At 72.5% G+C, this 53,568-nt stretch carries 42 protein-coding genes and 1 pseudogene; 19 read left to right on the top strand and 24 right to left on the bottom strand.

Features of this window, described 5'->3' with window-relative positions; genetic code table 11:
- Positions 1 to 74: 74 nt before the first annotated feature.
- Both ACFW9Z_RS33585 and ACFW9Z_RS33580 read right to left on the bottom strand, forming a co-directional pair.
- Positions 75 to 896 carry a hypothetical protein gene (locus ACFW9Z_RS33585; protein WP_384646924.1) on the bottom strand — a complete coding sequence of 274 codons (822 nt, stop codon included), beginning with the start codon at positions 894 to 896 and terminating at the stop codon, positions 75 to 77.
- 426 nt (positions 897 to 1,322) lie between these two features.
- Positions 1,323 to 2,369 carry a hypothetical protein gene (locus ACFW9Z_RS33580; protein ID WP_384646922.1) on the bottom strand — a complete coding sequence of 349 codons (1,047 nt, stop codon included), beginning with the start codon at positions 2,367 to 2,369 and terminating at the stop codon, positions 1,323 to 1,325.
- A 597-nt stretch (positions 2,370 to 2,966) separates the two neighbouring features.
- Between ACFW9Z_RS33580 and ACFW9Z_RS33575 the strand changes: the two genes are divergently transcribed.
- Positions 2,967 to 6,722: a hypothetical protein gene (locus ACFW9Z_RS33575; RefSeq protein ID WP_384646920.1), complete on the top strand. Its 3,756-nt coding sequence runs from the start codon at positions 2,967 to 2,969 to the stop codon at positions 6,720 to 6,722.
- 104 nt (positions 6,723 to 6,826) lie between these two features.
- Positions 6,827 to 7,327 carry a GNAT family N-acetyltransferase gene (locus ACFW9Z_RS33570; RefSeq protein ID WP_384646918.1) on the top strand — a complete coding sequence of 167 codons (501 nt, stop codon included), beginning with the start codon at positions 6,827 to 6,829 and terminating at the stop codon, positions 7,325 to 7,327.
- Between the two features lie 51 nt (positions 7,328 to 7,378).
- Here the strand turns inward: ACFW9Z_RS33570 and ACFW9Z_RS33565 are convergent, their stop codons facing one another.
- Positions 7,379 to 7,849, bottom strand: a complete 471-nt coding sequence (locus ACFW9Z_RS33565) for a carboxymuconolactone decarboxylase family protein (protein WP_384646916.1) — start codon at positions 7,847 to 7,849, stop codon at positions 7,379 to 7,381.
- A gap of 87 nt (positions 7,850 to 7,936) precedes the next feature.
- On the opposite strand from ACFW9Z_RS33565, the gene ACFW9Z_RS33560 reads away from it, so the two are divergent.
- The 4 genes from ACFW9Z_RS33560 to ACFW9Z_RS33545 all read left to right on the top strand — a co-directional run bounded on the left by ACFW9Z_RS33560 (position 7,937) and on the right by ACFW9Z_RS33545 (position 11,434).
- A complete protein-coding gene (locus tag ACFW9Z_RS33560; protein WP_384646914.1) occupies positions 7,937 to 8,839 on the top strand; it encodes a sigma-70 family RNA polymerase sigma factor in 903 nt (300 codons plus the stop codon).
- Between the two features lie 146 nt (positions 8,840 to 8,985).
- Positions 8,986 to 9,486: a SigE family RNA polymerase sigma factor gene (locus tag ACFW9Z_RS33555; RefSeq protein WP_384646912.1), complete on the top strand. Its 501-nt coding sequence runs from the start codon at positions 8,986 to 8,988 to the stop codon at positions 9,484 to 9,486.
- Complete coding sequence (locus tag ACFW9Z_RS33550; RefSeq protein ID WP_384646910.1) at positions 9,479 to 9,973, top strand: hypothetical protein; 495 nt, start codon at positions 9,479 to 9,481, stop codon at positions 9,971 to 9,973. The genes ACFW9Z_RS33555 and ACFW9Z_RS33550 overlap by 8 nt, the downstream gene beginning before the upstream one ends.
- Before the next feature lie 195 nt (positions 9,974 to 10,168).
- A complete protein-coding gene (locus ACFW9Z_RS33545; RefSeq protein WP_384646908.1) occupies positions 10,169 to 11,434 on the top strand; it encodes a mannosyltransferase family protein in 1,266 nt (421 codons plus the stop codon).
- Positions 11,435 to 12,031: 597 nt separating this feature from the next.
- Here ACFW9Z_RS33545 and ACFW9Z_RS33540 read toward each other — a convergent pair.
- From ACFW9Z_RS33540 to ACFW9Z_RS33525, 4 genes are all read right to left on the bottom strand, one after another.
- Complete coding sequence (locus ACFW9Z_RS33540; RefSeq protein ID WP_384646905.1) at positions 12,032 to 13,453, bottom strand: GH1 family beta-glucosidase; 1,422 nt, start codon at positions 13,451 to 13,453, stop codon at positions 12,032 to 12,034.
- Between the two features lie 118 nt (positions 13,454 to 13,571).
- Positions 13,572 to 14,492: a carbohydrate ABC transporter permease gene (locus tag ACFW9Z_RS33535; RefSeq protein ID WP_384646903.1), complete on the bottom strand. Its 921-nt coding sequence runs from the start codon at positions 14,490 to 14,492 to the stop codon at positions 13,572 to 13,574.
- Positions 14,489 to 15,469: a carbohydrate ABC transporter permease gene (locus ACFW9Z_RS33530; RefSeq protein ID WP_384646901.1), complete on the bottom strand. Its 981-nt coding sequence runs from the start codon at positions 15,467 to 15,469 to the stop codon at positions 14,489 to 14,491. The genes ACFW9Z_RS33535 and ACFW9Z_RS33530 overlap by 4 nt, the downstream gene beginning before the upstream one ends.
- 205 nt (positions 15,470 to 15,674) lie before the next feature.
- Complete coding sequence (locus ACFW9Z_RS33525) at positions 15,675 to 16,985, bottom strand: ABC transporter substrate-binding protein (protein ID WP_384646899.1); 1,311 nt, start codon at positions 16,983 to 16,985, stop codon at positions 15,675 to 15,677.
- 274 nt (positions 16,986 to 17,259) lie between these two features.
- Here ACFW9Z_RS33525 and ACFW9Z_RS33520 point away from each other — a divergent pair, with 274 nt between their 5' ends.
- Positions 17,260 to 20,139 (top strand): glycosyl hydrolase, encoded by a 2,880-nt coding sequence (locus ACFW9Z_RS33520; RefSeq protein WP_384646897.1) that lies wholly within the window; start codon positions 17,260 to 17,262, stop codon positions 20,137 to 20,139.
- 216 nt (positions 20,140 to 20,355) lie between these two features.
- Here ACFW9Z_RS33520 and ACFW9Z_RS33515 read toward each other — a convergent pair whose 3' ends face one another.
- Positions 20,356 to 21,411 (bottom strand): LacI family DNA-binding transcriptional regulator, encoded by a 1,056-nt coding sequence (locus tag ACFW9Z_RS33515; protein WP_384646895.1) that lies wholly within the window; start codon positions 21,409 to 21,411, stop codon positions 20,356 to 20,358.
- A 201-nt stretch (positions 21,412 to 21,612) separates the two neighbouring features.
- Between ACFW9Z_RS33515 and ACFW9Z_RS33510 the strand changes: the two genes are divergently transcribed.
- Complete coding sequence (locus ACFW9Z_RS33510) at positions 21,613 to 21,855, top strand: hypothetical protein (protein ID WP_384646892.1); 243 nt, start codon at positions 21,613 to 21,615, stop codon at positions 21,853 to 21,855.
- A complete protein-coding gene (locus ACFW9Z_RS33505) occupies positions 21,845 to 22,081 on the top strand; it encodes a hypothetical protein (RefSeq protein WP_384646889.1) in 237 nt (78 codons plus the stop codon). Before ACFW9Z_RS33510 ends, ACFW9Z_RS33505 begins: the two co-directional genes overlap by 11 nt.
- A 196-nt stretch (positions 22,082 to 22,277) precedes the next feature.
- On the opposite strand, the gene ACFW9Z_RS33500 is transcribed toward ACFW9Z_RS33505, so the two are convergent.
- Positions 22,278 to 22,631, bottom strand: a complete 354-nt coding sequence (locus ACFW9Z_RS33500; protein WP_384646887.1) for a PRC-barrel domain-containing protein — start codon at positions 22,629 to 22,631, stop codon at positions 22,278 to 22,280.
- A gap of 231 nt (positions 22,632 to 22,862) precedes the next feature.
- Positions 22,863 to 23,033: a DUF5670 family protein gene (locus ACFW9Z_RS33495; RefSeq protein WP_384646885.1), complete on the bottom strand. Its 171-nt coding sequence runs from the start codon at positions 23,031 to 23,033 to the stop codon at positions 22,863 to 22,865.
- A gap of 141 nt (positions 23,034 to 23,174) precedes the next feature.
- Here ACFW9Z_RS33495 and ACFW9Z_RS33490 point away from each other — a divergent pair, with 141 nt between their 5' ends.
- Positions 23,175 to 25,607 (top strand): ATP-binding protein, encoded by a 2,433-nt coding sequence (locus ACFW9Z_RS33490; RefSeq protein WP_384646883.1) that lies wholly within the window; start codon positions 23,175 to 23,177, stop codon positions 25,605 to 25,607.
- A 12-nt stretch (positions 25,608 to 25,619) separates the two neighbouring features.
- Here the strand turns inward: ACFW9Z_RS33490 and ACFW9Z_RS33485 are convergent, their stop codons facing one another.
- Positions 25,620 to 26,048, bottom strand: coding sequence for a response regulator (locus ACFW9Z_RS33485; protein WP_384646881.1), 429 nt, complete (start codon positions 26,046 to 26,048; stop codon positions 25,620 to 25,622).
- 58 nt (positions 26,049 to 26,106) lie between these two features.
- Complete coding sequence (locus ACFW9Z_RS33480; RefSeq protein ID WP_384646933.1) at positions 26,107 to 28,026, bottom strand: PP2C family protein-serine/threonine phosphatase; 1,920 nt, start codon at positions 28,024 to 28,026, stop codon at positions 26,107 to 26,109.
- Positions 28,027 to 28,228: 202 nt separating this feature from the next.
- On the opposite strand from ACFW9Z_RS33480, the gene ACFW9Z_RS33475 reads away from it, so the two are divergent.
- On the top strand, positions 28,229 to 28,846 hold the full coding sequence (locus ACFW9Z_RS33475) for a Uma2 family endonuclease (RefSeq protein ID WP_384646879.1): 618 nt from the start codon (positions 28,229 to 28,231) through the stop codon (positions 28,844 to 28,846).
- A 157-nt stretch (positions 28,847 to 29,003) separates the two neighbouring features.
- Here ACFW9Z_RS33475 and ACFW9Z_RS33470 read toward each other — a convergent pair.
- Positions 29,004 to 29,629 (bottom strand): annotated as a pseudogene (locus ACFW9Z_RS33470) (NADPH-dependent F420 reductase).
- Positions 29,630 to 29,975: 346 nt separating this feature from the next.
- On the opposite strand from ACFW9Z_RS33470, the gene ACFW9Z_RS33465 reads away from it, so the two are divergent.
- Positions 29,976 to 32,510, top strand: a complete 2,535-nt coding sequence (locus ACFW9Z_RS33465) for an MFS transporter (RefSeq protein ID WP_384646877.1) — start codon at positions 29,976 to 29,978, stop codon at positions 32,508 to 32,510.
- 73 nt (positions 32,511 to 32,583) lie between these two features.
- On the opposite strand, the gene ACFW9Z_RS33460 is transcribed toward ACFW9Z_RS33465, so the two are convergent.
- The 3 genes from ACFW9Z_RS33460 to ACFW9Z_RS33450 all read right to left on the bottom strand — a co-directional run bounded on the left by ACFW9Z_RS33460 (position 32,584) and on the right by ACFW9Z_RS33450 (position 36,338).
- Positions 32,584 to 34,185, bottom strand: coding sequence for a PTS transporter subunit EIIC (locus tag ACFW9Z_RS33460; protein ID WP_384646875.1), 1,602 nt, complete (start codon positions 34,183 to 34,185; stop codon positions 32,584 to 32,586).
- A gap of 166 nt (positions 34,186 to 34,351) precedes the next feature.
- Positions 34,352 to 35,311 (bottom strand): N-acetylmuramic acid 6-phosphate etherase, encoded by a 960-nt coding sequence (murQ, locus tag ACFW9Z_RS33455; RefSeq protein ID WP_384646873.1) that lies wholly within the window; start codon positions 35,309 to 35,311, stop codon positions 34,352 to 34,354.
- Positions 35,312 to 35,420: 109 nt separating this feature from the next.
- Entirely contained in the window at positions 35,421 to 36,338 is a 918-nt protein-coding gene (locus ACFW9Z_RS33450) for a MurR/RpiR family transcriptional regulator (protein WP_384646871.1), read from the bottom strand.
- Between the two features lie 130 nt (positions 36,339 to 36,468).
- On the opposite strand from ACFW9Z_RS33450, the gene ACFW9Z_RS33445 reads away from it, so the two are divergent.
- Both ACFW9Z_RS33445 and ACFW9Z_RS33440 read left to right on the top strand, forming a co-directional pair.
- On the top strand, positions 36,469 to 36,837 hold the full coding sequence (locus ACFW9Z_RS33445; protein WP_384646869.1) for a hypothetical protein: 369 nt from the start codon (positions 36,469 to 36,471) through the stop codon (positions 36,835 to 36,837).
- On the top strand, positions 36,834 to 37,103 hold the full coding sequence (locus ACFW9Z_RS33440; protein WP_384646867.1) for a DUF4031 domain-containing protein: 270 nt from the start codon (positions 36,834 to 36,836) through the stop codon (positions 37,101 to 37,103). The genes ACFW9Z_RS33445 and ACFW9Z_RS33440 overlap by 4 nt, the downstream gene beginning before the upstream one ends.
- Before the next feature lie 33 nt (positions 37,104 to 37,136).
- Here ACFW9Z_RS33440 and ACFW9Z_RS33435 read toward each other — a convergent pair whose 3' ends face one another.
- From ACFW9Z_RS33435 to ACFW9Z_RS33425, 3 genes are all read right to left on the bottom strand, one after another.
- On the bottom strand, positions 37,137 to 38,414 hold the full coding sequence (locus ACFW9Z_RS33435; protein WP_384646931.1) for a Cmx/CmrA family chloramphenicol efflux MFS transporter: 1,278 nt from the start codon (positions 38,412 to 38,414) through the stop codon (positions 37,137 to 37,139).
- 108 nt (positions 38,415 to 38,522) lie between these two features.
- A complete protein-coding gene (locus ACFW9Z_RS33430; RefSeq protein ID WP_384646864.1) occupies positions 38,523 to 39,767 on the bottom strand; it encodes a PQQ-binding-like beta-propeller repeat protein in 1,245 nt (414 codons plus the stop codon).
- 174 nt (positions 39,768 to 39,941) lie between these two features.
- The gene (locus tag ACFW9Z_RS33425; protein WP_384646862.1) at positions 39,942 to 40,637 is read right to left on the bottom strand and encodes a hypothetical protein; all 696 of its coding nucleotides are present in this window, start codon (positions 40,635 to 40,637) and stop codon (positions 39,942 to 39,944) included.
- Between the two features lie 136 nt (positions 40,638 to 40,773).
- Here ACFW9Z_RS33425 and ACFW9Z_RS33420 point away from each other — a divergent pair, with 136 nt between their 5' ends.
- The 3 genes from ACFW9Z_RS33420 to ACFW9Z_RS33410 are packed head-to-tail and all read left to right on the top strand — an operon-like array spanning position 40,774 to position 43,135.
- Entirely contained in the window at positions 40,774 to 41,523 is a 750-nt protein-coding gene (locus tag ACFW9Z_RS33420) for a LamB/YcsF family protein (protein ID WP_384646929.1), read from the top strand.
- Positions 41,520 to 42,263: an allophanate hydrolase subunit 1 gene (locus tag ACFW9Z_RS33415; protein WP_384646859.1), complete on the top strand. Its 744-nt coding sequence runs from the start codon at positions 41,520 to 41,522 to the stop codon at positions 42,261 to 42,263. The genes ACFW9Z_RS33420 and ACFW9Z_RS33415 overlap by 4 nt, the downstream gene beginning before the upstream one ends.
- Entirely contained in the window at positions 42,260 to 43,135 is an 876-nt protein-coding gene (locus ACFW9Z_RS33410) for a biotin-dependent carboxyltransferase family protein (RefSeq protein ID WP_384646857.1), read from the top strand. Before ACFW9Z_RS33415 ends, ACFW9Z_RS33410 begins: the two co-directional genes overlap by 4 nt.
- 44 nt (positions 43,136 to 43,179) lie before the next feature.
- Here ACFW9Z_RS33410 and ACFW9Z_RS33405 read toward each other — a convergent pair whose 3' ends face one another.
- Positions 43,180 to 45,474 carry a heavy metal translocating P-type ATPase gene (locus ACFW9Z_RS33405; RefSeq protein WP_384646855.1) on the bottom strand — a complete coding sequence of 765 codons (2,295 nt, stop codon included), beginning with the start codon at positions 45,472 to 45,474 and terminating at the stop codon, positions 43,180 to 43,182.
- 238 nt (positions 45,475 to 45,712) lie between these two features.
- On the opposite strand from ACFW9Z_RS33405, the gene ACFW9Z_RS33400 reads away from it, so the two are divergent.
- A complete protein-coding gene (locus tag ACFW9Z_RS33400) occupies positions 45,713 to 46,402 on the top strand; it encodes a copper homeostasis protein CutC (RefSeq protein ID WP_384646853.1) in 690 nt (229 codons plus the stop codon).
- Between the two features lie 68 nt (positions 46,403 to 46,470).
- On the opposite strand, the gene ACFW9Z_RS33395 is transcribed toward ACFW9Z_RS33400, so the two are convergent.
- Positions 46,471 to 48,555 (bottom strand): HelD family protein, encoded by a 2,085-nt coding sequence (locus ACFW9Z_RS33395; RefSeq protein WP_384646849.1) that lies wholly within the window; start codon positions 48,553 to 48,555, stop codon positions 46,471 to 46,473.
- Between the two features lie 421 nt (positions 48,556 to 48,976).
- Here ACFW9Z_RS33395 and ACFW9Z_RS33390 point away from each other — a divergent pair, with 421 nt between their 5' ends.
- Positions 48,977 to 49,168 carry a hypothetical protein gene (locus ACFW9Z_RS33390; protein WP_384646847.1) on the top strand — a complete coding sequence of 64 codons (192 nt, stop codon included), beginning with the start codon at positions 48,977 to 48,979 and terminating at the stop codon, positions 49,166 to 49,168.
- Positions 49,169 to 49,204: 36 nt separating this feature from the next.
- On the opposite strand, the gene ACFW9Z_RS33385 is transcribed toward ACFW9Z_RS33390, so the two are convergent.
- The 3 genes from ACFW9Z_RS33385 to ACFW9Z_RS33375 all read right to left on the bottom strand — a co-directional run bounded on the left by ACFW9Z_RS33385 (position 49,205) and on the right by ACFW9Z_RS33375 (position 53,468).
- On the bottom strand, positions 49,205 to 50,257 hold the full coding sequence (locus ACFW9Z_RS33385) for a peptidase C39 family protein (RefSeq protein ID WP_384646845.1): 1,053 nt from the start codon (positions 50,255 to 50,257) through the stop codon (positions 49,205 to 49,207).
- Entirely contained in the window at positions 50,254 to 52,308 is a 2,055-nt protein-coding gene (locus tag ACFW9Z_RS33380) for an iron ABC transporter permease (RefSeq protein ID WP_384646927.1), read from the bottom strand. The genes ACFW9Z_RS33385 and ACFW9Z_RS33380 overlap by 4 nt, the downstream gene beginning before the upstream one ends.
- A 98-nt stretch (positions 52,309 to 52,406) precedes the next feature.
- On the bottom strand, positions 52,407 to 53,468 hold the full coding sequence (locus tag ACFW9Z_RS33375) for an ABC transporter substrate-binding protein (protein ID WP_384646843.1): 1,062 nt from the start codon (positions 53,466 to 53,468) through the stop codon (positions 52,407 to 52,409).
- Between the last annotated feature and the right edge of the window lie 100 nt (positions 53,469 to 53,568).

Below are 53,568 nucleotides of genomic sequence, written 5' to 3'. Positions count from 1 at the left end.
AACGTCCTGTGGGCCATGATCCGTGACGGACAGCGCTACCAAGGTTCACCTCCCGTCACGGCTGCGGCTTGACATCACGATTGGGAAGTCCTTTCCGATCGGGGAACCAGTCCGGCCCGGACCGCGTTCATCCGTTCCCGTACGCCGGGTGGCTGCACCGCCCCCGGCGGGCCGATCGGCGGCTCCGGGGACGGCCCCCGGCAGGGTCGGCAGAGGCCGCCGAGCAGGGCCTCCGGGCTGCCGGGGGCCCCGCACTCGCCGCACTCCAGGGTGCGCAGGACGGTCCGGGGGCGGGGGAGGACCCGTTCCGGCGGCAGCTTGTCGAGCAGGCGGCGCTCGACGAGGCGGGCGGCGCAGTGGACGGGCGACGGCAGCCCGTTGGTGAGGGCGCGCAGCAGCTCCGCCTCCGTCGCACCCCGCGCGAACCACTCGCTGACCTGCGGTTCCAGGCGTACGCAGTCGGCGGCGGAGAGGGACAGCGCCGGGGCCGTACGCCCCAGGGCGGCGAGCAGGATGAACGCCCTTGAGCGGGTGGGGCGTTGCGGCTGGTCCGGCGGGGCGTCGCCCCGGATGTAGGCGCTCCACCACTCGTCCTCGCGTGCGGTGCGGGAGAAGAAGGTCCGGGTCACCCAGAGCATGACCTCGTCGGTGATCACGCACTCGCTGCCGCGCCGCAGATGCCCGGCGTCCTGGAGCCGGTTGAGGGTGGTGCTCAGGGCGCACTGGCCGTACGGGAGGTGCTTGGCCAGCGTCTTCACGGAGATGTCGGAGCCGTCGGGCAGCCGGTCGATGTACGCGGCGACGGCGGCGTCACGGGGGAGGAGGTGGGCGAAGTCGCGCTCGGTACGCGGTCGTTCGTTCGGTGCGGAGCGCTTGCCGTACCCGGGTTTGGCCATGGGGTGCGGGGATACGTGCGGGGATGCGTGCGGGGGGTGGGGGGTAGCACTAAGCTTGCTGTCAGCCACGGAGGTCGTTCCGATCCGATCGTCGTTGGTCAGGCCCCTGTTCGGTGTGTCAGCACCGGCGGGGGTCGCTTTTTTCTTGCTTACCTTCTCTCGCACGCTAAACGGCGGCAACCGTACGTGGCAAGTCGGTCACTAAAAGTCAAATCCGTGCATGGTTCGGAACCCGACCCTGCCCCGACTCCGTCCTGACCCTGCCCCGACCCCGCCCCGACTCCGCATCCAACTCCGCAGACAGGGAGGGTGGGTGGGAAAGCTGACCCATCCACCCCATCACTGTTAAGAGCGCTCGGATCTCGCCGCTTGAGCTCCGGGAGGTCGAGGTTGGGGGGGTGGGGGGTTGGAGGGGCGATCGAGTGGTCAGCAGTGGCCGGGGCGGGCGTACACCGTGATCTGCGCGCGGGTGACCCGCCGGGTGTCGCACACCTCGAAGTGCGCTTCCAGCGTGGCCCGCTTGGTGGCCGCGCGGCCGGTGGAGTCGCCCGGTTCGCCGATCACGTCCTCCACGGCGATGATGCGGCGGGCGGCCAGTATCCGGGCCCGGATCTCGGCCGGTGTGACCTCGGTGCCGAAGAGGGTGCCCGAGGCGGCCGGGGAGGCGGCCAGCGCGAGATCGTCGAGGTGGGCGTACTGGGTGGGGGTCGCGAGGGCCCAGGCGCGGCGCGCGGGGACGAAGACCAGCCCGTCGCCGGGCGCGCTCATCTCCCGTACGGCTTCGGCCACGGCCGTCACGTCGTCCGACCGGCTCTCGGGGGTGCGCAGGTGGTGGCCGACCGGCAGCAGGGCGAGGGCGGCGGCCAGTGCTACGAGGGCCGTACCGCGTGCCGGGAGTCGCCGGTCCAAGGCGGCGCCGATGAGGAGGGCGAGGCCGATGGACCCGTAGAGGACGTACCGGTCGACGTACAGGGGGTGCACGGGCGAGAGGGCCAGGAGGAGTCCGGCGGGGAGGATGAGGAGGGGGAGCGCGAGGGTGGGGAGGCTCGGCACCGGTTCACGGGTGGCCCGGGGGCGGCGGGCGCGGAGGCGGGCGCAGGCGAGGCCCAGTGACGACGTACCGGCGAAGGTGAGGAGGTCGGACGCGTTCGGGGCGCCGATCCAGTCGACCTGCCCGGACTGGGTGGCGCTGAACAGTGCGAGCGGGGCCAGTCCGGCGGTCACAGCGGCGGCCGTCACCGCCCAGGGGCCGAGACTCCTCCGGGAGAGGGCCACGGTGACCCCGTGCGCGAGCAGCCCCAGGACGGCGAACTCGTGCAGCAGGCAGGCGGCCAGCATCACGCCCCCGTACCCCGCCCAGGCCCACCGCTTCCGGCCGCCGTCATCGAGCGCGTTCAGCAGCAGCCAGGTGCCCCATGTGATCAGCGCGCAGACCAGGGCGTACGAGCGTCCCTCCTGCGCGTACCGCTGCATCGCGGGCAGCAGGGGCAGCGCGAGCCCGGCGAGGAGCCCGGCACGCGGGCCCGCCAGCCGGTGGCCGAGCAGCCCGACCCCGGCGGCCGTCGCCGCGACGGCGAGGACCGAGGGGAGGCGGAGGGCGACCAGGCCGCCGTCCCAGGAGGCGAAGAGGGCGTGCAGGAGGAAGTAGTGGAGGCCGTGTACGACGTCGGCCTCCGCCAGCAGCCGCCAGATCTCCGACGTACCGCGGTGGGCGACTTCGTAGGTGACGGCCTCGTCGCTCCACAGGGTGCCCTGCCGCCGGATGCCCCACAGGCCGATGACGAGTGCGGTGGCGGCGGGGGCGATCAGGTGAGCGGGGCGTGGCGGTCGGACTGCGGCTGTGGAGGGTTTCTTGCGGGCGGTGGGCGAGGCGGGCTCGGTGGGCGCGGTGAGTGCGGTGGTGATGACCGGCTCCGGTGGCAGGGCGGGGTGGACGGCGTACGCACCCGAGTCCAGCCTTCGGCGGATTGATGGTCAGCCCGCTCCCGCCGGACCAATCAATTACGCTCGCGGGTGCGCTGGTTGCGGGATTGAGGGGTTGAGGGGAAGCGGGCCGGGGGAAGCGGGGCGGTGGCTGTGGGGCGTTCGGAGAAGCCGGTGGACCCCGCATCCGGTCCCGTACAGCGGTTCGCGTACGAGTTGCGGCTGCTGCGGCAGGAGGCGGGCAGCCCCACGTACCGGGCGATGGCGCGGCAGGTGTCGTACGCGGCTCCGACGCTGTCGGCCGCCGCCGCAGGAGACCGGCTGCCCTCCCCGGCGGTGACCCGTGCCTACGTTCGGGCGTGCGGCGGGGACCCGGAGGAGTGGGAGCGGCGGCGGGCGGAGGCCGCGGAGGAGGAGCTCCGGGGCCGGTCCCGGGAGGGCGACGGGGCCTCGGCGCCGTACCCGGGGCTCGGGCGGTTCGGACCCGAGCACCGGGAGCGGTTCTTCGGCCGGGACGCGGTGGTGGACGACCTCGTGGAGCTGGTGGGGCGGCACGGGTTCGTCGCGGTGGTGGGGGCGTCGGGGAGCGGCAAGTCGTCGTTGCTGCGGGCGGGGTTGGTACCGGCGCTGCGGGAGGGGCGGGGCGGGGGCGCCCCCTCGGCGATCAGGATCCTGACGCCGGGCGAGCACCCGTCCCGTATCGACCGGTTGTTGTTCGAGGGCGGCGCGGACGGCGCGGAGAGTCCAGGCGGTCCAGGCGGTCCGGACGGCGCGGACGGTCCGGACGGTTCGGGCGGCGCGGTCGTGCTGGTGGACCAGTTCGAAGAACTGTTCACGCTCTGTCAGGACCGTTCGGAGCGGGCGGAGTTCATCGATCTGCTGACCGGCGCTCGGGCGCGCGTGGTGATCGCCGTACGGTCGGACTTCTACGGCCGGTGCGCCGAGCACGAGGCCCTGGCCGCCGCCCTGCGCCCCGCCACCCTCCTCCTCGGCCCGATGGCGCCCGAGCAGCTGCGGCAGGCGATCGTCGGCCCGGCGGTCGCGGAACGCCTGATTGTGGAGCGGGAGTTGACCGCCCGTATCGTTGCGGACGTCGAGGACGAGCCGGGCGGCCTCCCGCTGATGGCCCACGCCCTGCGGGAAACCTGGCGCAGGCGGCGGGGCCGGACGATGACGCTCGCCGCGTACGAGGCGATCGGCGGCGTACGGGGAGCCATCGCCCACACCGCCGAGGCGCTGTTCACCGGCTTCGACGAGGTACGGGCGCGGACCGCGCGGGCCCTGCTGCTGCGGCTGGTCACACCGGGCGGCGGCACCGAGGACACGGGCCGCCCGGTCACGAGGAGCGAGCTGGCGGATCTGGACGGCCTGGGCCACGCGGAGGACGTACTCGAACAGCTCGTACGGGCACGGCTGTTGACGGTCGACGACGGGACGGTGAGCCTCGCCCATGAGGCGCTCATCGGGGCGTGGCCGAGGCTGCGGTCCTGGATCGAGGCCGACCGCGAACGGCTGCGGGTGCAGCGGAGGCTGACCGAGGCGGCGGAGGTGTGGGCCGCGCTGGGCCGGGACGCGGGGGCGCTGTACCGGGGAAGTCAACTGGAGTCAGCGAGGCGGGAGTTCACCTCCTCGTCTTCGTCCTCGTCCTCGTCACACCCTGGATGTGTCCTCACCTCCACCGAGCGGGCGTTCCTGGAGGCGAGCATCGCCGCGTACGAGCGTGAGCGGCGCACGGCGGTGCGTACGGCGCGCACCCTGCGCGGGCTCGTCGCCGCCCTCTCCGTACTGCTCTGCCTGGCCGTCGTCGCCGGGCTGACCGCCTGGCAGCAGAGCCGTACCGCCGAGCGCCGGGCGACCGAGGCGGAGGCGCGGCGGGTCGCGGCGGTCGCGGACACCCTGCGCCGGTCGGACCCCCGTACCGCGCTGCGGCTGAGCGTGGCGGCCTGGCGGATCGCCGACGTTCCGGAGACCAGGGAAGCGTTGTACGGGGCCGCTGCCCAGCGCGACCAGGACCTGCTCACCGCCGGTTCCGCCGAGCTGGCCGAGGAGACCAACGACACCTGGCGCCGCCTCAGCCAGGACGGGCGCACGCTCACGGTGGTGGGGCCCGACCGCACCCGGCGCTGGGACGTCGCGGCGGGCCGCCCGCTGCCCGATCTGCCGGGTCTTGGGCGGTGGGCGGCGGACATCGTGGAGGTCAGCCCCGACACCGGCACGGTCGCGTATCTGAGCCCGGAGGGGGTGCGGCTGTGGGACCTGGTGGCCGGGCGGCCGACCGGGGGAGTGTTCGGTCCGCCGGACGACAACGTCCGCGTCTGGTTCGGCGCGGATTCGCGTACGGTCGCCGTGCACGGACGCGGGGGACCGCTCCAGGTGTGGGACGCGGTCCGGGGCCGTCTCCTGCTCGACACCGGGCGGGGACGGGAGGACATCCGTACCGCCGCGCTCGCTCCGGACGGGCGGCTGCTCGCCTTCTGCCCGGAGAGCGAGGAGTTCCAGGTGTGGGACGTACGCGAGGGCCGGAGGCTGCCGACACCTTGGGCCACGGAGGCGGAGGTGTGCGGGCAGGAGGGGTTCCGGTTCACGCCGGACGGACGGGCGCTGATGCTCGGATTCCCGTCCGCGCTGCGGAGTTGGGAGGTGCGGTCGGGGCGGGAGCGCCCGCGGATCGTCACGGGGGCCCGGCCCTACGCGGCGTTCAGCGCGGACGGTTCGCACGTGGCGACGCTGGCCGGGGGCGAGCTGCGGCTCTGGCGCACCGCCGACCCGTCCACCCCGCGGTTCCGGCACCGGGTCGGCACGTCGAACGGGAGCGAACTCGCCCTGGACCTGGAGGGCGGGGCGATCCGTTTCACGGAGGGCAACAACCTGGTCAGCGCGGTGCGCACGGTCTCCCTCACCGGTACGGAACGGGGCGGGTGGCAGGGCGGCAGCCCGTTCAGCGGTGCCAGGTTCAACCGGGACGGCACGCGCCTGGTCACCGCACACCCCGGGAGGATCGAACTCCGCGACGGGGACACGGGCCGACTGCGCGATACGTTCGCCGCCCCGTCGTGCGCCGACTGCCCGCCCGTACCGCCGACGGCCTTCAGCGCGGACGGCCGCACGCTCGCCCACCTGAGCGCGCCGGACACCGTCACCCTGAGGACGCTCGGCCCGCACCCCACGGTGACCTCGCTCCCCTCCCGTACCGGAGTCGACGGCATCGCGACCGGGGACCGGGGCTCGGTGGTCGTGACCCGGACGTCGTACGGGGTCGAGTTCCTGGCCCCGGGGGAGCCCCGCCGAGCCCTGCCCCGCGAACGGTACGGCTCGCTCCGCGACCGGGCCCCGGACGGCAGGCTCATCACCGACGAACGCCAACTGATCGACCCGGGGGACGGAGAGCGCCCGGCGCGGGTGGTGCGGGTCATGCGGGGTGAAGGGCCGTCGGCGGAGGCCGTGTTCAGCCCGGACGGCCGCCACCTGGCCATGAGCGACCACGACGGTCGCGTAACGCTGTGGGACGGCGACGGCAGGACCCGGCTGGCGGTCCTCACCCTCGGTGCGGAGGCGGGCCCCGGGCGGGCCGGAGCGGACAGGCGGGCTTCGGCGCTGGCGTTCTCGGCGGACGGGCGGTGGCTGGCGGTGGGCGACGCGGACGGGGAGCTGCGCTTCTGGCCCACCGACGCCCCCCGCTCGGCGGGCTCACCGCTTCCACCGGCGGACGGCCCGGTCCTCGCCCTGGCTTTCGGCGCGGACGGTTCCCGGCTGCGGGTGACGACTCCGCACACCCCGGTCCGTACGTACGAACTCGGCCCGGAACGGACGGCGGGGGCGGTCTGCGCGAGGGCGGGTGGCGGGCTGACCAGGGAGGAGTGGGGAACGTACCTGCGGACGGTCGCGTACCGGAAAAGCTGCTGAGGCAGGATCACACCATGACGAACACGAGCTTTCCCCCTCCCCCTCCCTCTCCCCTTCCCCCTACCGCACTCCCGTTTGCAGGGCTGTCGTTCCGGCAGGCGGCGGTGGAACCGGGTGATGACCTGGCAGAGCTCGTACGCCTGCGGGACGGGGCCGCGCGGTGGCAGATCGAGCAGGGCATCGACCAGTGGAAGCCCGGGGAACTGGACCAGGAGCACTTCCGGGCGAGGCTGCGCACGGGCGAGGTGTGGATCGCCACGCTCGGCCCGGACGGGCCGAGCGCCGGGGCATGGGAGCTGTGGTGGGACGACGAACCGGCCTGGGGCGCCCAGCCCCCGGTCGCGGGCTACGTCCACCGCCTGATGACCGACCGCCGGACCGCCCCACCCGGCACGGGCCGCACACTGCTGGCGGAGGCCGAGCGCCGGATATCCGCGTACGGGAGGGAGCTGTGCCGCCTCGACTGCCTGACGTCGAACACCCGGCTCCGTCGGTACTACGAGGAGGCGGGGTACGTGGTGGTCGGCGAGCAGGCGGGGAAGAAGGGGGACGGGGGGCGGACTTACGGGGTCACGTTGCTGGAGAAGAGGGTGGGGGCGGGCTGAGCGCCGGGCCGGGTGCCGGGCCGGGCTGGGATTCCGGCCGCCGGGCCTGGGTCAGCCCCAGGTCTGTCCGGCCGGCTCCTTGATGGTGCGGTTGATCCGGTTGAAGAAGTTGGTCAGCGCGATCTCCAGGTTGATGGCGCCGATCTCCTCCTCGGTGAAATGGGCGTTGGCCTCTTCCCAGATCTCATCGGTGACCCCCTCAGCACCGTCCTGCAACCGGGTGGCCGCTTCGGTCAGCGCCAGCGCCGCGCGCTCGGCGTCGGTGTAGAAGGGCGCCTCACGCCACGCTGCCACGTTGTGCAGCCGCTCGTCGGTTTCCCCGGCCTTCTTCCCTCCGGCGACACCGGCGTACACGCACGCCGAGCAGCCGTTGATCTGGCTGGCGCGCAGGTGCACCAGCGCGAGCAGCCGGGGGTCGACGCCTCCGGCGGCGATGGCCTTCTGCAGATGCCCGACCGCCTTCCACACGTCGGGGTTGTCGGTGTTCTTGTTCTTGTCCTCGTTCTTGAGTCGGTTCCGCATGGCAGGAGCTCTCCTCTGCTGGGGGTTACGTTGCGGGGCTGGTGCCCGTCACCCCTATGACGGAGCAGCTTCCAGAGAGGTAACACGATGTCCGGCGCGCAGCCTGCCCACCCCGCCCACCTCGCCCATCCCGACCGTCCTCTCGTCGAGGCTTTCGAGGACCACCGCGACCGGCTGACAGCCGTTGCCTACCGCGTGCTCGGCTCGCACGCCGACGCGGACGACGCGGTGCAGGAGACCTGGCTGCGGCTGTCCCGCCAGGATGCCGACACCATCGACAATCTCGGCGGCTGGCTGACCACGGTGGTCGGCCGCATCAGCCTCGATCTCCTGCGCTCGGGCCGTACGCGCCCGACGGTCCCCCTCGACGACCAGCTGTCCGACCTGACGGTGACGCTCGACAAGGGCCCGGCTCCGGAAGACCTCGTGGCGCTGGGGGATGCCATCGGCCTCGCTCTCCTCACGGTCCTCGACTCGCTGCGCCCGGACGAACGGCTGGCGTTCGTGCTGCACGACGTGTTCGCCGTGCCCCACGGGGAGATCGGCGCCATTCTCGGCAAGTCCGCCGACGCGACCAAAATGCTCACCAGCCGCGCCCGGAGGAAAGTACGGGCCGCCCAGCAGCCGGCCGGCACCGGGCGACAGCAGCGCGAGGTGGTGCAGGCCTTCCTGGCCGCTGCCGCCGAGGGCCGGTTCGAGCAGCTGCTCCACGTCCTCCATCCCGAGGTGAAGCTCACCGTCCACTCCCCGGACGGCCGGTTCGTCACACTCGGGTCGACCGAGGTCGCCACCCGCGCGCGCCTGGCCGCCGGCGCGGCCCGAGGACATGCGGCGACCGTCAACGGCCGGCCCGGCGTCATCTCCTGGAACGAGGACGGCACACCCCTCTCCGTGCTCGCCTTCACCGTGGCCGACGGCCGCATCACCGGGATCACCGCGGTGAACGACCCCGCCCGACTCGCGCTCATGGACCTGCCGCACCCGGTGTGACCCGCTGGGGGCGATGGCTGCCGGCCCTCGACGCGGTCCGTGCCGAGGTACGTGACGACGATCACTCCGATGGCTCGCCGGTGCTGTAGACCGGATGCCCGGCGGCAGGCGTATACCCGGTGAAGCGAAAGATCCGGGAGCAAGTTTTGACCGTCGAGGAGTTCGAAGAGTTCTACGCCCAGGCGGTCGCGCGTCTCACAGGCCAGTTGTACGTGATGACCGGCGACCTCCAGGAGGCGCAGGACGTCGTACAGGAAGCGTTCGTCAAGGCGTGGGTCCGGCGTGGGCGGCTGGAGCGTGACGGGCAGCCCGAGGCGTGGATCCGTACGGTCGCGTGGCGCCTGGCGGTGAGCCGTTGGCGCTTCCGGCGGCGTTCGGCGGACGCCTGGGGCCGGGGGAGCGGTACGCCGGAGCACGTGGCGCCGCCGGACCCGGACCACGTGGTGCTGGTCGACGCGCTCCGGGAGCTGCCCGCCCAGCAGCGGCGGACGCTGACCCTGCACTACCTGTGCGACCTCACGGTGGAGCAGATCGCGGGGGAGACCGGGCTTTCCACCAGCACGATCAAGACGCATCTGGTTCGCGGACGGGCGGCGCTCGCCCACCGTCTGGAGGACCCCCGCATGGAGGAGGCTCCTGATGTCTGAACCACGGGACCCGTCGGGGCAGGAGGAGTCCCGGGGCTCGGGGGATCCGCTGAGGTCCCTGTTCCAGCAGGCCGGGGAGTTCGGGCAGGGCCGCTCGGCCGCTGACCCCGCCGCGACCGTCGTCGAACGCGGCAGGCGCGCCCAGCGCCGCCGGATGGCGGCGCTCGCGGTGGGGGCGTGCCTGGTGCTCGGCGGTGGCGGCGCGGCGGCGATCGGCCTGCACCAGGTCACCCCGACCCCCGCCCCGCCGGCAACGAGCCCGTCCCCGAGCTACCCGTCCCCCTCACCCCCACCCCCGCTCCCACCTCCGGCCGGGACCCTGACGGAGCCGCCGACGCCGAGCAATACGGTCCCGGGGGCGCCGGATTCCGATACGGAGCCGTCGGCGCCGGGGGGCATGCCGACGACGGAGGCACCGACGGCTACGTCGTCGGCGTCGTCGGCCTCGACGTCGCCGACGACCACTGGGGCGACGTCGGTGCCGTGATCGCGGGCGGCGGTGGCCTTGGGGCCCCTACGCCCCCTCCCCTACGCCCCCTCCTCCTACTCCCCTTACGCCCCCTCCCCGTACGCACTCTCCCCCCTCGTCCGGTCGACTTCCCCTCGTCCGGTCGGCCCTCCCGCGTCCCGGCGGCTCCACCGGGTGATCCCGCACGCCTTGACGTGTCCGAAAGGTGCCTGAGTGTCTACTTTGTCCCCCGGTCTGCGTCCGACCGAGCCACGGCCCGGCACCACCTCCGCGTCACGACCGGGCCGCCTCGGGCCCGTAACGCGAGGGCCCGAGGCGACTCGGCCGGGCAGGGTGGCAGCCTGGCTCACCCCCGCCGACCGCAAGGTGCTCTGGCTCTACCTCCTGACCCGCATATCCCTGTGGATCACGGCCCACGGCGCCCGGTGGCTCTTCCCCCGGGGCTCGGACGTACGGGAGGCGGCCCCGCTCCTCGCGCCGTTCCAGCAGTGGGACGCGAACCACTACCTCCACATAGCGCGCGACGGCTACTTCCCGGCGGACACGGGCCCCTGGACGAGCGGTTGGGACAACAGGGAGGCGTTCTTCCCCGGCTTCCCGCTCCTCCTGCGGGCCGTGCACGTGATCGTCCCGGACTGGACGGCGGCGGGCCTGCTGATCTCGCTGGTCGCGGGGGCGGTGGCCGTACTGGCGCTGTCCCGAACAGCCCGTTCGTACGTCCCCGAGGACGCCGACGGCCACCGTACGGTCCTGTTCTTCCTGCTCTCCCCGTGCGCGGTCTTCCTGGCGGTCGGCTACACGGAGGCGCTGTTCCTGGCGTTCGCGCTCCCGGCCTGGCTGGCCGCGCAGCGCCACCACTGGGCGTGGGCCTGCACGCTGACCGCCCTGGCGACGACGGTACGGGTCAGCGGCCTGTTCCTGGCGGCGGCGATAGCGGTGCTGTTCGTGCTCACCGCGCTCTCGGCCCGGCCGGGAAAGGGCTGGCGCGGGGTGGCCTGGCTGGCACTGCCCGCGCTGCCACCGGCCGCGTACAGCTGGTACCTGCACGCCCAGACGGGCGACTGGATGGCGTGGAAGCACGCCCAGGAGCGCGGCTGGTACCGGGAGTTCCACGCGCCGTGGGAGGCGTGGACGAACACATGGGACGCGGCGTTCGGCGGCGTACATGCGACCGGCTACGCGGTGATGTTCCAGGCGGAGTTGGCGGCGATGCTGCTCGGCCTGGCCCTGACCGCCCTGCTGCTGCGGAACCGCCGCTGGCCGGAGGCAGCGTACGTGGCCCTGAGCCTGTGGGCCCTGGGAACCTCGTACTGGTACACGTCCGTCCCCCGCGCCACGCTGCTGTGGTGGCCCCTGTGGACGGCCCTGGCAGCCCTGAGCCTGCGCCGCCCATGGTTCAGGACGGCGTACCTGTGCGTGGCGGTGCCTGTGAGTGCGCTGGTGGCCCTGGCGTTTCTTACGGGGCGGTGGGCGGGGTGAGGGGGTTGCCGGGCCGGGTGGGTCGGGCCGCGTATTTCGGATTTCGGAAATCGGAAAGAGGCCGCTCGGTGCGTGGGGGCGGCTGAGTGCCGGGCGGTCGTGTGGCCGCTCGTGCCCGGCCGTTGGGGTCAGCCCCGCTGGGGCGGGGACCACATCGCGATCCGCAGAGCGGACCCGGCGAACTCGGGGCCATCCCCGCATGGGCGGGCCACAACCAGATCGCCGTCGCAACAAACCGTAACCTCGGATCATCCCCGCACGCGCGAGGACCACCCCTGGTACACCAGCACGGCCTGGGTCAAACAGGGGACACCCCCGCACACGCAGGGACCATCGCATCAGACGAACGTGCACCAAGTGCAAGTCGGGAACATCCCCGAACGTGCGGGGCCGTAGCTCCTGGCCTGCGATTTTATGCGGTCAGGGGCCTGTTCTCCATCACTTTCCGGCAATGGACACTCCTTCTCCTTCCCACCCGCGACGCCTCGCGGCCGGCAGTCAGGGCCGGGCCGATGTGCGTCGAAGAGGCGTCGCAGCCCCGAGTGGCCCCCAGGGCCGCAGGCGTGAGCAGGTCCGCCCCCTCACCCCCTCACCCCCTCACCCCCTCTCCAGCCCGCCCCGTGCGATGACCCCCGCGTACCACCGCGCGCTGTCCTTCACCGTGCGGCGCTGGGAGGCGAAGTCCACGTGGACGATGCCGAAGCGCTTGCTGTAGCCGTACGCCCACTCGAAGTTGTCCAGCAGCGACCAGAGGAAGTAGCCGCGTACGTCGACCCCGTCCTCGATCGCCCGGTGTACGGCGCTCAGGTGCGCGTCCAGATACGCCACCCGCTCCGGGTCGTGGACCTGGCCCTCCGGGTCGGCGTAGTCCTCGTACGCCGCTCCGTTCTCCGTCACCAGCAGGGGCAGTGAAGGGAGTTCGTCGCGGAGGCGGGTCAGCACTTCGTACAGGCCGTTCGCGTCCACCGGCCAGTCCATCGCCGTGCGCGGGCCCGCCGCCGGGGTGAACGCCACATGCTCCTCGGCGCCCGCCCAGGGGGAGGGGGATGCGGACCGGCCCGCCGAAACCACGCTGGGGGAGTAGTAGTTGATGCCCAGTGAGTCGATGGGGGTGGACGCCACCTCCAGGTCGCCGTCCTTCACGAACGACCAGTCCGTCACCGCCGCCGTGTCCTCCACCAGGTCCTGCGGCAGCCGCCCGTGGAAGACCGGGTCCAGGAAGATCCGGTTCGCCACCGCGTCGACCCTGCGCACCGCGTCCCGGTCCGCCGCCGTGTCCGTCAGGGGGCGCAGGGCGTGGACGTTGAGCGTGAGGGAGACCTCGGTCGTGGCGGGGAGGCGGTCGCGCAGGACCCGGGTCGCGGCGCCGTGGGCCAGATTGAAGTGGTGGGCGGCGCGCAGTGCGGCGAGGTCGCTGGTGCGGCCGGGGGCGTGGACCCCGTTCCCGTACCCCAGAAAAGCCCCGCACCAGGGCTCGTTGAGCGTGGTCCACGTCGTCACCCGGTCGCCCAGGGCCCCGGCCACCAGGCCCGCGTACTCCGCGAACCGGTGTGCCGTGTCCCGCTCCGGCCAGCCGCCCGCGTCCTCCAACTCCTGCGGCAGGTCCCAGTGGTAGAGCGTGACGACCGGCCTGATGCCCGCCCCCAGCAGCTCGTCCACCAGGCGGCGGTAGAAGTCCAGGCCGCGCTCCACGGCCGGGCCCCGGCCGGTCGGCTGGATGCGGGGCCAGGAGACGGAGAACCGGTAGTCCGTGACGCCGAGTTCCCGCATCAGCTTCACGTCGTCCGGCATCCGGTGCAGGTGGTCCGCGGCGATGTCACCGGTGTCGCCGTTGTGGACCTTGCCGGGGGTACGGCTGAACGTGTCCCAGATCGACGGCGTACGGCCGTCCTCGGTGGCCGCACCCTCGATCTGGTACGCGGCGGTGGCCGTTCCCCAGCGGAAGCCGGTGGGGAAGCGGAGCCCGGTGGGGAGGCGGAGTCCCGTCCCGGTCTGGGGGCGGGCGTCGACAGCGGTCATGAGACGGACACTCCAGAAGTGAGGGGAGGAGAGGGGAAGGGGAGGAGGGGAGGGAAGGAGGGAAAGGAAGGGAAGGAGGGGGAGATCGGTGGGGTGGGGCGGAGGGGTGTTGCGGGGGTCAGCCCTTTACCGCGCCCTGCATGATCCCGCCCACGATCTGCCGGCCCAGCAGGCCGAAGACCAGCAGCACCGGCAGCGTGCCGAGCAGCGTGCCGGCCATGATCACCGACTGGTCGTTGACATAGCCGCCGCCGAGCTGCCTCAGCGCGACCTGCACGGTCGGCTCCTGCGAGGACAGCGCGATGATCGGCCAGAAGAAGTCGTTCCACGCCGTCATGAACGTCAGCATCCCGAGCACCGCCATCCCCGGCCGCGCGACCGGGATCACGATCGACCAGAAGATGCGGGCCGTGGACGCGCCGTCCACCCGGGCCGCCTCGATCAGCTCGTCCGGCAGTGACTGCACCAGGTACTGGCGCATGAAGAAGACCCCGAAGGCGGAGACCAGGCCCGGCAGGATCACCGCCTGGAGCTGGTTCACCCACTGGAGTTCGGCGATCAGCATGAAGAGCGGGATCACACCGAGCTGCGGCGGGATCATCATCGTCCCGATCGTCAGTGCCAGCAGAGCGTTCCGGCCCTTGAACTTCAGCTTGGCGAAGGCGAATCCGGCCAGCGTGCAGCACAGCACCGTGCCGAGCGTGATCGACGACGACACGATCAGCGAGTTCAGCAGCGCCTTGCCGATGTCCGCCTCTTCGAGGACCTGCTCGAAGTTCTTGATCAGGTTCGGGCCCGGCAGCAGGCTCGGCGGCACCTTCGCCATGTCCGCGTTGGACCGGCTGGCCGCCACGATCGTCCAGTAGAAGGGGAACGCCGAGATGAGGAGGGCGAAGCCGAGGATGACGTACGAGAGCCAGCCGCCCTTCATCGTCCGGCCCGCGCCCCCGGCCTTGCGGAACCGGATGCGCTTCCCGGGCGGGTCCTGTGGCGGGCGGCCCGCCTCGGGGGCGGTCGGCGGTGCGGCGAGCGCGGTCATCGGCCGGTCTCCTTGCGTGAACGGCGGCGCCCGATCAGGGCGTTGACCCCGACGATCACCACGATCAGGACGAACATCACCCAGGCGATGGCCGCGGCCCGGCCCAAGTGGAAGAAGCCCCAGCCCTGTTCGTACATGTACAGGCCGAGCGTCTGGTACTGGTGCGAGATCCCGCCCGAGATCGAACCCTCGAACAGCAGCGGCTCACCGAACAGTTGGGTCGCGCCGATCGTCGAGATGATGACCGTGAAGATGATCGTGGGGCGCAGCCCGGGGAGGGTGACGTGGATGAACTGGCTCCAGCGCGACGCCCCGTCCATCTCCGCCGCCTCGTACAGCTCGTGCGGGATCGACTGCATGCCCGCCAGGTAGATCAGCGCGTTGTACCCCGTCCACCGCCAGATCACGATCGTCGACACCGCGATCTGCGAGGCGACCGTGCCCGTCTGCCAGTCCACCGGGTCGAAACCGACCAGCCCCAGCACGTAGTTGATCAGCCCGAAGTCCCGGCCGAAGAGCTGCGCGAAGACGAGCGTGGCGGCGGCGACGGAGGTCGCGTACGGGAGCAGGATCGCCGTCCGGATGAAAGTCCGGCCGCGCAGCTTGTAGTTGAGCAGGTGGGCCAGGCCCAGTGCCATCGCGAGCTGCGGGACCGTGGACAGCACCCCGATCGTGAACGTGTTCCGCAGTGAGATCCAGAAGAACTCGTCGGAGAAGAGCGCCGTGTAGTTGGCGAGCCCCCGCCACTCCATCTCGCCGCTCGTCTGGAGCTCGACCCGGTAGAGGGAGACGAACGCCGTGTAGAGGAGCGGGAAGAGGCCGAAGGCGAGGAAGAGGGTGAAGAAGGGGGCGATGTAGGCGTACGGCGATGCCTTGCGCCAGGTACGCCGGAGCGTTGCTGCCCGACCGTCGTCGGGCCCGGGTCCGGTTCCGGCCGGGCGGCGGGGCCCGGCCTTCGCGGTGGCGGTGAGGGACACGATGCGGCCCTTCGGGGTCGGGGGAGCGATGAGTTACGAGGAGGAGGGGGCGGAGTTACGGGTCACGCGGAGGGGTACGGGGGTGGGGCCGGGCCACCGTGGTGCGCACCGGTGGGCCGGCCCCAGGGAGCGGGAGCGGTGGTCCGGCCCCAGGGGCGGGGAGCGGTGGTCCGGCCCCAGGGAGCGGGAGCGGAACGCCTCGGCGTCAGCCGATCACGTTCGCCACGCCCTTCTTCGCCGTCCCCCACGCCTTCTCCGACGAGACCCCCTTGCGCTCGACCTCGCTCAGCGCGTTCGTGATCTGCTGCATCACGTTCTGGTCGTGCACACCCAGCACCTGCACCGGGGACTCCTTGGCCGCGTCACCGAAGATCTGGCCGATCGGGGCGTTGGAGAAGTACTCGTCCTTCGCGTCCGCGATCTTCTCGATGGCGCCCGTCGAGGAGGGGAAGTTGCCCTGCTTCTGGAAGACCTTCGCCTGCTGCTCGGGGGCGGTCAGCCACTCGATCAGCTGGTACGCCTCCTTCTTGTGCTTGGCCGCACGCGGGATGGAGAGGTACGAGCCGCCCCAGTTGCCCGCGCCGCCCGGCAGCTTGGCGATGTCCCACTTGCCCTTGCCGCCGTCACCGGCCTGGCCCTTGACGTAGCCGAGCATCCAGGCCGGGCAGGGGATGGTGGCGAACGAACCGGCGGCGAACGCCTGGTTCCACTGCGGGGACCACTGGTCGAGCTTGGCGCTCAGGCCCGCCTCGGCCGCCTCCACGGAGGTGTCCCAGGCTTCCTTGACCGCCGGGTTCTTCTCGTAGATCAGCTCACCGGAGGCGTCGTAGTACCGCTCCTTCTCCTGGCCGATCATGATCCCGTAGAGGGAGGCGACACTGTCCAGCCAGGCGCTCTTGGCGGGGGCCTTCTTCTTGTACTCCTTGCCCAGCTCCAGGTAGCCGTCCCACGTGGCCCACTTCTTCGCCAGCTCCTCGCGGTCCGTGGGGAGGCCGGCCTGCTTGAAGAGGTCGGTGCGGTAGCACATCGCCTCGGGGCCCACGTCCGTGCCGAGGCCGAGGATCCTGCCGTCCTTCGTGGTCGCCGCCGACCACTTGGCCTCGGCGAACTCGTCCTTGAGCTTGTCGGCCCCGTACTCCTTCAGGTCCTGGAACTTGTCGGACTGCTGCTGGGTGACCGACGCGATCCGGCCCACCTCCACGCCTTGCACGTCCGCGAGACCGCCGCCGCCCGCGAGGCGGGTCTGGAGCGACTTCCAGTAGTCCGCCTCGTCCTGGGTGTCGCTCTGCTTGATCGTCACACCCGGGTTGAGCTTCTGGTACTCCTCGTACAGCCCGGCCTCCTTGAAGCCGAACGAGCCGAAGAGGTCCACGGTGAGCGTGACCTTCCCGCCGGCGCTGTCGGAGGAGTCGGAGTCGGACGAGGTACCGGATCCACAGGCGGCGAGGAGCGCCCCGGCAAGGGCGACCGCGCCGAGGCGGAGGGTGGCCCGCTTGGCGGCTCGGGCGATGGGCATGGGAAGCCTCCCTTGGCTTCGGGATGAACCGAGCGCAATTGAGAGCGCTCTCAAATCCTGCGTCTGGAGCGTCCCCCACCGCCCCCTCGCCGTCAAGACTCGAACGCATAACAGCTTGGTGTTACGCCCGGCTCCCGCCCAACTGGCTTCTGTGTGCGTTCTCTTGACACTGAGGTTTCAGGAGTTTTACGTTCCATGGCACTTGAGAGCGCTCTCGAAGGGTTCTGAGGCCCTGAAGGTCCCGAAGGTCCCGGAAGCGCTCTTCGCCCCCCCCATGATGAACAAGATCGAGGTGCTGCTCGTGCAAGCCTCCCTCTCCGGACTCGCCTCCAGGTCCGCCCCGGGATCTGCCCCCGGATCCGCCCCCAGGTCCGCTCCCCGCCTCGCCGCGGCGACGCTCCTGGCCATCGCCCTGGCCGCCGTCAGCCTGGGCCCGGCCGCCTCCCCCGCGGCCGCCGCCACCATCCCCGCGGGTTCCGGCAGCTACACCGACACCCGCCCGGCCGGTACGTCGGGACCCACGACGAACACCGGCGCGCCCGTCACCCCCAAGGTCACCGCCGCCGCCCGGGACAAGCCGGTCCCGACCAACGACTGGTGGTCCTCGCTCGCCTTCCAGCGCTACGGCGACAACCCGTACTCGACCCCCATGTACGGGCACCCCCTCACCTACCAGGCGACCTCCGGCGGCCTGGAGGTCGGCTACCCGACCACGCCCGCGATCGTCGGGGACGGCCGGCAGTACGAGTACGCCCACAAGGCCGACCTCACCATCGGCCTCACCGGCCTGAACTCCCCCGACACCAAGGCCGACGACTGGTCCGACTGGACGGTCACCCCGTACTGGGCGGACGGCTCCCGCACCTTCCGGGCCACCATCGGCCACGGCATGCCGTTCGTGTACGCCAAGGGGTCCGGCGGCGACGCCCGCGTCACGACCGCCTCCGCGCCCACGGTCTTCGCCGACCAGGGCAACGTCCTCGGCATCACCGTCGCCGGACACCACTACGCCCTCTTCGCCCCGACCGGCGCCGACTGGAACATCTCCGGCACCACGATCACCGCCGGGCTCGCGGGCAAGGACTACTTCTCGCTCGCCGTCCTGCCCTCCACGGACGCGCTCGCGACCTACCGCAAGTACGCCTTCAGCTTCGTCACCGGCTCCCAGGTGGCCTGGCAGACCACCGGCGGGAACGTGCGGGCGACCTACACCCTGACCACGGAGGCCAGGGAGGGTACGGAACGGGGCACGCTCCAGGCCCTGTACCGCCACCAGTGGCTGCACACCACCGACGCGCTGACCCCGTACACGTACGTCTCACCGCGCGGCACGATGAAGGTGCGGGAGTCCGCCTCCTTCACCACCAGCCAGCGGAACAACGGTGTGGTGCCCGCCCTGCCCGCCTCCAGCGGCGTCGACAAGGCCCGGCTGACCGGCTATCTCAACGAGGTGGCCAACGCCTCCGACCCGTTCTCGGGCGCCTCGGACACGTACTGGACCGGCAAGGCGCTCGGCCGCCTCGCCCAACTGGTGCCCATAGCCGACCAGATCGGCGAGACCGCCACCCGCGACAAGCTCCTCGGCCTGATGAAGGGCCGGATGCAGGAGTGGTTCACGGCGGGCGGGGCCAGTGAGTTCAGCTACGACAAGGACTGGAAGACCCTCACTGGCTACCCGGCCTCGTACGGCAGCGACACCGAGCTCAACGACCACCACTTCCACTACAGTTACTACGTCTACGCGGCGGCGATCATCGCCCAGTACGACCAGGCCTGGGCGGCCGACTCGGCCTGGGGCACGATGGTCAAGCACCTGATCCGCGACACCGCCAACCCCAGCCGCACCGACTCGGCCTACCCCTTCCTGCGCGGCTTCGACGTGTACGCGGGTCACAGCTGGGCCTCCGGCCACCAGGGCTTCGCGGCGGGCAACAACCAGGAGTCCTCGTCGGAGTCCATCAACCTCAGCGCCGGGCTCGTGCTCTGGGGTGCGGCGACCGGTGACAACGCCCTGCGCGATCTGGGGAGTTACCTGCTGACGACCGAGTCCGAGGCGATCACCCAGTACTGGTTCGACGCGGACGAGCAGGTCTTCCCCGCCTCGTACCGGTACGGAACGGTCGGCATGGTCTGGGGCAGCGGTGCCTCGTACTCCACCTGGTGGACGGCGAACCCGGAGGAGATCCACGGCATCAACGTCCTTCCGGTGACCGGGGGTTCACTCCACCTGGCCCGTGAGAAGGCTGCCATCAAGCGGAACATCGCCGAGATGGAGCGCGAGAACGGCGGGCCGGCCCAGGAGTGGCGCGACCTGCTCTGGGAGTTCGAGGCGCTCTCCGACCCGGCGTCGGCCAAGGCCAAGTGGGATGGCGCGAACGGGAATTACACCCCGGAGGAGGGTGAGTCCAAGGCCCATACGTACCACTGGATCAACACCCTCAACACGCTCGGCGCCCCGGACATGACGGTCAGCGGCGATCTGCCGACCTCCGCCGTCTTCGCCAAGAACGGCACCCGTACGTACACCGCCCACAACCACAGTTCCTCGACCCGTACGGTGACCTTCTCGGACGGCAAGACCCTTTCCGTACCGGCCCGTTCGGCGGCCGTCAGTACGGGACCCGGGGGGTCCGACCCCGACCCGGAAGAGCCCGGGGAGCCCGGCAATCCGTCCACCGGCAACACCTTCCGCCTGAAGACCGGCGGCGTCCTCACCACCGCCACCACCGACCCGGCGGGCGCGGACACCATCGCCTCGGCCGACGGTGTGAACCGGGACGGCACCCCGTACCGCCCGACCGTCTACGAGGTGAAGCAGGTCAACGGCAAGGTCTCCGCCGGGGCCGCCACCGCGTTCCGCCTCCGGGTGGACGCGGGGACGACGGTCGGGCTCGCCCCGCAGGTCCGGGTCAGCTACGACCTGACCGGCGACGGCACCTTCGACCGCACCGAGACCTTCCGCTACTTCGCGACCGACCCGGTCAACGGGTGGGAGGAGTACACGCAGGCGGTCGGCGCGCAGGCGACCACCGGCAGCCTGGGCGAACTCAGGAACGGCACGGTCCGCCTGGAGATCTGGAACGCGCTCGGCAACGGCGCGTCCCGGGTACAGACGGGGACGGACGCGGCGGTGCTGAGGATCCCGTACGTGTGAGACGTCCGACCCTGTACGTGCGGGGCGTCTGACCCCGTACGTGTGAGACGTCTGACCCTGTACGTGTGAGACGTCCGACCCTGTACGTGCGGGGCGCGGTCCCGTACGTACAGGGGTGCGCGGTCCCGTACGCGTAAGACGTCGATGTACGGGCACGATCGGTGCGGCGGGTCTCCGGCTCCTCAGGGCGGAGGCCCGCCGTACTCGTTCAGGGGATTACGCCGAGGCGCGTCGTACCAGCGTCGTCGGGGTGATCACCGAGTCCGGTGCCGAGCCGTTCCCCGTACGGTCCCGGTCCCTGACCCGGTCCAGGCCGCGCAGCAGCAGCCGGGCCATCAGCCGGCCCTGGCCCTCGATGTCCTGGGCGACGGTGGTCAGCGGCGGGTCGGTCTCCTCGGCCACCCCGGCCATGTCGTCGAACCCGACGAGCGCCACCTGCTCCGGCACCGCCACCCCGCGCTCCCGCAGGACCCGCAGCGCGCCCGAGGCCATCAGGTCGTTGGCGACGAACACCGCGTCCAGGTCGGGCCGCCGCTCCAGCAGTGCGGCCATCGCCCGCGCCCCGCTCTCCACGGTGAACGCGCCCTCGACGACCAGCGTCGGGTCCACGTCGATGAGCACGTCCCGGTAGCCGTCGAGCCGGTCCATCGCGGAGGTCTGGTCGGGCGGCCCGCCGATGTGCGCGATCCGCTCCCGGCCGAGGTCCCGCAGATACTGCACGGCGACCCGCGCCCCGCCCCGGTTGTCGGCGTCCACATAGGAAACGGCCTGGTCACCGGGGCCGGCGGTCCAGCTCGGCCGGCCCCCGTACACCGTCGGAATCCCGGCCCGCCGGGTGATCGCGGGCAGCGGGTCGTCGGTGTGGAGGGAGAAGGCGAGCGCGCCGTCCACGTGGCCGCCGGAGAGGTAGCGCGCGATCCGTTCGAAGTCGCCGGGCCCCTCCACCAGCAGCAGGACGAGCTGGGTGTCGTGGGCGGTCAACTCCTTGCTGATGCCCCGGATCTGCTGCGAGAAGAAGGGGTCCGAGAAGATCCGTATCTCCGGCTCCGCGATGACGACCGCCACCGCGCCCGTCCGCCGGGTCACCAGGGTCCGGGCCGCGTGGTTCGGGATGTAGCCGAGCTCGTCGACCGCCCGGAGCACCTTGTCGACCAGCGGTTTTCGGACCCCGTCGCCCCCGTTGACGACCCGCGAGGCGGTGGCCCGGGAGACCCCCGCACGTGCCGCGACGGCTTCCAGGGTGGGCCGGGACCCGGGGGACTGCTCGGGCAAGGCGGTCGCTCCTCGTCGACGGGGGCGGCGGCACGCGCGGGTGGGGCAGGCCGTGCCGTCGCCGGATCGTCTACAGCCTAGCGCCGGGGCGGTGGCACCGCTGAGAGCGCTTTCAAGCGGAATGGGCGCCTCTTCCTGGCCCGGTGAGCGTTGGACACGCTGGGTAGGCATGGCCCTTACTCAGAGTGGAAGGTGTGCAGCATGGAAGCGACGGAGCGGCGCAGAGCGGCGGCGGAGAGAGTGCGGACGGCGGAGGACGCGGTGGCACAGCTGAAGGAAGGGCTCGCCGGAGTGGGTGTGACGCTGCCTTCGCTGCGGGTCGATCCCGTCTCGTGCGCGGGCAACGAGCCGACGCCCCTGGTCGAGCTGGGCCGCTGCAACATCGACACCGCGCTGCGGCTGTGCGAGGTGCTGGCGGAGAAGGAGAGCGGTCATGGCGGGTGAGGGAGTTCAGTCGGGTACGCCCGAGGCGGGGGCGTTCGCGGTGGACGGCCGGGACGGGCGCGTGGGCCGGGTGATCGGCCTGGCCGGTGAGGACGTGCGGCTGCGGCCGCCGGGCGGGGGGCCGGAGTGGTCCTGCCCGTCGGAGTCCGTTCGGCCGGCGCCGCCGGGGGTGGTGCTGCGGGCCCGGGTGACGGAGATCAACCGGGAGGGGCAGTTGCCGCGTTGAGCTCTGGGGGGGGGCACTGGTGGGCGCGCGCGTGAGGCGGCGGGGCCGGCCCCTTCTCGGGGTCGGGCCCGCCGCCGTTCGGGGGCGAACGCGCGTCGCGGGAAGCGGGAAGCGGGAAGCGGGACGCGTGCACGCGGGTGTACGAGTGCGTACGCGGGTGTGCGCGTGCGTGCGCGGGTGTACGTGGGTCGGTGGATCACATGATGCGGAAGGCCAGGTAGTACGCGGACACCTGGGCGTGGTAGCCCGGGTCCTCGGTCTGCCGGTGGCGGTCGAACTCCGGCGAGTCCTTGACCTGGTCCTTGGTGAGGTCCACGTAGACCTTGCGGTCCTCCGTGTCGATGTGCCGGACCGTGCCCGCCGGGAGCAGGACGTCCTTGCCGAAGATCCATACCCCGGTGTCGACGAGCAGATAGGCGGAACCGGCCTCGTCGGAGTGCTTGTCGACCTTGCCGATGCTGCCGTCGGTCGCCTCCACCGTATATCCGGAGAGATCGGCGCCCGCGGTGTGACCGCTCGACGGCTGGTAGCCCCACAGGGAGTCGCTCATTGTGGCCCCTTTCGCGAAGGTCAATTCAGCTCGTAATGGCTCGCGTCGGCTCGTGCGTATCGTTGGTTCGTGCGTTTCGTCGGTTCGTCGGTGAATTGTTGACAGGTCCGCTGAGTTTCGTGTGCCCGGGGAATCCCGGCCTACACATGGGCGGTTCTCCGAGGTGGCACCGACGGGGCTGGGGCCGGGCATCAGCCCGGCCCCAGCCCCGTTTACGCTGGTCGGAAATGCCTACCAGCGGTACCACCGACCCCGTCGGCCGCCACCTCCGGCGGGCCGGACGAAGAAGCCCACGATCCAGACGACCAGGACGATCACGGCTATCCACCAGAGAAGGTCAAGGGCGAATCCGGCGCCGAAGAGAAGCAGGATGAGCAGAAGAACGAGAATCAGGGGAACCATTTTTATCAACCTCCGGAAAATCAGGTTCCCGGCATCCCTTTCCCTACACGCCGCAGCCGTCGATCGTTTTTATTTTTTCTTCACGTGGTAGGAAGGCGTGAGCGAAGGCACGAGCGGGGCGACGGTCGCCGGGACGGAGGGATGGCAGTGTCCGACGAGGTACGGGGATCCGACGAGGTACGGGGATGGCTCTCCCCGAAAGCGGTGGCGGCCGAGGCCGGTGTGAGCCAGGAGTTCGACCTCTCCCAGTGCGTGCGGGAGCCCATCCATCTGCTCGGCGGCGTGCAGTCGTACGGCGCCCTGGTCGCCGCCCGGCTGCGGGACTCCGTGGTGGACACGGTGAGCCGGAACGCGGGGGAGGTGCTGGGGCGGGCGGCCGAGGAGCTGGTGGGGCGGCCGGTCACGGAGCTGATCGGGGAGGAGCAGTGGGCGCTGGCGCGGGAGAGCACGGAGGCGGAGGGGCCCGCCGGCTCTTCGGACGGGCCCGCTGCCTCCGGGGTGCTGTCCCTCTCGCTGGAGTCGGGCGACGGTCGGGCCCGGCTCTTCGACGTGACCGTCCACCGGGTGGCGGAGTTGCTGGTGCTGGAGTTCGAACCGCGGGCGGCGGAGGGGCCGTTCGTGTTCCAGAACTTCTATCCCCGGGTGCGGCGTGCCCTGCACCGGCTCCAGGGTGCCGCCGATGTCACCGAGTGCTGTGCGGCCGCCGTACGGGAGGTGCAGGCGCTCACCGGGTACGACCGGGTGGTGGCGTACCGGTTCGACGGCGCCGAAGGGCCCGGTCAGGTCATCGCGGAGGCGCGTACCGAGGGGCGGGAGCCGTGGCTGGGGCTGTGGTTCCCGGCCAGTGACATCCCGCCGCAGGCCCGCCGCCTCTACGCCCGCAACTGGATCCGGGTCATCGGTGACGTGGACGACGCGACGGTGGGGCTGCTGCCCGAGCGGCGGGAGGGGACCGGGGAGCCGCTGGACCTGTCGGGCTCGACACTCCGTACGGTCTCCGGCTACCACCTGGAGTACCTGCGCAACATCGGTGTCGCCTCGTCCATGTCGGTATCGCTGTTGCGCGACGGCGAGTTGTGGGGGCTGATCGCCTGTCACGGCGACGAGCCGAGGCGGCTGACCCCCGAAGTGCGGGCGGCCTGCGAGTTCTTCGGGATCGCGCTGTCCCTGCAACTGGCGGCCGTCGCCGAGCGCGAGCAGGCCGACGAGCTGTCCGGGTACCGTCGGGCGCTCGCCACGCTGCTGGTCCGGCTCACCTCCCAGGCGCCGGAAGCGCTGATGCGCCCCGGCTCCGGAGTGGCCGAACTCCTGAACGCCGACGGGGCGTTGCTGCTCCGGGGTACGGAGACCCTGACGACGGGGGACCCGGTCCCCACCGGGCTGCCCGGACTGCTGGAGCGGCTGGCGGGCGTGGGTCCGGTGGGCGAGGTGTGGAGCAGCGACCGGGTGCCGGAGGTGCTGGGGCTCGATCCGGCGGACGCGGAGGCGCAGGGGCTGCCCGCGGGCCTCCTCTTCCTTCCCTTCAACCGGGACGGCGGCCTGCTCGCGTGGTGGCGCCGTGAACGGCCCGCGCCCCGGGAGTGGGCCGCCGATCCGGCGCGCCCGGTGCGGACGGGGCCGGGCGGTGAGCGGCTGACCCCGCGCGGTTCCGCCGCCGTCTACCGGGCGACCGTACGCGGGCGGAGCGAGCCGTGGACGCCTGCGCAGCGGGTCGCCGCCGGGGAGCTGTGGCGGGAGATGTCGGGCCTGCTGAGCCGACACCTGGCGGAGCTGGAGGCGCGGAACACCGAACTCGCCCGGACCAACGAGGACTTGGACTCCTTCGCGCACGCGGCGGCCCATGACCTGAAGGAGCCGTTGCGGGGGATCTCGAACGCGGCCGCCTTCATCGTCGAGGACGCCGGTTCCGTACTGGACGCCACCTCGTTGCGCCGGCTCACCACGGTTCGGCGGCTCGCGGAGCGCATGGACGGGCTGCTGGACTCGCTGCTCCACTTCTCGCGCCTTGGTCAAGTGGGTTTGGAGCGGGAGGAGTTGTCGCTGGACGAGGTGGTGGACGACGCGCTGCTCGTGGCCGGGGACCGGCTGGCCGAGCAGGGGGTGAGGGTGGTGCGCCCGGCCGCCCTGCCCCGGCTGCGCGCGGACCGGGAGCGGCTGCGCGAGGTGCTGGAGAACCTGTTCGTCAACGCGGCCAAGTACGCGGCGGACGAGGGTGCGGGGGAGCGGTCGGTGTGGGTGGAGGCGGTCTCCGTGGTGCCGCCGGGTGAGGAGGGACGGCCGGAGACGGCCGTCGTCGTACGGGACAACGGCATCGGGATCCCGCCCGAGCAGCAGGAGGACGTCCTCCAGCTGTTCCGTCGGCTGCACCGCCGCGAGGAGCGGGGCGGCGGCTCGGGCGTGGGCCTCGCCGTGGTCAAGCGGATCGTGGAACGGCATGGGGGCCGGTTGTGGCTGGAGAGCCCGGCCACGGCTACGGCTACGGCTACGGCTACGGCTCCGGCTACGGAGGGTGGCGGTCCGGGGACGGCTGTGTGGTTCACGCTGGGTGGGGCGGATTCCCCGTCGGGTGAGTGACGGGGGCGTGGGTTACCCGGCGGGCGGCCCGCCGTCCGTCTTCTGCGTCATCCAGAAGTCGACCGCACCCCGCAGAACCGTCTGGAACAGCTCGAAGTTGACCGGCTTGTAGATGTAGCTGTCCGCCCCCGCCGCGTAACACGCGTCCTCCTCGGCCGAGGAGGTGGACGAGGTGAAGACGATCACCGTCAGGGAGGCGCACGCGGCGTGCCCGCGCAGGTGCGAGAGCAGCGTCAGGCCGTTCATGCCGGGCATGTTGAGGTCGAGCAGCACCAGGTCCGGCGTACGGGCGGCGGGGTCGAGGAGGCGGGGCACGACGGCGTCGCTGCGGGGGGCGAACTCCACGTGCAGGGAGGGGTGGGAGCGGGCCAGGGCCCGCTGGATGGCCTCGGTGTCCTCCTCCGAGTCCTCCACGACGAGGATCAGTCCGTCGCTGTTCATCGGTGCCCTGCCTGTCCGCCGGTACGGGTGCCGGGCCTGGCCCAGCCGGTACGGGTGTTCATCGCAGGGCCGCCTGTTCGAGGTGGAGGTGGTGGGGGAGGAGGCCGGTGTCCGGTGTGATGCCGGTCCAGCGGGCCACGAGCAGGGCGATGTCATCCTGACCGGAGGCGCGGAACACCTTGGCCTGCCGGGCCAGGCTCTCCGCGATGTGTGCGGCGCCGAAGCCGCGGAGGGCGGCGAGCCGGCCGGGCAGGACGCTCTCGAAGAAGGTGCCGTCCGCTTCCCGGGACTCCGTCAGCCCGTCGGTGAACAGCACCACGGTGTCGTCCGGGGCGAGTCGCTCCTCGTGGCTCTCGTAGGAGACGTCGTCCAGGACGCCGAGGAGGAGTCCGCCGGAGAGCACCTCGGAGACCGTGCCGTCGCTGCGGAGCACCAGGGGCGAGGGGTGCCCCGCGCTGCACGTGGTGAGCAGCGCCGTGCCGTCGGCCCGGGGCGTCAGCGTCGCGACGACCGCGGTGAGGAAGCGGCTCGCCCGCTCCTGTCGCAGGGCCCGGTTGAGCCGGCTCAAGGCGGTGCCGGGGTCGGTGCCCTCCTCCAGCAGGGTGCGCAGGGTGTGGCGGGCCAGTCCGGTGAGGGCGGCCGCCTCCGCGCCGCGTCCGCAGACGTCGCCGATCAGGAGGGCGATGCTGCCGTCGGGTCTGGGCACGGCGTCGTAGAAGTCGCCGCCCACGTCGAGCATGGGGTCGCCGACCTCGTAACTCGCGGACAGGTCCCACTGGTCGGTGACTGGGAGCTGCGAGGGGAGCAGGTGCTCCTGGAGGGAGAGGACGGCGTGGCGGCGGAGCTCGTAGAGGAGGGCGTTGTCGATGGCGAGCGCGGCCCGGGTGGCGAGGCTGCGGAGGAAGGCGCTGTCCGGCAGCCGGGCCTCGGGCCGCTGGTAGACGAAGGTGATGCTGCCGACCACACGGCCCCGGGCGCGGAGCGCGCTGACGCTGACGACGGTGGGGTGACCACTGGGGCTTCCGGGCAGCCCGGTGCCGGGTGTGCCGCCTGTGCCGCCTGTGCCGGGGGCGCCGCCTGTGCCGGGTGTGCCGCCTGCGCTGGGTGTGCCGACCGCACCAGCCGTCCCACCCGCACCGCCCACCCCGCCCGCATCCGCGAAGGGTGAGCCGTCCAGGGCGGCGCCGCTCAGGAACACCGTGTCCTCGTCCTCGCCCCGCCCCGCGAGCAGCGCCGCCAGCCACGGGTCGTCGCGGCCCGCCTCCTCCAGGGCGCGCTGCTGCTGGACGGCGACGTGCGTGGCGGCGACGAACTCCGGACCCTCGCCGCGCAGCAGATGTACGAGACATCCGTCGGCGACGGCCGGAACGGCGATCCGGGCCACCCGCCGCAGGGTGTCCTCCACGTCGAGGGACGAGTCCATCTGGAGCGAGGCCTCGGCGAGCAGCGCGTCGTCCGCGCCCCGGCGGACCTCGCGGCCGCGCTGGAGGATGCCGGTGTGGCAGCCCACGATGACGTCGACGGCCTGCGTCAGCCGGCTCTCGACCACGGCCAGGTCGGCCGAGGCGTCCACGGCGACGCCGAGCGTGGCCCAGCCCCGGTGGTCGAGCCGGAACGTGCAGGCCACGACGGAGGCCCCCGGCGCCTGCCGCAGGAACTCCGCCTCCGGCCACACCGCGTCGTCCAGCCCGGCCACGGCCGCCCGGGTCACCACGGGTTCGTCGCCCGGCTCCCGTACGGCCGCCTCCGGCATCGACCGCGAGGTGGCGACGATCACCGGGGCGTCGCTTCCGGTGCTCAGGGCCCGCATGTACCGCAGGACCTGCTTCTCGTCCCACCGCGTGCCCACGACGAGGAGGGCCCCCGGGGTGGCGAGGAGCGGCGCGTAGACGTCGTCCGCCAGCGCCGCGACCTCCTCGGCCCGCGAAGCCGCCTGCCAGAGCCGGTGCAGCGCACCGGACCAGGTGTCGTCGACCATGTCCCCGCCCTCCGCCGCCGTCTCGTCTCCGTCCTCGGCCAGTATGACCGGCGGGCCGGAATTCATGCCGTGGGAGGGATCACGGGTGGGTGTGCTCTCCTGTGCCCGGCCACTCGTTCGTGGGACGCTGGGAGAAGCGGCGTACGGCCGCGAAGCCTCCGATCTAGCTTTCTCGGCAAGGCCACTGAAGAAGGGACACGCGATGACCGCAGCGTTCGTCGAGAACAGTCACGCACCGGGTGCGCGCGCGTGGGACTACCTGCTCCAGACATGGCGAGAACTGGACGTGCCCGAGGGGTGGCGCGCAGAGATCGACGAGGGGCAGATCGTCTTGGTACCACCGCCGCACGCGCATCACAACGGCATCGCGGAGAAGGTGCAGCGACGCCTTTACCGAGGGCTTCCCGAAGGACTCGGGATCTACCAGACCCTCGGCGTCCACGTGGCACCGCTCGGCAAGCTGTACGTCCCCGACCTCGTCGTCATGCCGACCGAGCTGATCGACACGGCCGATCCGGAGACCAGCGATCCGCTCGACGCCGCCGAGGCGCTGCTCGTCGTCGAGATCACGTCCAAGGGCAACGCGCGGGAGGACCGGACCAAGAAGTACCGCGCGTACGCGCGTGCGGGTGTCCCGATGTACCTCCTGATCGACCGGTTCGACACGCGGGGCCCGATGTCCACGCTGTTCACGGAGCCGAACGAGGACGGCACGTTCAAGCGCGCGGACGCGGTGCCGTTCGGCAAGCCGCTGTACGTTCCGGCGCCCTTCGACGTGTCGCTCCCGACCGGGGAGTTCCCGGGGCCCACCGCTCCGTAGGCGGCTGCCCTCTTCGCGTTCGTACGGCGGCAGATCGTCCTCGGCCGGGCCGGTGACCCGGACCGGGGGCTGATGGACGTGAGCCTGTTCTCCATCGCCTCGTTCCGGAGCGGCGACATCGCCACGCTGATCACCGGCGCTGCACTGACGACACCCGCTAGGGGAGATCCGGGCGCGTCACCACCTTGATGTTGAAGGTGTGGGACCCCACCCCGCCCGCCCCATGAAGAGGAACGCGAAGTGCTCCTGGCCGCGTGCGGTGGTGATGCCGCCGATGTCCAGCTGGGAGGAGGGCGGCCAGCCGAGGTCCGCGAGGAGGCCGCCGACGGTCCGCTTGGCCTCGGCGTCATCGCCGGAGAGGAAGACCGTGCCCGGTTCGGTGAGCTCGCCCGGGGCGGTCATGGCGGTGGAGTCCATCGTGCAGAGCGTCTTGACGACGGGGGTCAGCGGGAAGGCCTCCTGGATCAGTTCGCCCAGGCTGCTGTTGGGGTGGGTGAGCTCGGTGAAGTCGTCGGAGAGGCCCACCCCGACGTCGATCAGCGGGATCCCGGCCAGCGCCGGAGCCCCGATGGAGTGCAGCAACTCCACGGAGACGCCTCCCGGCGTGGCGTTGACCAGCACGTCCGCGTGTGCGGCCACCTCGTCCAGGCTCCCCACGGGGAGGCCGAGGTCGGTGCGCTCCTTCGGGTGGCGTGATCCGAGGAGGACGTCGTGTCCTGCGGCGCGCCAGCCGTGGGCGAGGGCGCGGGCTACATGTCCGGTGCCGAGCAGTCCTATACGCATGAGGACGACGCTAGCCAGCGGAGCGGCTGGGGCGGATCGGGCCGGAGGCGGGGGCGGGCCGGGACCCGGGGCGTAGTCCGTTGGTCGGACGAGCCGTGCGATCGGATCGGGTCCGATCGGCCCCGAACGCAGAGGAGGGGAGGGGCGGCCCGTGGAGTCGGCTGCCTTCTTCTCGGCCTTCTTGGCCTTCTCGGCCTTCTTGGCCTTCTCGGCAATTCCTGCCGACGCCTTGGATCACTGCTTTACCTTGGAACCTCCGTAGTTCGTCGGGGGGACCGTCACATGGCCAAGGACCAGTTCGAGCACAGCCGTACCGAGACCGGCCCGAAGGGCTGAACCCGCCACCGTGAAGCAACTGACGGGGCAGGACCCCACCCACATCGGCCCCTACCGCCTGATCGCCCGGCTCGGCGAGGGCGGGATGGGTCTGGTCTATCTGGGCCGGTCCGATCTCGGCCGCACGGTCGCGGTCAAGGTCGTGCAGGCCGAACACGCCCAGCACCTGGAATTCCGCAGGCGCTTCGCCCGTGAGGTCGCCGCCGCCCGGCGGGTGGGCGGGGAGTGGACGGCCGCCGTGCTCGACGCCGACACCGACGCGGCGACGCCCTGGGTGGCGACGCAGTACATCCCGGGCCCGGACCTGACCACCGTGGTCGGCAAGGACTTCGGCCCGCTCCCCGAACACTCGGTCCACACCCTGGCCAACCGCCTCGCCCTCGCCCTCCAGGCCGTACACGGGGCGGGGCTGATCCACCGCGACCTCAAGCCGTCGAACGTCCTGGTGACCGTCGACGGCCCCCGCGTCATCGACTTCGGCATCGCGCGGGCGCTGGACAGCGTCGGCGGCGACAGCCTGCTGACCCGCACCGGCATGCTGATCGGATCCCCCGGCTTCATGTCGCCGGAGCAGGTGCGGGGCCATGAACTCACCCCCGCCAACGACCTGTTCTGCCTCGGGGCGGTCCTCGTGTACGCCGCCACCGGACGCCTCCTCTTCGGCGCCACGGAGACCGGGCTCAACGCGCACCTGTTCCGGATCGCGGAGGAAGAACCCGACCTGACCGGCGTACCGGACTCCCTGCTGGATCTCGTACGCGCCTGCCTGCACAAGGACCCGGCCCGGCGGCCCACCACGGCTCAGGTGATCGAGCGTACGGCGACGGACCGGCCGGGCGAGTGGCTGCCGGGTTCGGTGCTGGCCCAGCTCGGGCGCAAAGCAGCGGAACTGCTGGACTTCGCCCCGGAGGCGCGGGGCGCGCAGGCCGACCCGCGCGCGCACGGTGCGCAGGCCGACCCGCGTGTGCACGGTGCGCAGGCCGACCCGCGTGTGCACGGTGCGCAGACCGACCCGCATGCGCAGGCCGACCCTCGCGCATGGACCGCTCACCCGGGCACCCGTCCCGAGCCCGCCTCGTACCCCCTCCCGACCTCGTACCCCCTGCCGCCCGCCACCCCGCCGGCGGCCCCGGCGCCTCTCGGTACGGCGGGGGACGGTGGGGCGCCGAACCCCCGGCGCTGGTGGGGCCTGGCGATGGCGGCGTTCGCGCAACTGGTCGTGTGGGTCGACGCGTCGAGCACGTCCGTGCTGCTGTACGAGATGGTCGGAGACCTGGGCCTCGCCGCCTACGACGTGCGGCAGATCTACGCCGGCTACGCGTTGGCCTTCTGTTCGCTGCTGCTCGTGGGCGGGCACATCGCGGATCTCATCGGCCGCAGAACGGCGCTGCTCATCGGCCTGACCGGTTTCACGGTGGCCGTCGTGGTCGGCGCCACGGCCACCGGGCCCGATGCGCTGATGGTGAGCGTCGTCCTGCGGGGTGTCTTCGCCGCCCTGATCGCCCCGGCCTCGTTCGGCCTCGTCGCCGCCCAGTTCACCGAGGCGAAGGAACGCAGGAAGGCCCTCGGGATCTTCTCCGTGGTCGGCCTCGGCGGTTCTGCCCTGGCCCTGTTGATCACCGTGCCGCTCGCCCTGTCGACGGCCTGGAGCCTTTTCCTGTACATCACCGCCGGGCTCGCCCTCACCGCCCTCGTCGGCACCGCCGCCCTGGTCCGCGACCGGGGCGGCCGCACTCCGGCCCGCTTCGACGGCCCCGGTGCGCTGCTGAGCACCCTCGGGGCCGCGGCTCTCGTCTTCGGCCTGGCTCAGGCGCTGGGCGGCTGGGGCCGGTGGGGCGAGCCTCTGATGGTCCCCGCCCTCGTCCTCGGTGCCGTCCTGCTGGCCGCCTTCGCCTGGCAGCAGTCGAGGGCGGCAGGCCCGATCCTGCCGACGTACGCGGGCCGGGGCCGCGACCGTCTGGGCGCCTCGCTCACCCTGTTCCTGACCGGGCTCGCCCTGGCGCCCGTGACGTCACTCCTCGGGGTGTTCCTGATGTCCCTCGCCCCGCCCGCGTCCCTTGGTGCCTTCGTGGTGATGACGGGTGCGTTCCTGATCGGCGCCCTGGCCGTCTCCGCCCGGCTGCTGCCCCGCCTCGGCCCCCGTGTCCTGCTCGTGGCGGGTCTGCTGCTCGTGGCGGTGGGGGTGCTGGCCGTCCAACTGGCCGAGGACTCCGTCTCCAGCGCCCTCCCCAGCATGGTCGGTGTCGGCCTCGGCCTGGGCATGGCCGGTACGGTCCTCTACTCGACCATCACCGACGGCATCGCCGCGCAAGACGTCGGCGGCCGGGGCGGCCTCGTCATGGTGCACCAGAACATGGGCGGTGAGCTCGCGTTCGCGCTGCTCGGCGGGGGGATTCTCCATCTGTCGGACGACAACCCCTCGATCTTCTACGCGGCGGCCGGGGTCCTGGCGGTCGCGGCGCTGCTCGGAGGGGTGCTGATCAAGGGCCCGGCGAGGACCGTCGCCCCCGCCGAGCCCTGGTCGGCCCCGACGCTGTCGCGTTAGCTCCGGAGCGGGAGCCGGGGGCGGAGGCGGGAGACGGGGGGCAGAGGCGGGAGGCGGGGGCAGGAGCGGGAGGTCAGACCCCCGCCGGAGCCTTCTCCTGGGAGCCGGGGTCCGTGCCATCGGGGCCACCGGGGCCACCAGGGCCGCCGGTGTTCCCGGAGCCTCCGGGGCCTCCCGTCGGGGCGCTGTCCTGGGCCGGGTGGGGGCCGCCCGTGGCGGCGACCGTGGACGGGGCCGGGGCCTGGGAGACGTTGAATTCCGTCAGCAGGTCCTGGCTGAAGCCGAAGAAGTACGTGGCGAGGAACCCGGCCACGTACCCGGTGAGCAGGCCGCCCGCGTAGATCGCGATCGTGGAGCCCAGGCCGTGGTTGCCGTCCAGGAGGGGGAACAGGGCCCAGCCGGACGGGCCGATGGCGGTCGAGCCGACCGTGTCGCCGAGCTGGTGGAACAGGCCGACGAAGCCGCCGCCGAACGCGCCGCCCACGCACGCCGTGATGAACGGGCGGCCCAGGGGGAGCGAGACGCCGTAGATCAGGGGCTCGCCGACGCCCAGCAGCCCCGCCGGGAGCGCGGACCTGATGGTGCGGCGGATCGACTCGTTGCGGGGGAGGCGGAAGTACACCGCCATGGCCGCGCCGACCTGGCCCGCCCCGGCCATCGCGAGGATCGGGAGCAGGACCGTGAAGCCCTGCTGCTCGATGAGGGTCGTGTGGATCGGGATCAGCGCCTGGTGCAGGCCCAGCATGACCAGGGGCAGGAAGAGGCCGCCGAGCACGAAGCCCGCGCCTGATCCGCCGTTGGAGAGCAGCCAGTCCGCGAACGTACCGATCGCGGACGACACCTCGCCCGCCACGTACATCAGGCCGAAGATGGTCACCAGGCCGGAGATCAGCACCGTCAGGGTCGGGGTGACCAGGACGTCCAGCGCCTCCGGCACCCACCTCCGGCACCACTTCTCCACGTACACCGCCAGCACCGCCGCCCCCAGCGCGCCGAGCACACCGCCCTGGCCGGGCGAGAGGGTCTGGCCGAAGGCGTCGATCTTCGCCACGCCCGGGAACACGATGATCGCCGCCACCGCACCGCCCAGGATCGGCGTACCGCCGAACTCCTTCGCCGTGTTGTAGCCCACGAACACCGCGATCAGCGCCATGAACCCGGACGCCATCGCCGCCAGCGCGGGCGTCACGGCAGGCAGCCACCCCAGGTTCACCAGCAGGCCGTTGAGGCCCGCGATGATCCCGCAGCCGATGAGGGCCGGGATCAGCGGTACGAAGATATTGGCGATCCGGCGCAGGAACAGCTTGAAGGGGGTGGCGTTCTTCGCCTTCTGCTGGGCCTTGATCGCCGCGCCCTGGGCCGCCAGATCATCGGCGGAGACGGGAGCCGTGACGGATTCCGGTGCTGCCTCGCGGGCTTCCGCCACCAGGCGCTCGAACTCCGGCGTGACCCGCGCGACCGTGCCCGGACCCAGCACGATCTGGTACGTCTCGTCCTCGACCACGCCCATCACGGCGGGCAGGGCCCGCAGGGCCTCGTCGTCGACGAGGGACCGGTCGTGCAGACCCAGGCGGAGGCGGGTCATGCAGTGGGCGACGGAGCTGACGTTCGCGGCGCCGCCGACGAGCGGCAGGATCGCGGCGGCGGTGGCGCGGTTCTTGTCTTCTGTGGCCATGGTGCGGGGTGCCTTGCTGTGCGGGGGGTGTGGTGCCTGCGGTGCCTGCGGTGCCTGTTGTGCCCGGGGTGGGAGGGGTGCTCCGGGGTGGGAGGGGTGCCCGGGGTGCCTGTTGAGTCCGGGGCGGGAGGGGTGCCCCGGGGTGGGAGGGGGTGGGAAGGGCTGGTCAGGTGGTGCGTACGGCCGCGAGGGCGGCGCGGAGGTGGCCGTCCGACTCGGCGAGGAGCCGGGCGGCGGTGGGGCCGTCGACCCCGCCGAGGATGGTGAGGATCGCGTGCTTGACCTCGCCGTCGGTGGCGGCGAGCGCGGCCTCGATCTCGGCGTCGGACGCCCCGGTGGCGAGGGAGACGATGTGGCGGGAGCGGGCCCGGAGCTTTTCGTTGGAGGCGCGGACGTCGACCATGAGGTTTCCGTACGTCTTGCCGAGCCGGATCATCGTGATCGTCGAGATCATGTTGAGGACGAGCTTCTGCGCCGTGCCCGCCTTCAGCCGGGTCGAGCCGGTGAGCAGTTCGGGGCCGGTGACGATCTCCAGCCCGTGTTCCGCCGCGGCGGCGAGCGCCGAGTCCGCGTTGCAGGAGAGCCCGATGGTCAGGGCGCCCTGTGCCCGGGCGTGCTCGACCGCGCCGATCGCGTACGGCGTACGGCCCGAGGCGGAGATCCCGACCACCGTGTCGTCCGCCGTCAGCTTCAGCGCGTCCAGGTCGGCGGCGGCCAGCTCCTTGCTGTCCTCGGCCCCTTCGACGGCCTTCACCATGGCGGACGGGCCGCCCGCGATCAGGCCGATGACCTCGGAGGGGTCGGTGTTGAAGGTGGGCGGGCACTCGCTGGCGTCCAGCACCCCGAGGCGGCCCGCCGTGCCCGCGCCCGCGTAGATCAGCCGGCCGCCGCGGGCCGTGCGTTCGGCGGCGGCGTCGATCGCGGCGGAGATCTGCGGCAGCCGCTCGGCGACGGCGGTGGGGACGGTGGCGTCCTCGCCGTTCATGATCCGCGCGATCTCCGCCGTGGGCAGCCGGTCGATCTCGGCGAACTCGGGGCGGAAGGCCTCGGTGGTGAGCGTGGCCAGGTGGGCGCGGAGCTCGCCGTAGCTGTCGGCGGTACCGGAGGCTTCGGTGGTGGAGGTCATGGGAGGGCCGCTCTGCTTTCTCGGTGCCGTACGCGTACGGGTGGTGCGGGTGGTGAGTGGTGGTGGCGGGTGGCGGGTGGCGGGTGGCGGGTGGTGTGAGTGGTGCCGGTCAGCGGGTGCGCGGGCTGTGGCGGTGGGCGAGGGCCTCGTAGGAGGCGGAGAGGGCGGGTGCGGCGGTCTCGTACGTCCGCTGGGCCACGCCTATGAACAGGCAGTCCACGACCAGCAGCTGGCTCGTCCGGCTCGACATGGCGGCGGGGCGCAGCTCGCTCTCGCGCGCGGTGGACGTGGTCAGCACATGGTCCGCGTACTGCGATACGGGCCCGTCGGGCCGCCCGGTGATCGCGACCGTCGTCGCCCCCCGGTCGAACGCCACCCGCAGCGGCTCGATGACGTCACCGGTCGAGCCGGAGTGCGTGATCGCTATCGCCACGTCTCCGGCACGCAACTGCACCGCGTTGGTCACCGCGAGGTGCGGGTCCGTGTGGGCGTGGGCTATCAGCCCGATCCGGAGCAGCTTCTGAGCCAGGTCCTGGCCGACGAGGGAGGAGGCGCCCACCCCGTAGATGTCGATGCGGCGGGCGGTCGAGGCGGCGGTGACGGCGGCCCCCAGCTGGACGGTGTCCAGCCCGGCGGCGGTGTCCGCGAGGGTCTGCTGCTCGTCGAAGGCCAGCTTGGCGACGACCTCCGCGATCGGGTCGTCCACCGCGATGTCCGCCGTGACGGCGGGCGACCGGCCGGACTCCTGGTGCGCGGCGAGACCGGCCAGCGCGAGGCGCAGGTCCCGGTAGCCGGGGTAGCCGAGGAGGCGGGCGGTGCGGACGACGGTCGCCTCGCTGGTGCCGGTGAGCTCGGCGAGACCGGTGACGGTGAGGGCGGCGCACCCGGCCGGGTCGCCCGCGACGGCTTCGGCCACCAGCTGCATGGAGCGGGTCATGGAGGGCGCGAGCGTCCGCACCTTGGCGGCGAGGGCCGCGGGGGCGGGTGGGGAGTCGCCGCTGAAAATTTCCTTCACGTCATGGGTCACAACTGAAAGATATTTTCACCCCGGGAGTCCGTCAACCCCTCCTCGTACTTGTCCGTCGGCATCTTCTGGTACCTGCTTCTGGTACCTGCCTCTGGCAGCGCCTCGCGCACGCGGGCGCACAATGGGGGGCATGGAGCTGAACCCCCTGGAGCAGGCGCTGCACGCCGCCCGCGCGCTGGTCATGGCCGATCTCGTCGCGTCCGATGTCGCCGAGGCCGACGTCGTCTCACTCGTCGAGGACGCCGTGACGCACCGCCGGTGGTGGGTCGAGCAGTGGCCCGAGGGAGCGGAGTTCGTCGCCGGGCTGATCGCCCAGGACGTCCAGGATGCCCTGCTGGAGAAGTACGGGCGGTGGCCGCTCTGCCCCGCCTGCGCCGAGGACGAGCCGCACGCGCTGGACGTCGAGCCGGAGCTCGGGCCCGACCCGCACTGGGTGTGCGTCAAGGCGGCGGTGGCCGTGGCGCCGGTGGGGGAGCTGGGCGGGGTACTGCGGCGGTGACCCTCTACATCGACCCGCCCACCTGGCCCGGACACGGCCGTCTCTGGTCGCACCTGGTCAGCGATGTGTCGTTCGAGGAGCTGCACACCTTCGCCGCCGCGATCGGCTGCCCGCCGCGCGCCTTCGAGCGCGACCACTACGACGTACCGGAGGCGTACTACGCGGACGCCGTACGGGCGGGGGCGCGGGAGATCGGCTCGAAGGAGCTGGTGCGCCGCCTCACCGCTGCCGGGCTCCGGCGCCCGAAGGGGCGACCGGCGGCGTAGGGGCGAGCGGCGGCGTAGGGGCGGCATGCGTGGTCATGGGGTCCTCCTCGGGCCGGTCATGGGGGCCTCCCTCGGGCCGGTCATAGGGGCCTCCCCTGGGGCAGGGACCATCGCGACCTCCCGTTCAGGGCCCTTCGCGACCAGCCGCGAGCGCGAGAGGCCGCCCCCGCCGCGCTGGAGCCGCAGTGACACCGCCACGGCCGCCAGGGCCAGGACCGTCATCCCCGCGCCCGCCCATGCCGTCGCCGCGAAGCCGAAGTCCGCGTCGATCACCGTGCCGCCCAGCCAGGGGCCGCTCGTGTTGCCCAGGTTGAACGCGGCCGTCGTCGTGGCACCGGCCAGCGTCGGGGCGGCCCCGGCCACGTTGAACATCCGGGCGTTGAGCGCGGGGGCCGTGAAGAACGCCGAGAGGCCCAGCAGGAACGCCAGCGCGACGACCGCGACCTGGCTGGAGGCGAACAGGGCCAGCGCCGCCAGGAACACCGTGGACGCCGTGATCCCGCTGAGCAGCACCCCGAACAGGTGCGCGTCCGCGACCCGGCCGCCGATCGTCGTACCGATCAGCGCGCCGACCCCGAAGAGGCCGAGGATCCACGGCACCCAGCCCGAATCCAGGCCCGCCACATCCGTCAGCAGCGGCGCCAGATAACTGAACGCGCAGAACACCCCGCCCGCCGCGAGCGCGGTGATCACGATCGCCAGCCAGACCTGCCGGTCCCGGTAGATCGCCAGCTCCTGCCGGAGCTGCGGCTTCTTCTCCGGCAGCGGGATGTGGGGGATACGGGTGACGACCCCGGCCAGCGCCACCGCCGACGCCACGCCCACCGCCCAGAACGCCGACCGCCAGCCGAGGTGCTCGCCGAGGAAGGCGCCCATCGGCACGCCCAGCACGTTGGCGATCGACAGCCCGCCGATCATCACGGCCATCGCCCGCGCCCGCTGGTTCACCGGGACCATCGCGATGGCCACCGCCGCCCCGACCGCCCAGAACCCCGCACAGGCGAGCGCGCTCACCACCCGGGAGGCGAAGAGCACCTCGTACGTCGGTGCCAGCGCGCCCGCGACCTGCCCGAGGCCGAAGACCGAGATCAGCGCGATCAGGGTCGTGCGGCGCGGCAGCCGCAGCGTGGCCACGGCGAGCAGCGGGGCGCCGACCACCATGCCGATCGCGAAGGCGGATATGAGGAGTCCGGCCTGCGGGATCGAGACGTCCATGTCGTCCGCGATGGGCGGCAGCAGGCCCGACAGCATGAACTCACTGGTGCCGAGAGCGAAGACCGAGAGACCGAGGATGTATACGGCCAGGGGCATGGGCGTGCGACGGCGGGAGGTGGAATCGGGCATGACTCGTCCCAACGCCGGAGAACACCCGCGCATTCCCGGCCCCCGCCCTTGGTCTTCTCGGCGGGCGGCCGGCCGCTACTCGGCGGGCAGCGCGTTCAGCTTCTTGCCGTGCAGGGCGAAGACGCGCTTGCCGTCGGTGGCCACCAGCCAGGCGCGGTGGTCGCTGGACCCGTCGTTGAACGTCCAGAGCAGGTCGCCGGTCTTCGCGTCGAAGGCGTGGATACCGCCCTTCTCGTCGAGGTCGGTGGCCCCGTAGAGGGTGGAGCCGACGCGGACGAACTGCCGGGGCACCTGTCCGCCGGACTTCTTGAGGCTCGTCGACTGCCAGACGCTCTTTCCGGTCCCCGGCTCGATCGCCCGGAGCGTACGGCCGCTGTCCGCGATGTAGAGCACGCCGTCCAGGACGGCCGGCTCGCTGAAGGCGGTGAACTGCTCCGCCTCGACGGACCACCTCTCGGACCCGTCGGAGAGGGCGAAGGCCTGGAGCCGCTGCCCCTGCGGGACGATCACCAGATCCTGGTGGACGGCGAAGGGGCCGTAACTCGTCTTCGTCGTCTTCTGCGTCCACACCTGCCGGCCGGTGGCGGTGTCGCGCACCGTGAGGTTGTTCTTGAAGTCGGTGTAGACGAGGTAGCGGCCCTGTACGGCGGCGTGGACGCCGTTCTGCTGGGTGCCGAGGTCGCGCTGCTCCTTCCAGACGACCTTGCCCGTACGGTTGTCGAGCGCGGCGATCACATTGGTGCGGGAGGAGTTGTCGGCCTCCAGGATCTCGGCGATGACGTACACCTGCCCGTCGTCCACCGCGACCGGCCTCGGCTGCCGGTACTCCTTGCCCAGGTGGCTGCGCCAGGTCTCCTTGCCGGAGGACGGGTCGTACCCGATGACGTTGCCGTCGTACTTCCCGCTGGCCAGGTACAGGGTGGAGCCGCCGTCGCCGAGCAGCAGCGGGGCACCGGGGACCGCGCCGCCCTCCAGTGACCACCGGGTCTCCCCGGTGGTCCCCTCCAGGGCGGCCAGCGGGTCACCGCTCGCGATCACCACACCGCCGACGGCCACCAGCTCGTCGTTGTCCCCGTAGGTCTCCGCCGAGGTCCTCCTCACCCATAGGGGCGCGGGGGCCTCCCCGTCCTTGCGGGGCGCGGGGGAAGTGCTGCGCGGCGGCGGGATGCTGCCCTCGCCGCCGGTCATGGAATCGTCCTCGCAGCCGACCGTTCCGGCTCCCAGGGTCGCCAGCGCGAGACCGCCCCCGGCCAGCCGGAGTATTCGCCGCCGCGAAGGTCTGCCGGCCGTCGTGCCGTATCCCGCGAGTCCCTTGGACATGTCGTCGTACCCCCATGGAGTCATCAGAGTGTGTGCAACTGCGATGCCAGACGTTAGCTGTGATCAGGTGTCACAGGCCGGGGCAGGGCGCGACCGGGACGACACCGTGAAGGAACCGGAACATTTACCGGTTGCCTGTCGAACATTTACCGGTTGCCCGTCGTGGATGGGCTGTCACCCCGGCTCGGGCGGCCCCAGCAGCTCCAGCTCCGTCGCCAGGTTGTGCCGGGCCCGTGCCTCCCACTCGGCCGCCCCGTGCGGCGTACGGAACAGCCTCGGCAGCGCGAGCAGTTGCCGCAGCACCGCCGCCCGCCCCGCCCGGAACGCCTCGTCGGGGACGAAGCCGTACTCCTCCCGTACCTGTGCCGCATAGGCCGCGTACTCCTGCGGGCCGCCCGCCAGCACCGCCAGATCCGCGTCGCACAGCACCTCGCCGTTGCGGTCCCCCTCGGCCGGGTCGTGCGTCACGGTGAGCCGGACCAGCCGCGCGACCTCCGCCACCACCGCTTCCGGCACCCCCGCCTCGGGCAGCGCGCGCTCGGCAAGGGCGGCGCTGCGCTCCTCGTTCTCCGTGCGGTCGGGCCGGTACACCGCGTCGTGGAACCAGGCGGCCAGCCGCACCGCGTGCGCATCGGCGGCGTACCCGGCGAGGGTGTCGATCCGGTCCAGGACCGCCGTCAGGTGGGCGGTGGTGTGGTAGCGGCGCTGCGGCTCGTCCCAGCGGGCCAGGAGGTTCTCGGCGTACGGGAGGGGGTCGGGGCCGGGCGCCCCGGAACGGGCGGCGAGGAGCGTGTCCCGCCAGCGGTCGGGCAGGGCGGAGCGGGTGTCGCCGGGGTCGTACGGGTGGTGAGGGCGCGGGCTGTCCGTCATGGGACGACCTTAGAGGCCGGGACGGGGGATGCCCCATGGGACCAGCCCCCGGACCTGCTCCCGGGCCCTCCCCCGGACCGCCCGTCGGACGGCCCTTGTCGCCCTGTCGTGCAGTCACTACCGTGCGCCCGTGAAGATGGACCTGAACGCGGACCTCGGCGAGGGCTTCGGCCGCTGGACCCTGACCGACGACGAAGCGCTCCTCGCCTGCGTCACCAGCGCCAACGTGGCGTGCGGCTTCCACGCGGGCGACCCCTCCGTCATGCGGCGGGTCTGCGACGCGGCGGCGGTGAACGGCGTACGGATCGGGGCGCAGGTCTCCTACCGGGACCTGGCCGGGTTCGGGCGCCGCTCGATGGACGTGCCGCCCGACGAGCTGACCGCCGAGGTCGCCTACCAGATAGGCGCCCTGCGGGTGTTCGCCGAGGCGGCCGGTTCCACCGTCTCGTACGTCAAACCGCACGGCGCCCTCTACAACCGGACCGTCCACGACGAGCAGCAGGCCGCCGCCGTCGTCGCGGGCGTCCGGCTCGCGGGCGGTGGCCTCACCGTCCTCGGGCTGCCCGGCTCGCACCTGCTCGCCCACGCCTCCGCCGCCGGGCTGCCCGCCGTGGAGGAGGCCTTCGCCGACCGCGCGTACACCCCGCAGGGCACCCTCGTCCCGCGCGGTGAACCGGGTGCGGTGGTGCACGACGCCGACGACGTCGTACGCCGCAGTGTCGGCCTGGCGCTGGACCGGGCGGTCACCGGGGCGGACGGCGGCCGGATACCCGTGGAGGCGCGCTCGCTCTGCGTCCACGGGGACACCCCGGGCGCCGCCGCCCTCGCCCGCCGGGTGCGGGAGGCGCTGGAGGGGGCGGGCGTGCTGGTGGAGGCGTTCACGTGAGCCGGGGGGATGACGGTACGGAGGCGTACGGGATACGGGTGCTGCCCGCCGGGCCGTACGCGCTCCTCGTCGAACTGGCCGACGGTGAACACGCGGAGGCCTTCCACGCCGAGCTGCTCCGCCGTCGTGAGCGCGGCGCACTCCCCGGCGTACGCGAGATCGTCCCCGGCGCGCGGACCGTGCTGCTCGACGGCATCGAGGACCGTGGTGGGGCGGGCGGCGCCGAGGACCGTCAGCGGGTCGGTGGCCGCACGCCCACGGCCCGGGACCGGCTCGCGCGTGACCTTCTCTCCTGGCCGATACCGCCCCTGCGCCGCGAGGAACAGGACGCCGTGGAGATCCCCGTCGTCTACGACGGCCCCGACCTGGAGGAGGTCGCCGCGCTCTGGGGCGTCCGCGCCGACGAGGTGCCCGGCCTCCACTCCCGTACCGCGTTCCGGGTGGCCTTCTGCGGGTTCGCGCCCGGGTTCGGCTACCTCACCGGGCTGCCCGAGCGGCTGTACGTGCCCCGGCGGGCGACCCCGCGCACGAAGGTTCCGGCCGGGGCGCTGGCCCTCGCCGGGCCGTACACCGGGGTCTACCCACGGGTCTCGCCCGGTGGCTGGCAGCTCATCGGGCGGATGGTGGACCCGGCGGTTCTCTGGGACCCGGCCCGGGAACCGGCGGCGCTGCTGGGGCCGGGGACCCGGGTGCGGTTCGTTCCGGCGGCGGCCGTACCGGGAGCGGCGGTGCGCGGATGACCTCCGTACGGAGGGGCGGCCTCCTGCGCATCGTCCGCCCCGGCGCCCTCACCACCATCCAGGACGCGGGCCGCCCCGGCTGGGCCCACCTCGGCGTCGGGCGGGCCGGGTTCCTGGACGCGCCCGCCGCCCGGCTGGCCAACCGGCTGGCGGGCAATCCGCCGGGCGCCGCCGTCCTGGAGACCACCGTCACCGGGTGCGCCGTCCGCCCCGACCGGCCCGTGGTGGCCGTCGTCGGCGGTGCGGGGTGCCGGGTGACCGTCGACGGGCGGCCCGTGGCGTGGGGCGCGCCCGTACGGGTTCCGGCGGGCGCGGTGCTGGACGTGGGGCCCGCGCTCAACGGCGTACGCGGCTATCTGGCCTTCGCGGGCGGCCTGGTGCCGGAACCGGTGCTGGGCAGCCGCTCGGCCGACCTCCTCTCGGGGCTCGGCCCGGCCCCGCTGAGCGAAGGCGACACGCTGCCCCTGGGCGAACCGGCCGGTCAGCCACCGCCGTACGGTCCCGCCGTCCCCTGGCCCGGCGCCCCCGCCGAACTGGTGCTGCCCCTCCAACCCGGCCCGCGCGACACCTGGTTCACGCCCGCCGCCCTCCACACGCTCACCACCGCCGCCTACCGGGTCTCCCCGCACAGCAACCGCATCGGCCTCCGCACCGAAGGGCCCGCCCTGGAACGGGCCCGCGAGGGTGAACTGCCCAGCGAGGGGATGGTGTTGGGGGCGATCCAGGTTCCCCCGGACGGGCTCCCCGTCGTCTTCCTCAACGACCACCCGACGACCGGCGGCTATCCGGTCGTCGGCGTCGTCCCGGAAACCGCCCTCGCCAGGGCGGCGCAGGCGGTTCCGGGAACGCGGGTGCGGTTCGTACGAGCGTGAGAAACCCCGTACGTACGGGCCGGGGCGAAACCCCGCACGAACCCTCACGCCCCCTTGAAGCCCCGCAGCCGCAGCGAGTTGCCGACCACGAACACCGACGAGAACGCCATCGCGGCCCCGGCGATCATCGGGCTGAGGAGCCCCGCGGCGGCCAGCGGCAGCGCGGCGACGTTGTAGGCGAAGGCCCAGAACAGGTTCGTCCGGATGGTGGAGAGGGTGCGGCGCGAGAGCCGGATGGCGTCGGCGGCGGCCCGCAGGTCTCCCCGTACGAGGGTGAGGTCACCGGCCTCGATCGCGGCATCCGTCCCCGTACCCATGGCCAGACCCAGATCGGCCTGGGCGAGCGCGGCGGCGTCGTTGACCCCGTCGCCGACCATGGCCACGCTCCGGCCCTCCGCCTGGAGGCGCTTGACGACGTCGACCTTGTCCTCGGGCATGACCTCCGCGTACACCTCGTCGATGCCCACCTCGCGGGCCACGGCGTCGGCCACCGCCCGGTTGTCACCGGTCAGGAGGATCGGAGTGAGCCCCAGGGCGCGGAGCCGCCGGACGGCCTCGGCGCTGGTGTCCTTCACCGCGTCCGCGACCTCCAGGACCGCCCGCGCCTCCCCGTCCCACGCGACGGTGATCGCCGTACGCCCGGAGCTCTCCGACTCGGCCTTCGCACGCGCCAGTTCAGCAGGCAGGTGGATCTCCCACTCGGCCAGCAGCTTCTCCCGGCCGACGAGGACGGCGTGGCCGTCCACCACACCCTGGACACCGAGACCGGGGACGTTGGCGAAGTCCTCCGGGGTGGGAAGGGCGGCTCCTCCCAGACGCTCGACGGCGCCCGCCGCCACCGCCTGGGCGATGGGGTGCTCGGAGGAGTGCTCCACCGCTCCGGCCAGGCGCAGGACGTCGTTCTCGTCCGTGCTGTCGGCGGTGTGGACGGCGAGGAGGGTCATCTTGCCCGTTGTCACGGTGCCGGTCTTGTCGAGGACGATGGTGTCGGCGCGGCGGGTGGTTTCGAGGACTTCGGGGCCCTTGATGAGGATGCCGAGCTGGGCGCCGCGTCCGGTGCCGACCATGAGGGCGGTCGGAGTGGCGAGTCCCAGCGCGCAGGGGCAGGCGATGATCAGGACGGCGACGGCGGCGGTGAAGGCTGCCGTCAGTCCGGCGCCGCTGCCCAGCCAGAAGCCCAGGGTTCCCAGGGACAGGGCGATCACGATCGGCACGAAGACGGCGGAGATGCGGTCGGCGAGGCGTTGGGCGGCGGCTTTGCCGTTCTGGGCGTCCTCGACGAGGCGGGCCATGCGGGCGAGCTGGGTGTCGGAGCCGATGCGGGTGGCTTCGACGACGAGGCGGCCTCCGGCGTTGATGGTGGCGCCGGTGACGGAGTCGCCCGTACCGACTTCCACGGGTACGGATTCGCCGGTCAGCATCGAGGCGTCCACGGCGGAGCTGCCCTCGACGACCCTGCCGTCGGTCGCGATCTTCTCCCCGGGCCGGACCAGGAAGTGGTCACCGACCTGGAGTTCTGCGGTCGGTACGGTGACCTGGACGCCGTCCCGCAGGACGGTGGCCTCCTTCGCGCCCAGCTCCATGAGGGCCTTGAGTGCGGCTCCGGCCTTCCGCTTGGAGCGGGCCTCGAACCAGCGCCCGGCGAGGATGAAGGCGGTCACCCCCGCGGCGGCTTCCAGGTAGATGTTCCCGGCGCCGTCGCTGCGCGCGATGGTCAGCTCGAACGGGTGGGTCATCCCCGTCATCCCCGCCGTGCCGAAGAACAGCGCCCACACCGACCACAGGAACGCGGCCGACGTACCGACCGAGATCAGCGTGTCCATGGTCGCCGCGCCGTGCTTGAGGTTGGTCCAGGCGGCGCGGTGGAAGGGCCAGCCCGCGTAGACGACGACGGGGGCGGCGAGGGTGAGGGAGAGCCACTGCCAGTTGTCGAACTGGAGGGCCGGGATCATCGCCATCGCGATGACCGGGACGGCGAGGACGAGCGAGGTGATCAGGCGCTGGCGGAGGGCGGTGAGCCCGTCGTCGGGTTCGGACTCCGCCGTTCCGCTCTCCCTCGTCTCCGTCGCCGGGGGTGGCGGTTCCTGGGCGGTGTAGCCGGTGGCTTCGACGGTGGAGATCAGATCCTGTACGGAGACGTCCTCGCCCCGGTACGTCACCTTCGCCTTCTCGGTGGCGTAGTTGACGGTCGCCTCCACGCCGTCCATCCGGTTCAGCTTCTTCTCGATGCGCGCCGCGCAGGAGGCGCAGGTCATGCCGCCGATGGCCAGCTCGACGGTGCCGGTGCCGGTGCCTGTTCCGGTACCGACGGCTGGGGTGGTGGCGGATTGCGTGGGCACGGGGTCCTCCTCGGGGCGGGGTTTGATACCCCTAGGGGGTATCTCTTCCTCTCCCCATGTATACCCCCCGCCCCTATGAAGTGCAAGGCGCGCCGGAGGGTGCTTGCGGGGCGGGTTCGCGTATCTCCGCGATCATGCGTTCAGATGGAGGGCTGTGCCGTCACTCGGCCGCCCCGTAGGCTGGCCATTGGACTAGACCTATAGCTGCGTACAGCTGGTATCGGAGGAATGGGGACCCATGAGCAACCGTGCAGTCCTGGAGGTGATCGCTCTCGACGCGGAGGACGCGGTCGCTGCTCAGGCAGGTGGTGCAGACCGGCTGGAACTGGTCACCGACATGGCCGCGGACGGCCTGACGCCGTCACGGGAGACCTTCGCGGCGATCCGGTCCGCCGTGGACATCCCGCTGCGCGTCATGCTCAGGCTGGCGGACGGCTTCGCCGCCGGTGACATCGAGGCGCTGGCCCGCAGGGCCCGCGAGCTGTGGTCGGACGGCGCCGATGAGTTCGTGCTCGGCTTCCTCGACGAGGACGGCCACGCCGACCTCGTGGCCGTCGAGCGGGTCGTCGCCCAGCTGGACGGCAGCCCCTGGACCTTCCACCGCGCGATCGACCGGGCCACCGACCGTGACGCCCTGCGCAAGCAGCTCGCGGACCTGCCCGGCCTGGACACGTTCCTCACGGCGGGTTCGCCGGACGGGGTCGACGCGGGCATCCCGACGCTCCTCGCCGAGGCCGCCCGCAGCGGTGAGCCGGGGTACGCGGCGCAGATCCTGGTGGGCGGCGGGCTCCAGCTGCACCACCTGCCGCAGCTGCGGGCGGCGGGGATCGACGCCTTCCACATCGGCGGTGCGGCCCGCCCGTCCGGCTGGTCGGCACCGGTGGACGCGGCGGCGGTACGGGAGTGGCGCGAGGCGCTCGACGCCTGATCCCGCAGGGGGCGGGAGCCGCCCAGGTCCCGCCCCTGCCCCGCCCCTCGCCGTATCTACTTCAGCATCTACTTCAGCGCCTCCGGCAGCTTCGCCGCGTGCACCACGGTCAGCCCCGACACCGCACGGGTCAGCGCGACGTACAGCCGCCGCAGCCCGGTCCGCTCGTCCGGTTCGCCGTCCACCACGGCCGCCGGCTCGTCGAGCACCACGTAGTCGTACTCCAGCCCCTTCGCGAGCGACGCGGGCACCAGCGTCAGCCGGGACTCGGCGGTGGTCTCCTCGCCGGGGGACAGGTACGCGTGCCCCGCCGCCTCCAACGCCGCGCCCAGCGCCGGGATGCGGGCATCGGCGGCGATCAGCCCGATGGACCCCTCGTGCCGCAGCGACTCCTCGCAGGCGGCGACCACGGCCGCGTCCAGTTCCGCCGCCCCGCCCGGCACTTCCCGTACGACCAACGACCCCGGCGACTCCCGCACCGACTCCACCGCCGTAAGACCCGGCGAGATCGCGGGCAGCAGCCGGGAGGCGTACGCGATCACCTCGCGCGGCACACGGAAACCGGCGGTCAGCTCCTCCACCACCGCGTCCGCCTTCCCCAGGTGGAACAGCGCCTCGTCCCAGCTCTCCGTGGACCACGGCGTCGTCCCCTGCGCGAGGTCGCCGAGCACGGTGGCCGAGCCGGTCGAGCAGCGCCGCCCCACCGCCCGGTACTGCATGGGGGAGAGGTCCTGCGCCTCGTCGAGCACGACATGGCCGAGCGAGTGCGTACGCGCCACCAGGTCCCGGGCCTCGTCGATCAGCACCGCGTCCGCCGCCGACCACTTGGCCGACTTCACGCTCCGGGCGGGCTTCGCCCAGAGGATCAGCTTCTGCTCGTCCGCGCTGAGCAGCCCCTCCGCGTGGGCGGCCAGGAACTCCGGGTCGGCCAGCAGCCGCAGCACCAGCTTCTCCGGGTCGACGGCGGGCCAGATCGCCTTGACGGCCGCCTTCACCGCCGGATTGCGGGCCACGGTGTTCTGCACCCGGTCGTCCGGCGCCTCGCCCGCCTCCTCCATCCGTACGAGGACGGCGTGCGCGATCCGCTGCGGCAGGGCCTCGTGGGCGGAGCCGTACCGCATGTCCCGGGCCAGCAGCTCGTCGACCATCTCCTCGATCTCGTACGCGGGCACCCGCCACCGCCGCGACCCGCGCACCACCACGACGGGCTCGGTGGGGGTGGTGACGTGCGAGCGGATGGCCCGGCGCAGCACCTCGGCCATGCGGGCGTCGCCCTTGATGACGGCGGCGGCCGCGTCGTCGCTGCCGCGCACCGTCACGCCCGCCGTCACCAGGTCGTCGACGGTGGCCTGCTTGACCTCCAGCTCACCGAGGGCGGGCAGGACCTGCTCGATGTAGTGGAGGAAGGACCGGTTCGGCCCGATGACGAGGGTGCCGGTACGGGCGAGGCGGTCGCGGTGCGCGTACAGCAGGAACGCCACGCGGTGCAGGCCGACGGCGGTCTTCCCGGTGCCGGGACCGCCCTGGACGCAGACGGTGCCGCCGAGGCCGCTCCGTACGATCTCGTCCTGTTCGGGCTGGATGGTGGCGACGATGTCGCGCATCGGCCCGACGCGGGGCCGCTCGATCTCCGCCTGGAGGAGGCGGCTGGTGTGCGCGGCCTCGGTGGGGTCGGTGAGGTGCTCGTCCTCGTACGCGGTGAGCTCACCGGCGGTGTACCCGAAGCGGCGGCGGAGCCCCACGTCCTGGGGGTTCTTGGGGGACGCCTGGTAGTACGGCTGGGAGACCGGGGCCCGCCAGTCGATGACCATCGGGTCCCCGGCGGCGTCGTGGACGTGCCGGCGCCCGATGTAGAACCGCTCGCCCTCCGCCCCCTCGGCCAGCTCGCCGCCGACGGCGTGGAGGTAGTCGAGGCGGCCGAAGAACAAGGGGGTGTGGGAGAGATCGGCGAGCGCCTTGATGCGGTCGTCGATCTGGGACTGGAGCACGGCGGCGTTGACCCAGTTCGCGGTGACATCGCGGATGTCGAGGGCCTGGACGTCCTCGCGCATCGCCCGCAGGGCGGCACGGGACGCGGCGAGATGGGCACGTTCGTGCGCCAGGGGGTCCAGCGGGTCGGTGGTGGAATCGCTTTCTGCTACGTGCGCGGGCACGGTGTTGCCTCCGGCTCTTCGACGGCTCTTCGACGGCTTTTCAACGGCTTCTCGACGACTTCTCGACGGTCTCTCGACGGCTTTTCGGCGCAGGACGGCGGACCGCGCGCCGCGGTCGGCCGGGGCCGGAGCAGGCGGGTCCGCTGGGAAGGTGCGTATCCGTGGGTGTCGGCCGGTTTCCGTCCGGTCGGCGGCGCTCCCGGGGCAGTTGACACGGCGCGGGAGGCGGGCAGACCGGCGATTGTAGCCACAGGGCCGGGCGGCGGCGAAACGGATTTCCGTGCTCCTGGAGGGGGAGAGACCGGGGATACCCGTAGGGGATGTGTGCGGGCCGGGCGGTACTGGAGGGCTACGCGCCCGGCGTACGGGTTCCGTCTGCGGGCCGACGCGGCCGAACGGGTGACGGGAGCACCATGGATACATGAGCACAACGACTCTGAACCCACGCAGGACCGGCCCCGCGCACGGCGCGACCGCGGTCACCGGTCACCATCGGCCCCATCGCGTCGGAGACGCCGTACGCGCGGTCAAGGTCTTCGTGACGACGGCGTTCAGCGTGGTCGTCCTGGGGGAGTACGCGGAAGGGGCCGGAGTCCTCGGCCGGGGCCGCTGAGCTTCCCGGGCGGGCCCGCCCAGGAGCCCCCGGGGTCTATTGGTGTCCGATGCGCACCGCGCCCCGGACGCGGTCCTGCCCGACCAGGGACATCGCGTCGAGCGAGGCGTCGGGAACAGGCAGCAGATGGGCATCGACCCAGGTCTCTCCCGCGGCCGTGTTGAACCACGGGTCCTCCACCACCACCGCCCCCGGCACCACCCCGTGACACAGCACCCAGTGCGGCACGTCGAACCCCTGCATCACGGCCAGCGACACGAGGAGCAGCACGTGCTCCCGCCGGCCGACCGCCTCCCGGAGCCCGGCCAGGGACAGCCGCCGCGCGTCGACCGGGACGCCGAGCCGCCCGGCGTCCACCCGTGACACCCGCTGGAGCACCGCCCGCCACTCCCGCTCGTCCCCGGAGAGGTGGTCGAGCAGGACGGGCCCGTCCGTGTCGAGGAACACCCCGACCGGCGACGACGGCCACCGGCGGCGTACCGCGACACCCAGCCCCACGGGCTCGCACGCGGCGAAGTTGGTCGCATCCCGCCACAGGGTCAGCTCCGCCTCGCGGCCGATCGATTCCCGGGGCTCCACACCCGCGTGCGCCTGCGCGACCAGGGCGGTGACGGCGCCGCAGGTGAAGTCGGTGCTCTGCCGGTAGTACGGCGGTGGCTCGGCGGCCCCGTCCCCGTACTCACCCTCGTACAGCCGACGCACATACCCGGCCCCGGGCTCACTCGGTCCGTGCGGATGCGCGAGCGGCAGCCGCAGCGGAGCGAACCCGGCCGCCACCGCGTCCTCCGCGCTCGCCGTCCACCCCTCCCACTTGACCTGTACGAGGCCCTGCCCGTACGCGTACGAGACGACGGCCGCCACCGCCTTCGGCACGTCCCCCACCGCGTCCACGATCTTCACGTAGGCGGTACCGGGGCGCGCCGTCACCAGCGCGGCACCGTCGCCGTCGGCCGTGCCCACCAGGCGGGGAGCGTGCGGGGAACGGTCCACCGCGCCCCACCGCTCCAGCACCTCGGGCGGAGCGACCCGCCGCACCGCGTCCGGCCACGCCCCGGGCTCGTACGGGATCACGGTGTACGTCGACGTCATGCGCGGGACCTCCGGAGCAGCCAGATGAAGTACGGGGCGCCGACCAGGGCGACCATGAGCCCGGCGGGGATCTGGGCGGGGGCGATGAGTGTGCGGCCCAGGGTGTCGGCCACGCAGACCAGTACGCCCCCGATGAGCACCGCGACCGGGATCACGCGGCCGTGCCGGGCGCCGACGAGGGACCGGGCGAGGTGCGGGGCGACGAGCCCGACGAAGCCGACGACCCCGATCGCGATCACACCGAGCGCCGCGAGCACGGCGGCGACGGTGAGCGAGGCGAAGCGGGTGCGGGCCGGGCTGACGCCGAGGATGCGCGGGGTGTCCTCGTCGATGGCCAGCAGATCGAGCTGACGGCGCATCGACAGCAGCAGCGGCAGGGCGATCAGCAGACCGACCGCGACCGGTACGACGTCGGGGAGCGAGCGCCCGTAGGTCGTCCCCGAGAGCCAGGTGAGGATCCGGGGGGTGTTCCACGGGTCGGCGCGCAGGAGGAGGAAGGTCGAGACGGCGCTCAGCCCGTAGCCGCAGCCGATGCCGATCAGCACGAACCGGTCGGGCAGGAAGCCGCCGCGCCAGGCCAGCAGGGCGATCAGCGCGAACGTGGCGATCCCCGTGGCGACGGCGGCGGCGATGAGCACCGGCCGCCCGCCGGGCAGGTCCGACGTCACGACGACCACCGCGCCGAGCCCGGCCCCCGCCGTGATGCCGAGCACGCCCGGCTCGGCCAGCGGGTTGCGTACCGCGCTCTGCACGGCGCATCCGGCAAGACCGAGCGCCGCACCCGCGAGCACGGCGGCGGCCACCCGGGGCATCCGGTCGTCCAGCGCGCGCCCGATCAGGTCGGGGGCGGTGCCCTGCACCCAGAGGACGAGGTCCCCCGTGCGCAGCCAGAGGCTTCCCGCCAGGATCCCCACCAGGACGGCCCCGGCCAGGAGCGCCACCGCGACGGTCACGACGAGGAGGAACGACCGGCGCGAGCGGGTGGCGGCCCGGGCCTGCGGGGGCTGCCGGACCGGCCCGGCGTCCCGCAGGCGGAGCGCGAGGACCACGATCACGACGGCGCCGAGCAGCGCGGTCGGGATGCCCGTGGGGACGGAGGCGGCGCCCTCGGCCCCCAGCACCGCGCGCAGCGCCGCGTCCGCGAGCAGGACGAGCAGCGCGCCGAGCAGCCCGGCGCCGGGCACCAGCAGCGCGTGCCGGTGCAGGGCCCGTACGCGTACGGCGATCAGCCGGGCCAGGACCGGGGCGCCGAGGCCGACGAAGGCGATCGGGCCCGCGAGGGTCACCGCCGTGCTGGTCAGGAGGACGGCGCAGAGCACCGCCGCCGTCCGGGTCGCCCGGACCGGCACGCCGAGGGCGGACGCGGTGTCCTCGCCGAGGCCCAGTACGTCCAGCTTCCGGGAGAGCGCGAGGGCGGCGCACAGCACGACGGCCACCAGCGGGATGGCGCGCATCGACGCGTCGATGTTGAGCTGGGCGAGGGAGCCGCTGCCCCAGGCGAAGAGGCCGGTGGTGTTCCGGTCGAAGAGGATGAGCAGCATCGCGGTCGCCGCGTCCAGCGCCATGGCCATCGCCGATCCGGCGAGGACGAGACGCGTGCCCGAGGTCCCCGCCGTACGGCCCGTGAGGGCGAGCACGAGGACCGCCGCGAGCAGGCCGCCCGCGAAGGCGACGGCACCGGAGGCCCACAGCGGCACGGTGAGCCCGAAGGCGGCGACGGCCGACAGCGTGAAGTAGGCCCCGGCGGTGACCGCGAGGGTGTCCGGCGACGCGAGCGCGTTACGGGTGACGGACTGGAGCAGCGCCCCGGCGGCACCGAGGGCGAACCCCACCGCCACGCCCGCGAGCAGCCGGGGCAGCCGCGAACCGGCGACGATGTCCCCGACCGGCACCCCGCTGACGTCCTCCCGCGCCCCGGTGGCGTACCGGACCAGGTCCCCCATCCCCGCGCCGGAGGTCCCCTGCGTCAGATGCCAGAGGCCCACCAGCACGATCGCGACGGCGAGGAGCCCGAGGACGGCGGCCCCGGCGAAGCGGCTGCCGCCGGTCACCGGGGCCTGCGCCGCCGTGACCGGGGCCTGCGCCGCCGTGACCGGGGCCTGTTCCTCTGCGGTCAGGGCCGGGGCACTCACTTCTTGGTGCTGAACGCTCACTTCTTGGTCAGGACATCGACGTACGCGTCGATCGCCTGCTCGCACGAGCGCGGCCCGCCGGCGCCCCAGACCCGGGCGGGGAAGCTGTGCGCGCGGCCTTCCTTCACGGCGGGGAGCGACTTCCAGACCGGGTTCTTCTGGAGGGCCTTGACGTAGCCTCCGGCGCCTTCGTCGTTGGCGTAGAAGAGGTTGGCCTTCCCCACGGCGGTCAGCCCCTCGACGTCGGTCTGCGCCAGCCCGTAGGAGGGGTCGACGCCGCCGTCGCCGTACGCCTTGTTGATGTCGTCGGTCCAGGCGGCCTTCATCCCCAGCTCCTCGCCGATCGCGGTGAACAGGGCGGCCTCGCCGTACGGGCGGACCGTGAGGTTGCCGCCCTGGAGCCAGCCGTCGAAGAACAGGAAGTCCTTCGTCGGCAGATCGGCGTCGGCCACCTGCTTCTTGGCCTCCGCGAGGCGGTCGTCGAACTGCCCGATGACCTGCTTCGCCCGCTCGTTGCGCCCGGTCGCCTCGCCGATCAGGTTGAACACGTCCCGCACGTTGCCGATGGGATCCTTGGGATTGGCACCCCGGGTGGCTATGACCGGTATGCCCCGCTTCTCCAGTGCGACCAGGGTCTCGTCCTTGGCGTCGAACGCCTCCACGACGACCAGGTCGGGCTTGGTGGCGGCGAGGGTGTCGAGGTCGGGCTCCTCGCGGGTCCCGATGTCCGTCACGCCCTGGGGCAGCTTCTCCGCGCTGACCCAGGTCCGGTACCCCTTCGCGTCGGAGACCGCGACGGGCGTGACGCAGAGGGTGAGGGCGTCCTCGACCTGCTGCCACTCCGTGACGGCGATACGTGCGGCGGGCTTGTCCAGCTTCACCTTCCGGCCGAGGCTGTCGGTGAGGGTCACCGGCTTCGTCGAGGTCGCGGTGGTGTCCCCGGCACAGTCCTTGGACGCCGGGGAGGCGGCGGCGCCGGCCTCGGGCGTCCTGACGTCGGTGGTGCCGCAGGCCGTGGTGGCGAGGGCGACGGCGAGCCCGGTGGCGGCTGACGCCAGGAGACGGCGGGCGCGGATCATGAGGGGTCCTACCTTTCAAGGCGTGGGTCTGATCTGGTCATTCGTAGGATCGGAGGGCCCAGGGGTTCTGGGTATGGCTGTCATCGGGGCGCCGTTGGCA

The organism is Streptomyces sp. NPDC059452 (genome assembly GCF_042750035.1).
GTDB lineage: Bacteria > Actinomycetota > Actinomycetes > Streptomycetales > Streptomycetaceae > Streptomyces.
This window is presented reverse-complemented; position numbering and strand designations above follow the sequence as displayed.

Excerpts from the sequence above, each read along its gene's own strand:
- ACFW9Z_RS33585 (WP_384646924.1), bottom strand. The coding sequence starts at position 896 with ATGGCCAAACCCGGGTACGGCAAGCGCTCCGCACCGAACGAACGACCG.
- ACFW9Z_RS33580 (WP_384646922.1), bottom strand. The coding sequence starts at position 2,369 with ATGCAGCGGTACGCGCAGGAGGGACGCTCGTACGCCCTGGTCTGCGCG.
- ACFW9Z_RS33565 (WP_384646916.1), bottom strand. The coding sequence starts at position 7,849 with ATGCGGAACCGACTCAAGAACGAGGACAAGAACAAGAACACCGACAAC.
- ACFW9Z_RS33560 (WP_384646914.1), top strand. The coding sequence starts at position 7,937 with ATGTCCGGCGCGCAGCCTGCCCACCCCGCCCACCTCGCCCATCCCGAC.
- ACFW9Z_RS33550 (WP_384646910.1), top strand. The coding sequence starts at position 9,479 with ATGTCTGAACCACGGGACCCGTCGGGGCAGGAGGAGTCCCGGGGCTCG.
- ACFW9Z_RS33540 (WP_384646905.1), bottom strand. The coding sequence starts at position 13,453 with ATGACCGCTGTCGACGCCCGCCCCCAGACCGGGACGGGACTCCGCCTC.
- ACFW9Z_RS33535 (WP_384646903.1), bottom strand. The coding sequence starts at position 14,492 with ATGACCGCGCTCGCCGCACCGCCGACCGCCCCCGAGGCGGGCCGCCCG.
- ACFW9Z_RS33525 (WP_384646899.1), bottom strand. The coding sequence starts at position 16,985 with ATGCCCATCGCCCGAGCCGCCAAGCGGGCCACCCTCCGCCTCGGCGCG.
- ACFW9Z_RS33520 (WP_384646897.1), top strand. The coding sequence starts at position 17,260 with ATGATGAACAAGATCGAGGTGCTGCTCGTGCAAGCCTCCCTCTCCGGA.
- ACFW9Z_RS33510 (WP_384646892.1), top strand. The coding sequence starts at position 21,613 with ATGGAAGCGACGGAGCGGCGCAGAGCGGCGGCGGAGAGAGTGCGGACG.
- ACFW9Z_RS33505 (WP_384646889.1), top strand. The coding sequence starts at position 21,845 with ATGGCGGGTGAGGGAGTTCAGTCGGGTACGCCCGAGGCGGGGGCGTTC.
- ACFW9Z_RS33500 (WP_384646887.1), bottom strand. The coding sequence starts at position 22,631 with ATGAGCGACTCCCTGTGGGGCTACCAGCCGTCGAGCGGTCACACCGCG.
- ACFW9Z_RS33495 (WP_384646885.1), bottom strand. The coding sequence starts at position 23,033 with ATGGTTCCCCTGATTCTCGTTCTTCTGCTCATCCTGCTTCTCTTCGGC.
- ACFW9Z_RS33490 (WP_384646883.1), top strand. The coding sequence starts at position 23,175 with ATGGCAGTGTCCGACGAGGTACGGGGATCCGACGAGGTACGGGGATGG.
- ACFW9Z_RS33485 (WP_384646881.1), bottom strand. The coding sequence starts at position 26,048 with ATGAACAGCGACGGACTGATCCTCGTCGTGGAGGACTCGGAGGAGGAC.
- ACFW9Z_RS33480 (WP_384646933.1), bottom strand. The coding sequence starts at position 28,026 with ATGGTCGACGACACCTGGTCCGGTGCGCTGCACCGGCTCTGGCAGGCG.
- ACFW9Z_RS33475 (WP_384646879.1), top strand. The coding sequence starts at position 28,229 with ATGACCGCAGCGTTCGTCGAGAACAGTCACGCACCGGGTGCGCGCGCG.
- ACFW9Z_RS33460 (WP_384646875.1), bottom strand. The coding sequence starts at position 34,185 with ATGGCCACAGAAGACAAGAACCGCGCCACCGCCGCCGCGATCCTGCCG.
- murQ (WP_384646873.1), bottom strand. The coding sequence starts at position 35,311 with ATGACCTCCACCACCGAAGCCTCCGGTACCGCCGACAGCTACGGCGAG.
- ACFW9Z_RS33445 (WP_384646869.1), top strand. The coding sequence starts at position 36,469 with ATGGAGCTGAACCCCCTGGAGCAGGCGCTGCACGCCGCCCGCGCGCTG.
- ACFW9Z_RS33435 (WP_384646931.1), bottom strand. The coding sequence starts at position 38,414 with ATGCCCCTGGCCGTATACATCCTCGGTCTCTCGGTCTTCGCTCTCGGC.
- ACFW9Z_RS33430 (WP_384646864.1), bottom strand. The coding sequence starts at position 39,767 with ATGTCCAAGGGACTCGCGGGATACGGCACGACGGCCGGCAGACCTTCG.
- ACFW9Z_RS33425 (WP_384646862.1), bottom strand. The coding sequence starts at position 40,637 with ATGACGGACAGCCCGCGCCCTCACCACCCGTACGACCCCGGCGACACC.
- ACFW9Z_RS33420 (WP_384646929.1), top strand. The coding sequence starts at position 40,774 with ATGGACCTGAACGCGGACCTCGGCGAGGGCTTCGGCCGCTGGACCCTG.
- ACFW9Z_RS33410 (WP_384646857.1), top strand. The coding sequence starts at position 42,260 with ATGACCTCCGTACGGAGGGGCGGCCTCCTGCGCATCGTCCGCCCCGGC.
- ACFW9Z_RS33400 (WP_384646853.1), top strand. The coding sequence starts at position 45,713 with ATGAGCAACCGTGCAGTCCTGGAGGTGATCGCTCTCGACGCGGAGGAC.
- ACFW9Z_RS33390 (WP_384646847.1), top strand. The coding sequence starts at position 48,977 with ATGAGCACAACGACTCTGAACCCACGCAGGACCGGCCCCGCGCACGGC.
- ACFW9Z_RS33385 (WP_384646845.1), bottom strand. The coding sequence starts at position 50,257 with ATGACGTCGACGTACACCGTGATCCCGTACGAGCCCGGGGCGTGGCCG.
- ACFW9Z_RS33375 (WP_384646843.1), bottom strand. The coding sequence starts at position 53,468 with ATGATCCGCGCCCGCCGTCTCCTGGCGTCAGCCGCCACCGGGCTCGCC.